52 protein-coding genes (2 of these 52 cut by a window edge) are annotated in these 56,561 nt (G+C 63.1%); 32 read left to right on the top strand and 20 right to left on the bottom strand.

Features of this window, described 5'->3' with window-relative positions:
- The 6 genes from PHF15_RS03635 to PHF15_RS03660 form a co-directional block, all read right to left on the bottom strand.
- On the bottom strand, positions 1-1,867 hold the 5' portion of the coding sequence (locus tag PHF15_RS03635) for a DNA methyltransferase (protein WP_300119017.1). 1,457 nt of this gene lie to the left of the window's left edge; only the first 1,867 of its 3,324 coding nucleotides appear in the window; it begins with the start codon at positions 1,865-1,867; the stop codon falls past the left edge of the window.
- A gap of 10 nt (positions 1,868-1,877) precedes the next feature.
- A complete protein-coding gene (locus PHF15_RS03640) occupies positions 1,878-2,144 on the bottom strand; it encodes a BrnA antitoxin family protein (RefSeq protein ID WP_300119019.1) in 267 nt (88 codons plus the stop codon).
- Complete coding sequence (locus PHF15_RS03645; protein ID WP_300119020.1) at positions 2,128-2,427, bottom strand: BrnT family toxin; 300 nt, start codon at positions 2,425-2,427, stop codon at positions 2,128-2,130. The genes PHF15_RS03640 and PHF15_RS03645 overlap by 17 nt, the downstream gene beginning before the upstream one ends.
- Before the next feature lie 50 nt (positions 2,428-2,477).
- Entirely contained in the window at positions 2,478-3,656 is a 1,179-nt protein-coding gene (locus PHF15_RS03650) for an acetyl-CoA C-acyltransferase (RefSeq protein WP_300119021.1), read from the bottom strand.
- A gap of 24 nt (positions 3,657-3,680) precedes the next feature.
- Positions 3,681-5,780, bottom strand: coding sequence for a 3-hydroxyacyl-CoA dehydrogenase NAD-binding domain-containing protein (locus tag PHF15_RS03655; RefSeq protein WP_300119022.1), 2,100 nt, complete (start codon positions 5,778-5,780; stop codon positions 3,681-3,683).
- A 151-nt stretch (positions 5,781-5,931) separates the two neighbouring features.
- Positions 5,932-6,660 carry a ProQ/FINO family protein gene (locus tag PHF15_RS03660; protein ID WP_300119023.1) on the bottom strand — a complete coding sequence of 243 codons (729 nt, stop codon included), beginning with the start codon at positions 6,658-6,660 and terminating at the stop codon, positions 5,932-5,934.
- A 172-nt stretch (positions 6,661-6,832) separates the two neighbouring features.
- Here PHF15_RS03660 and PHF15_RS03665 point away from each other — a divergent pair, with 172 nt between their 5' ends.
- From PHF15_RS03665 to PHF15_RS03675, 3 genes are read left to right on the top strand one after another with little or no spacing between them, the layout of a single operon-like run.
- A complete protein-coding gene (locus tag PHF15_RS03665) occupies positions 6,833-9,430 on the top strand; it encodes a circularly permuted type 2 ATP-grasp protein (protein ID WP_300119099.1) in 2,598 nt (865 codons plus the stop codon).
- Positions 9,427-10,413 carry a transglutaminase family protein gene (locus PHF15_RS03670; protein WP_300119024.1) on the top strand — a complete coding sequence of 329 codons (987 nt, stop codon included), beginning with the start codon at positions 9,427-9,429 and terminating at the stop codon, positions 10,411-10,413. Before PHF15_RS03665 ends, PHF15_RS03670 begins: the two co-directional genes overlap by 4 nt.
- A gap of 19 nt (positions 10,414-10,432) precedes the next feature.
- Positions 10,433-10,888: a RidA family protein gene (locus PHF15_RS03675; RefSeq protein ID WP_300119025.1), complete on the top strand. Its 456-nt coding sequence runs from the start codon at positions 10,433-10,435 to the stop codon at positions 10,886-10,888.
- Positions 10,889-10,906: 18 nt separating this feature from the next.
- On the opposite strand, the gene folK is transcribed toward PHF15_RS03675, so the two are convergent.
- The 5 genes from folK to PHF15_RS03700 are packed head-to-tail and all read right to left on the bottom strand — an operon-like array spanning position 10,907 to position 15,471.
- Positions 10,907-11,398 carry a 2-amino-4-hydroxy-6-hydroxymethyldihydropteridine diphosphokinase gene (folK, locus tag PHF15_RS03680; RefSeq protein WP_300119026.1) on the bottom strand — a complete coding sequence of 164 codons (492 nt, stop codon included), beginning with the start codon at positions 11,396-11,398 and terminating at the stop codon, positions 10,907-10,909.
- Positions 11,395-12,993 (bottom strand): polynucleotide adenylyltransferase PcnB, encoded by a 1,599-nt coding sequence (gene pcnB / locus PHF15_RS03685; protein WP_300119027.1) that lies wholly within the window; start codon positions 12,991-12,993, stop codon positions 11,395-11,397. The genes folK and pcnB overlap by 4 nt, the downstream gene beginning before the upstream one ends.
- A 32-nt stretch (positions 12,994-13,025) precedes the next feature.
- Entirely contained in the window at positions 13,026-13,697 is a 672-nt protein-coding gene (locus PHF15_RS03690; protein WP_300119028.1) for an HAD family hydrolase, read from the bottom strand.
- Positions 13,694-14,377 carry a DnaA regulatory inactivator Hda gene (gene hda, locus PHF15_RS03695; protein ID WP_300119100.1) on the bottom strand — a complete coding sequence of 228 codons (684 nt, stop codon included), beginning with the start codon at positions 14,375-14,377 and terminating at the stop codon, positions 13,694-13,696. The genes PHF15_RS03690 and hda overlap by 4 nt, the downstream gene beginning before the upstream one ends.
- Positions 14,377-15,471: an AI-2E family transporter gene (locus PHF15_RS03700; RefSeq protein ID WP_300119029.1), complete on the bottom strand. Its 1,095-nt coding sequence runs from the start codon at positions 15,469-15,471 to the stop codon at positions 14,377-14,379. Before PHF15_RS03700 ends, hda begins: the two co-directional genes overlap by 1 nt.
- Positions 15,472-15,568: 97 nt before the next feature.
- Here PHF15_RS03700 and purM point away from each other — a divergent pair, with 97 nt between their 5' ends.
- The 3 genes from purM to PHF15_RS03715 all read left to right on the top strand — a co-directional run bounded on the left by purM (position 15,569) and on the right by PHF15_RS03715 (position 18,504).
- Positions 15,569-16,612: a phosphoribosylformylglycinamidine cyclo-ligase gene (gene purM, locus PHF15_RS03705; protein ID WP_300119030.1), complete on the top strand. Its 1,044-nt coding sequence runs from the start codon at positions 15,569-15,571 to the stop codon at positions 16,610-16,612.
- 101 nt (positions 16,613-16,713) lie between these two features.
- Positions 16,714-17,907, top strand: a complete 1,194-nt coding sequence (locus PHF15_RS03710) for an MFS transporter (RefSeq protein ID WP_300119032.1) — start codon at positions 16,714-16,716, stop codon at positions 17,905-17,907.
- Between the two features lie 36 nt (positions 17,908-17,943).
- Positions 17,944-18,504 carry an isochorismatase family protein gene (locus tag PHF15_RS03715; protein ID WP_300119034.1) on the top strand — a complete coding sequence of 187 codons (561 nt, stop codon included), beginning with the start codon at positions 17,944-17,946 and terminating at the stop codon, positions 18,502-18,504.
- Between the two features lie 60 nt (positions 18,505-18,564).
- Here PHF15_RS03715 and PHF15_RS03720 read toward each other — a convergent pair whose 3' ends face one another.
- The gene (locus PHF15_RS03720) at positions 18,565-18,864 is read right to left on the bottom strand and encodes a type II toxin-antitoxin system RelE/ParE family toxin (RefSeq protein WP_300119035.1); all 300 of its coding nucleotides are present in this window, start codon (positions 18,862-18,864) and stop codon (positions 18,565-18,567) included.
- On the bottom strand, positions 18,861-19,310 hold the full coding sequence (locus tag PHF15_RS03725; RefSeq protein WP_300119036.1) for a hypothetical protein: 450 nt from the start codon (positions 19,308-19,310) through the stop codon (positions 18,861-18,863). Before PHF15_RS03725 ends, PHF15_RS03720 begins: the two co-directional genes overlap by 4 nt.
- 135 nt (positions 19,311-19,445) lie before the next feature.
- Between PHF15_RS03725 and amrB the strand changes: the two genes are divergently transcribed.
- The 3 genes from amrB to amrS are packed head-to-tail and all read left to right on the top strand — an operon-like array spanning position 19,446 to position 21,926.
- The gene (gene amrB, locus PHF15_RS03730; protein ID WP_300119038.1) at positions 19,446-20,264 is read left to right on the top strand and encodes an AmmeMemoRadiSam system protein B; all 819 of its coding nucleotides are present in this window, start codon (positions 19,446-19,448) and stop codon (positions 20,262-20,264) included.
- Positions 20,254-20,850 (top strand): AmmeMemoRadiSam system protein A, encoded by a 597-nt coding sequence (gene amrA / locus PHF15_RS03735; protein ID WP_300119040.1) that lies wholly within the window; start codon positions 20,254-20,256, stop codon positions 20,848-20,850. Before amrB ends, amrA begins: the two co-directional genes overlap by 11 nt.
- Positions 20,847-21,926 (top strand): AmmeMemoRadiSam system radical SAM enzyme, encoded by a 1,080-nt coding sequence (amrS, locus tag PHF15_RS03740; RefSeq protein ID WP_300119042.1) that lies wholly within the window; start codon positions 20,847-20,849, stop codon positions 21,924-21,926. The genes amrA and amrS overlap by 4 nt, the downstream gene beginning before the upstream one ends.
- Before the next feature lie 6 nt (positions 21,927-21,932).
- Here the strand turns inward: amrS and PHF15_RS03745 are convergent, their stop codons facing one another.
- From PHF15_RS03745 to PHF15_RS03755, 3 genes are all read right to left on the bottom strand, one after another.
- Positions 21,933-23,066: a branched-chain amino acid ABC transporter substrate-binding protein gene (locus PHF15_RS03745; protein WP_300119043.1), complete on the bottom strand. Its 1,134-nt coding sequence runs from the start codon at positions 23,064-23,066 to the stop codon at positions 21,933-21,935.
- A 177-nt stretch (positions 23,067-23,243) separates the two neighbouring features.
- Positions 23,244-27,329, bottom strand: coding sequence for a trifunctional transcriptional regulator/proline dehydrogenase/L-glutamate gamma-semialdehyde dehydrogenase (putA, locus tag PHF15_RS03750; RefSeq protein WP_300119046.1), 4,086 nt, complete (start codon positions 27,327-27,329; stop codon positions 23,244-23,246).
- A gap of 90 nt (positions 27,330-27,419) precedes the next feature.
- Positions 27,420-29,708, bottom strand: a complete 2,289-nt coding sequence (locus tag PHF15_RS03755; protein ID WP_300119048.1) for an arginine/lysine/ornithine decarboxylase — start codon at positions 29,706-29,708, stop codon at positions 27,420-27,422.
- Between the two features lie 130 nt (positions 29,709-29,838).
- Between PHF15_RS03755 and PHF15_RS03760 the strand changes: the two genes are divergently transcribed.
- From PHF15_RS03760 to PHF15_RS03865, 22 genes are all read left to right on the top strand, one after another.
- Positions 29,839-30,264: an NfeD family protein gene (locus tag PHF15_RS03760; protein WP_300119050.1), complete on the top strand. Its 426-nt coding sequence runs from the start codon at positions 29,839-29,841 to the stop codon at positions 30,262-30,264.
- Positions 30,265-30,288: 24 nt separating this feature from the next.
- Positions 30,289-31,209, top strand: a complete 921-nt coding sequence (locus PHF15_RS03765; RefSeq protein ID WP_300119051.1) for a stomatin-like protein — start codon at positions 30,289-30,291, stop codon at positions 31,207-31,209.
- 18 nt (positions 31,210-31,227) lie between these two features.
- Entirely contained in the window at positions 31,228-34,035 is a 2,808-nt protein-coding gene (locus PHF15_RS03770; RefSeq protein WP_300119052.1) for a monovalent cation/H+ antiporter subunit A, read from the top strand.
- Positions 34,023-34,361: a Na+/H+ antiporter subunit C gene (locus PHF15_RS03775; RefSeq protein ID WP_300119054.1), complete on the top strand. Its 339-nt coding sequence runs from the start codon at positions 34,023-34,025 to the stop codon at positions 34,359-34,361. Before PHF15_RS03770 ends, PHF15_RS03775 begins: the two co-directional genes overlap by 13 nt.
- The gene (locus tag PHF15_RS03780) at positions 34,358-35,893 is read left to right on the top strand and encodes a monovalent cation/H+ antiporter subunit D (RefSeq protein WP_300119055.1); all 1,536 of its coding nucleotides are present in this window, start codon (positions 34,358-34,360) and stop codon (positions 35,891-35,893) included. Before PHF15_RS03775 ends, PHF15_RS03780 begins: the two co-directional genes overlap by 4 nt.
- Positions 35,890-36,378 carry a Na+/H+ antiporter subunit E gene (locus PHF15_RS03785; RefSeq protein ID WP_300119056.1) on the top strand — a complete coding sequence of 163 codons (489 nt, stop codon included), beginning with the start codon at positions 35,890-35,892 and terminating at the stop codon, positions 36,376-36,378. The genes PHF15_RS03780 and PHF15_RS03785 overlap by 4 nt, the downstream gene beginning before the upstream one ends.
- Positions 36,372-36,641 (top strand): K+/H+ antiporter subunit F, encoded by a 270-nt coding sequence (locus tag PHF15_RS03790; RefSeq protein ID WP_300119057.1) that lies wholly within the window; start codon positions 36,372-36,374, stop codon positions 36,639-36,641. Before PHF15_RS03785 ends, PHF15_RS03790 begins: the two co-directional genes overlap by 7 nt.
- The gene (locus tag PHF15_RS03795) at positions 36,638-36,934 is read left to right on the top strand and encodes a Na+/H+ antiporter subunit G (RefSeq protein ID WP_300119058.1); all 297 of its coding nucleotides are present in this window, start codon (positions 36,638-36,640) and stop codon (positions 36,932-36,934) included. The genes PHF15_RS03790 and PHF15_RS03795 overlap by 4 nt, the downstream gene beginning before the upstream one ends.
- Positions 36,935-37,113: 179 nt before the next feature.
- Entirely contained in the window at positions 37,114-38,664 is a 1,551-nt protein-coding gene (locus tag PHF15_RS03800; protein ID WP_300119059.1) for a fumarate hydratase, read from the top strand.
- Positions 38,627-39,472 carry a glutamate racemase gene (gene murI / locus PHF15_RS03805; protein WP_300119102.1) on the top strand — a complete coding sequence of 282 codons (846 nt, stop codon included), beginning with the start codon at positions 38,627-38,629 and terminating at the stop codon, positions 39,470-39,472. Before PHF15_RS03800 ends, murI begins: the two co-directional genes overlap by 38 nt.
- Positions 39,473-39,507: 35 nt before the next feature.
- Complete coding sequence (dapC, locus tag PHF15_RS03810) at positions 39,508-40,728, top strand: succinyldiaminopimelate transaminase (RefSeq protein WP_300119060.1); 1,221 nt, start codon at positions 39,508-39,510, stop codon at positions 40,726-40,728.
- A gap of 35 nt (positions 40,729-40,763) precedes the next feature.
- Positions 40,764-41,588 carry a 2,3,4,5-tetrahydropyridine-2,6-dicarboxylate N-succinyltransferase gene (gene dapD, locus PHF15_RS03815; RefSeq protein WP_300119061.1) on the top strand — a complete coding sequence of 275 codons (825 nt, stop codon included), beginning with the start codon at positions 40,764-40,766 and terminating at the stop codon, positions 41,586-41,588.
- 65 nt (positions 41,589-41,653) lie between these two features.
- A complete protein-coding gene (locus PHF15_RS03820) occupies positions 41,654-42,835 on the top strand; it encodes a PilT/PilU family type 4a pilus ATPase (RefSeq protein WP_300119062.1) in 1,182 nt (393 codons plus the stop codon).
- An 8-nt stretch (positions 42,836-42,843) separates the two neighbouring features.
- Positions 42,844-44,019 carry a succinyl-diaminopimelate desuccinylase gene (gene dapE / locus PHF15_RS03825; protein ID WP_300119063.1) on the top strand — a complete coding sequence of 392 codons (1,176 nt, stop codon included), beginning with the start codon at positions 42,844-42,846 and terminating at the stop codon, positions 44,017-44,019.
- Positions 44,016-44,951: a 50S ribosomal protein L3 N(5)-glutamine methyltransferase gene (gene prmB / locus PHF15_RS03830; RefSeq protein ID WP_300119064.1), complete on the top strand. Its 936-nt coding sequence runs from the start codon at positions 44,016-44,018 to the stop codon at positions 44,949-44,951. The genes dapE and prmB overlap by 4 nt, the downstream gene beginning before the upstream one ends.
- A gap of 69 nt (positions 44,952-45,020) precedes the next feature.
- Positions 45,021-46,979, top strand: a complete 1,959-nt coding sequence (locus tag PHF15_RS03835) for an ATP-binding cassette domain-containing protein (RefSeq protein WP_300119065.1) — start codon at positions 45,021-45,023, stop codon at positions 46,977-46,979.
- A gap of 225 nt (positions 46,980-47,204) precedes the next feature.
- Positions 47,205-48,284, top strand: a complete 1,080-nt coding sequence (gene rfbB / locus PHF15_RS03840) for a dTDP-glucose 4,6-dehydratase (protein ID WP_300119066.1) — start codon at positions 47,205-47,207, stop codon at positions 48,282-48,284.
- Positions 48,285-48,293: 9 nt separating this feature from the next.
- Positions 48,294-49,196 carry a dTDP-4-dehydrorhamnose reductase gene (rfbD, locus tag PHF15_RS03845; RefSeq protein WP_300119067.1) on the top strand — a complete coding sequence of 301 codons (903 nt, stop codon included), beginning with the start codon at positions 48,294-48,296 and terminating at the stop codon, positions 49,194-49,196.
- Between the two features lie 18 nt (positions 49,197-49,214).
- Complete coding sequence (gene rfbA, locus PHF15_RS03850) at positions 49,215-50,087, top strand: glucose-1-phosphate thymidylyltransferase RfbA (protein ID WP_300119068.1); 873 nt, start codon at positions 49,215-49,217, stop codon at positions 50,085-50,087.
- Between the two features lie 4 nt (positions 50,088-50,091).
- Complete coding sequence (gene rfbC / locus PHF15_RS03855; protein ID WP_300119069.1) at positions 50,092-50,643, top strand: dTDP-4-dehydrorhamnose 3,5-epimerase; 552 nt, start codon at positions 50,092-50,094, stop codon at positions 50,641-50,643.
- Entirely contained in the window at positions 50,640-51,248 is a 609-nt protein-coding gene (locus PHF15_RS03860) for a chromate transporter (RefSeq protein ID WP_300119070.1), read from the top strand. Before rfbC ends, PHF15_RS03860 begins: the two co-directional genes overlap by 4 nt.
- On the top strand, positions 51,245-51,841 hold the full coding sequence (locus tag PHF15_RS03865; RefSeq protein WP_300119071.1) for a chromate transporter: 597 nt from the start codon (positions 51,245-51,247) through the stop codon (positions 51,839-51,841). Before PHF15_RS03860 ends, PHF15_RS03865 begins: the two co-directional genes overlap by 4 nt.
- On the opposite strand, the gene rlmB is transcribed toward PHF15_RS03865, so the two are convergent.
- From rlmB to PHF15_RS03880, 3 genes are all read right to left on the bottom strand, one after another.
- Positions 51,788-52,606, bottom strand: a complete 819-nt coding sequence (rlmB, locus tag PHF15_RS03870; protein ID WP_300119072.1) for a 23S rRNA (guanosine(2251)-2'-O)-methyltransferase RlmB — start codon at positions 52,604-52,606, stop codon at positions 51,788-51,790. The genes PHF15_RS03865 and rlmB overlap by 54 nt on opposite strands.
- 173 nt (positions 52,607-52,779) lie before the next feature.
- Positions 52,780-53,334 carry a flavodoxin family protein gene (locus PHF15_RS03875; protein ID WP_300119073.1) on the bottom strand — a complete coding sequence of 185 codons (555 nt, stop codon included), beginning with the start codon at positions 53,332-53,334 and terminating at the stop codon, positions 52,780-52,782.
- Between the two features lie 30 nt (positions 53,335-53,364).
- Entirely contained in the window at positions 53,365-54,066 is a 702-nt protein-coding gene (locus tag PHF15_RS03880) for a pirin family protein (RefSeq protein WP_300119074.1), read from the bottom strand.
- 105 nt (positions 54,067-54,171) lie between these two features.
- On the opposite strand from PHF15_RS03880, the gene PHF15_RS03885 reads away from it, so the two are divergent.
- On the top strand, positions 54,172-55,107 hold the full coding sequence (locus PHF15_RS03885) for a LysR family transcriptional regulator (RefSeq protein WP_300119075.1): 936 nt from the start codon (positions 54,172-54,174) through the stop codon (positions 55,105-55,107).
- Between the two features lie 154 nt (positions 55,108-55,261).
- Here PHF15_RS03885 and PHF15_RS03890 read toward each other — a convergent pair whose 3' ends face one another.
- Positions 55,262-56,561: the 3' portion of an ABC transporter ATP-binding protein gene (locus tag PHF15_RS03890; protein ID WP_300119076.1), read on the bottom strand. Its footprint extends 347 nt past the window's final position; the window shows 1,300 of its 1,647 coding nt (coding positions 348-1,647); its start codon lies beyond the right edge, outside the window — the gene reads right to left on this strand; it ends in the stop codon at positions 55,262-55,264.

A 56,561-nucleotide genomic window follows, 5' to 3' on the forward strand; every position in this document is an offset into this window, starting at 1 on the left:
CTATCCTCGCCTTGTCGAACCAGTAACACACCAGATCAGCGCCACCCGGCACACGACCCGAAAACACGGTGTCGAGCGCCTTGAAGTAATCGTCACCCAATTCCCGGCGCTTCTTGCTGCCACCCAAAAACGGCGGGTTGCCGATCACCACATTGGCTTTGGGCCAGATGGCTTCCCGAACGCCCGCAGAACCGGGGTCAGAGCCCGAGTTTTGCTGCGCAAAATCGGGATCCGACCCCACTTCTGCTGCACCTGGTTCTTCCACATCAACGGGCGATCCGACGTCCAGGGGCGTGGGTGGGGCGGATGTCGGGGGCGATTTTAAAAAGCGAAGCGTATGAGCCCCCGGCGTCTGCCCTGCCCGCGGCCCGGGTTCAGGGCAGAGCGTTTCAACGGTCGCTGTTGAATTGGGGTCAGAGCCCGAGTTTCTCTTCGCGAAATCGGGATCCGACCCCAATTCAACGGGAAAAGTAAGCAGCGCATCGCGGCACTCGATGTGGTCCAGCGGCTCCAGCACCGGGTTGGTCTTGAACTCGTAGCCGTGCGCCATGCGCCACTGCAGTTCGCCAATCCAGACCGTGACGCGGGCCAGTTCGGCGGCGTATTCGTTGAGCTCGATGCCCAGCACATTGTGCGGGCCGGTGACCAGATCGGCCTCGCGGTCGAGCCCGCACATGGCGGCATCCAAATGGCTTTTGTGCTCGATGTCCTTGAGCGCCTTGAGGCCCATGAACAAAAAGTTGCCACTGCCACACGCCGGATCCAGCACGCGGTAGTTCCTGAGGTCTTCCAGCCACAAGACGAACCTGGCTTTGCCGCCTTGATAGTGCTTGTCGCCCTTCTTTTTGCTCTTGCTCAGCAGCGCCCGGATGTCCTGCGCCACCAGTTCCCATTTTTGAAGTAACGGACGGCTCAGCACGGGCTCGATGATGCGCAAAATGGTGGCCGGGTCGGTGTAATGGGCGCCGAGCTGGCTGCGTTTGGCGGGGTCCAGGCCGCGCTCGAACAGCGTGCCGAAGATCGACACATCGATGGCCGACCAGTTCAGCGCGGCGGCATTGCGCAGTTCGGTCACTTCCATGATGCTCAAGGCGGGCACCTTGACTTTTTTGAACAGACCGCCGTTGAACCAGGGAATGTCGTCGTTGCCGTACAGGCCGCCGTCGCACATGGCAATGAACAGGTTGGTCAGGCCCCGGGTGAGTTTGTCGGCGGTGAGCTGCTTGTTGTTGACCAGGCCCTCGAACATGCGCGCGGGCAGCAGGCCCACGTCTTCGGCAAAAAAACAGAACAGGCACTGGGTCAGGAAGTGGGCAACTTCGTCGGGGTCGTTGTCACGCTTGCGCAGGCCATCGGCCAGCGTGGCAAAACTTCTGGCAGCGGCTTCGGTGATGTCGCGGCTGGTTTTCTTGGGGCGAAAGCTCTCGGGGTCGGTCCACAGGCGGCGCAGCAGCGCCTGCTTGGCGGGCTGGTCCAGCTCGCCAAGCAACACGGTGTGGACTTCGGACGGGTGGCCGTTGAACTGGGTGTGGATGCGAATGGTGAGGCGGTCGCACACCACCAGCAGCGGCGGATTGGAAAGCGCCAGGCTGTAGGTGAGCAGCTGCTTGAGCGCGGTGTCCAGGCTCTTGCCGGGAGCCTTGTTTTCCCAGGCGAAATGGTTGCGCATGAACACGTCGGCATAACCCCGCGCCTCGCCCAGCACCAGCGTGTCCTGCTCAAAAATGTAGTCGCCCGAGCTGCCTGGCTTGGGCACACCCAGCAACTGGCACAGATCCATGAAGTGCGCCTGCGCGCCCTGGCGCTCGTTGAGCTCAAAGGCCGGGCCACCGGGGCCCCAGTTGGCGATGAAGTCTTGGGGGCTCATCAAACCGCGTTCATTGGGTATGCAATTTTTCCTGTAGCCAGACCTTGATCAGTGACTGGTAAGGCACGTCCCTGGAATTGGCCGCCGTCTTGATGCCGTCCAGCAAATGCTGCGGTAACCTCAAGGAGATGGTTTTTGTGGTGGGTTTGAGATTGGGCAGGCTGACGTTTTTGGCTGTCGTCCAATCGACAAATTCGGCGGAGTCATGCGCCTCCCAAAACTCTTGCTCTTGAGATTCGTTGGCAAATTGCGGCAGGGGTTTAAGTTTTTTGTTCATAAATCGCTCTTTCTTTACGGTGCATGTCTCTGGCTGAAATGACCCGAATCAAGGTGGCAGCTTGCCTCAAGGTAAGAGTAAGGTGCAGTAATCGTCCCAAATCAGTTTTACCCAGAGCATGCAGTCGCGGTTCAAGCTGACTATGATTTGCGTCGGCAAGCATTAGCAACGGCTGATGAAAAAAAACCTGCTCAGCCTCACTCATGGAGACACCATGCTTGTCGTTCTTGCGCCGGTTGCCTTCGTCCCAGTCAAAGCCGACTATTGCATCAAAATCAATCATATTTGAATATTATCATCATATACAACCAGTTTAAATACACAGTCAAGCCATCAGCCGAGTACTTCAAACACCCCGCAGGCGCCCATGCCGCCGCCGATGCACATGGTGACGGCCACCCGTTTGGCACCGCGGCGTTTGCCTTCGATCAGCGCGTGCGCCGTCATACGCTGGCCACTGACACCGTAGGGATGGCCCACGGCAATGGCGCCGCCGTTGACGTTGAGGCGTGCGTTGTCGATGCCGAGCCGGTCGCGGCAGTAGATCACCTGCACGGCAAAGGCTTCGTTGAGTTCCCACAGGTCGATGTCGTCCACCGTGAGCCCAAGCCGGCCCAGCACTTTGGGGATGGCAAACACCGGGCCGATGCCCATTTCGTCGGGTTCGCAACCGGCTGCGGCAAAGCCCAAAAAGCGCCCTAGCGGCGTCAGGCCCTTGCGCTGCGCCACCACCTCGTCCATCACCACCACGGCACCGGCGCCGTCCGAGAACTGGCTGGCGTTGCCGGCAGCCACCAAGCCGCCGGGCAAGGCCGGGCGCAAGTCCTTGATGGCGTCATAGGTGGTGCCGGGGCGAATGCCTTCGTCCTGGCTCACAGTGACCTCGCGCGTGATCAGGCCCAGCGCCTTGTCCGCCACGCCCATGGTGACGGTGATCGGCGCAATCTCCTGCGCGAACAAACCGGCGGCCATCGCGGCGGCGGCTTTTTGCTGGCTGGCCGCGCCGAATTCGTCCATCGCCTGCCGCGAAATGCCATAACGCCTGGCCACGATTTCGGCGGTGTCGAGCATGCTCATGTACACGGCGGGCTTGTGCCGGGCCAGCCACGGGTCCTGCAACATGTGTGTGTTCATTTCCTGCTGCACGCACGAGATGCTCTCGACGCCACCGGCGACAAAAATGTCGCCCTCACCGCACATGATGCGCTGTGCGGCCAAGGCAATGGTCTGCAGGCCGGAGGAACAAAAACGGTTCACCGTCATGCCCGTCACCGACACCGGGCAACCGGCGCGCAAGGCGATCTGGCGGGCGATGTTGGAGCCGTCAGCGCCTTCCGGAAAGGCGCAGCCCATGATGACGTCTTCGACCTCGGCGGCGTCAAGGCCGGCCCGCGCGATGGCGTGCTGCACGGCGTGGCCACCCAGCGTGGCGCCGTGCGTCATGTTGAAGGAGCCCTTCCAGCTTTTGGCCAGAGGGGTGCGTGCGGTGGAGACGATGACGGCAGATGTCATGAGAATTCCTTGAATCGGTTTGCATCAGGCAAACGTTTTGCCTTGCGACGCCAGCCTGGCGAGCAGCGGCGCGGGTTGCCAGAACTGGGCATCGTCGAGCGGATTTTGCGCAAAGCGGCGCATGGCCTGCACCACGTTGAACAGGCCGACCTCGTTGGCGTAGTGCATCGGGCCTCCGCGCCAAACCGGAAAGCCATAACCCATCAAATAGACCATGTCGATGTCACCGGCGCGGCTGGCGATGCCTTCTTCCAGAATGTGCGCGCCCTCGTTGATGAGCGCAAAGACCAGGCGCTGCACGATTTCCTCGTCGGCAATCCGGCGCGGCGTGATGCCCAGACCGGCGCGGTGCGCCTCGATCATGGCGACCACTTCCGCGCTGGGGATGGCATCGCGCTTGCCCGGCACATAGTCGTACCAGCCCGCCCCGGTCTTCTGGCCAAAGCGCCCTTGTTCGCACAGCAGGTCAGCGGTCAGGCTGTAGCGCATGGCCGACTTTTCTGCGTGGCGGCGCTTGCGAATGGCCCAGCCGATGTCATTGCCGGCCAGATCGCTCATGCGAAACGGCCCCATGGCAAAGCCGAATTTTTCCATCGCCTGGTCCGCCTGCGCCGGGGTGCAGCCCTCGTCGAGCAAAAAGCCGGCCTGGCGGATGTATTGCTCGATCATGCGGTTGCCGATAAAGCCGTCGCAAACGCCCGACACCACGGCGGTTTTTTTGATCTTTTTGGCCAGCGCCATCACCGTGGCCAGCACGTCCTTGCCAGTGCCGGCGCCGCGCACCACTTCCAGCAACTTCATGACCTGGGCCGGGCTGAAAAAATGCAGGCCGAGCACGTCCTGCGGGCGTTGTGTAAAGGCGGCGATCTGGTTGATGTCAAGCGTCGAGGTGTTGCTGGCCAGGATGGCGCCAGGTTTTGCTACGCGGTCCAGTTCCCTGAAAACCGCCTCCTTCACGCCCAACTCCTCAAACACCGCCTCGATCATCAGATCGGCGTCCTTCAGATCGTCATAACACAGCGTGGTGCTCAGCAGCGCCATGCGTTGCGCGAACTTGTCAGGCTTGAGTTTGCCTTTTTTGACCTGCGCCTCGTAGTGCTTGCGAAGGGTGGCCACACCGCGGTCCAGCGCCTCCTGCTTCATCTCCAGCAGTGTCACTGGCACACCCGCGTTGAGAAAATTCATGGCGATGCCGCCGCCCATGGTGCCGGCGCCGACGATGGCGACCGAGTTGATCGCGCGTTGCGGTGTATCCGCCGGAACATCCGGGATTTTGGCACTGGCGCGCTCGGCCATGAAGATGTGCCGCAGCGCCCGGCTCTCTGGCGTCCACATCAGATGGATGAAGGTGTCACGCTCAAAGCGCATGCCGTCTTCAAAACTGCGCCGGGTGGCGGCTTCGACCGCATCGACGCATTTGAGCGGCGCCGGCAGGTTTTTGGCCATGCCGCCCACCATGTTGCGGGCAAACTGAAAATAGCCGTCTCCCTGCGGGTGCTTGCACGGCAGTTGGCGCACCAGCGGCAAGGGGCGCAGGTCGGCCACCCCGGCCGCCAGGGCCAGAGCTTCGGGCAGCAGCGACTCATTGGAGGCCGCCAGTTTGTCGAACAGCTTTTGCCCCGGCAGTGCGACCAACAACTCGCTTTTGACCGGCTCACCGCTCACGATCATGTTCAGCGCGGGTTCCACACCCAGCGCGCGCGGCAGGCGCTGCGTGCCACCGGCACCCGGCAGCAGGCCCAGTTTGACCTCTGGCAACGCCACGCTGCAGCCCGGTGCCGCGATGCGGTAATGGCAGCCCAGCGCCAGTTCCAGCCCACCGCCCATACACACGCTGTGAATGGCGGCCACAACGGGCTTGGTGGCGGCCTCCAGCAGCAGAATCACGCTGAGCAAATTGGGTTCCTGGAACGCTGTGGGCGAACCGAATTCCTTGATGTCGGCACCACCCGAGAAGGCCTTGCCGGCGCCGGTGATGACGATGGCATGAACCGCCGCATCGGCGTGGGCGCGATTCAGCCCGTCGCACAGCGCCTGGCGGGTGGCCAGGCCCAGGCCATTGACGGGCGGGTTGTTCAGGGCAATCACGGCAACCCTGCCCTGCACCGAGTAGTCAGCAGTCATGAGCGCTTCCTTTGCAAAATAATAGAACGATCGTTCTATTCATTGTAGAGAAATCGAATTTGCCGGGCTCGGGGTCAAGCCCGCCATGGCAAGCCGTGGGCGCGGGTGGTCGAGTTCGTTCCCGTCGCATGCAACGGGCGCGCGGGCCGCGTTATTTGAGCGCCGTTTGCACGTCCCTGACGCGCATGCCCAGCGCGTCGGCAAAGGCTTCGACGCTCTGGCCGCTGGTTTCAAAAGCCTTTTGCAATGCGGCGCGGCGGGCGCGCTGCTGCTCCACCTCGGCCAGCGCATCGTCCAGCAGCGCCTGAATGGGCTCGGCCGGGGTGCCGATGCGCGCCAGGTAGTCCTGCCGGGTCAGTCCCGATTTTTCGAAGGCGTTGATCAGTTGTGCGCGCAGCTTGGGCAGCAAGTCCTCCGGGCTGCGGGCCTGGCGGCGTTGGTACAGTTCAACGATCGACAGAAACACGTGTTCAGGGGCCACGTCCTCGACCGGATTGCCCTGCAGGTCATGGCGCTTTTGGCCCGCTGCCACACTCTGCAAATAGCGGCTGGAGCGGGTGTGCACACCCAGGGCTGCTTTCAGCGTGTCGCGCTTGAAAACCTCCGGGTGGGCCGCCAGCAGTTCCTGAAAAATGCCCAGCTTGAGCGGCAGAAAACGCTCGCCGAACAGCTGCGGGTGGAGCTCAAACAGTTTTTCCAGCACGGGCTGCACCGCGTCGAAGCGATTTTTGGACTTGGCCGGGGTGACCGGTGCGACGGGCTCGGCCACCGGTTCGGCAAAGCTGTCCGGCTGCTGTGCGCTTTCGGGCACGGCTGGCAGCGGCGCAACCTCGGTTGTCGTGATCACTGGCTCGGCTTGATCTTGAAGTGTTTCGGTCATGGCATGAATCAAATTGAAGAACGGGCGATTGTCAACCAAAGCGCGCATCGCTGGCATACTCGGAGCTATGAACCCATCCCAGCAAGCGCAAACCAGTGCGTCCGGTGCCCCGACACCCGGCGTGGCAGCGCTGGCGCAAGCTGTGCAGGCGGCGCCCGGGCACTTCGATGAGATGCGTGCTGCCGTCTCGCCCGGCATCCCGGCCACCGCCCCCGGCGAGCCTGAGGCCGATGCGGGCGGCGCCAGGGTCACGGACCTCTGGCAGCAATTTTTCTCGACGCTGAAAAACGACACGGCGCCGGACATGGACCAGCGCGCCACCAATCTGGCGCGCCAGGTGCGCGACAACGGCATCACCTACAACGTCTATGCCGACGAAAACGGGCCGCAGCGCCCCTGGTCGCTGGACCTGTTCCCGTTGCTGGTGGACCCGCAAAGCTGGCAGCGCATCGAGGCCGGCGTGCTGCAGCGCATGCGCCTGCTGGAGCGCGTGATGGCCGACGTCTATGGGCCGCAGACCTTGTTGCACGACGGCTTTTTGCCGCCGGCACTGGTGCACGCCCACCCCGGCTACCTGCGCGCCATGCACGGGGTCGAGCCGGTGGGCGGGCGCTATCTGCACATTGCCGCCTTCGACTTGGCGCGCGGACCCGATGGCAATTGGTGGGTCGAAGCCCAGCGCAGCCAGGCGCCCTCGGGCCTGGGTTATCTGCTGGAAAACCGGCTGGCGATCTCGGGGCAATTTCCGCAAGCCTTCCAAAGCCTGCGCGTGCAGCGCCTGGCCAGCACCTACCGCGCCCTGATGGACAGCCTCAAGGCCATGAGCCCCGCCGGGTCTGATGCGCACCTGGCGCTGCTCACCCCCGGCCCCTACAACGAAACCTATTTCGAGCACGCCTATCTGGCGCGCTATCTGGGCCTGACCCTGGTCGAAGGCAGTGACCTGCTGGTGCGCGACGAATGCCTGTTCCTGAAAACGCTCAAGGGCCTGGTGCCGGTGCATGGCCTGCTCAAGCGCGTGGACGACCAGTACCTCGACCCGCTGGAGTTGCGCGCCGACTCCACGCTGGGCGTGCCGGGCCTGCTGCAGGCGATTCGGGCTGGCAACGTGCTGGTGGCCAACGCGCCGGGCTCGGCGTTTCTGGAGTCGCCGGCGCTGCTCGGTTTTTTGCCGGCCCTGTCGCGCCATTTGCTGGATGAACGGCTCAGTCTGCCGGCCCTGCCCACCTGGTGGTGTGGCGAGCGCAGCGCCATGGAAGAAGCGCTGCCGCGGCTGGCTGACTGCGCCATCAAACCGACTTACCCCGGCTCGCTCGACCATGGCACGTTCGAGCCTGTGCTGGGCGGCAAGCTGGGCGCCCGAGCACTGGACGAATGGGCCGGGCGCATCGTGCGGCAAGCCGAGGAACACACCTTGCAGGGCTATACCCCGCTGTCGCAAATGCCCACCTGGCAAACCTCGGGCGCCGTGAGCCCGGGCGAAGCGGGCAAGCTGCTGGCGCGCTCGGTCATGCTGCGGGTGTTCGTGGTGTCCGACGGCACCCGGGGCTGGCGCGTGTTGCCCGGCGGTCTGGCGCGCGTGGCCAGTGCCGGCCAGGAGATCACCTCGATGCAGCGCGGCGGCAGCAGCGCCGACGTCTGGGCGCTGACCCGTGGCGAAATCGATCACAGCACCCTGCTGGCGCCGCACATGACGCCCGAGTCGCTGATGCAGCGCAAGCGCCTGATCACCAGCCGCGCGGCGGAAAACCTGTTTTGGCTGGGCCGCTACACCGAGCGCGCCGAAAACGCCATCCGGCTGGCGCGCCTGACGCTGGAGTGCCTGCACGGCGAAGAGCAATCCACCGCGCCCCTGCTGACCTGGCTCAGCCAGATGGCCGTGGCCAACACCCTGGTACTGCCTGGCGTGCCGTCTGCCCTGCAGGCGCCGCGCGTGTTCGAGCGCAGCCTGATCGACAGCCTGGGCAGCACCAGCGGCGCCACCAGCGTGGGCTACTACCTGCGCGCCCTCAAGATGGTGGGCTCCAGCGTGCGCGAGCGCTTGTCGCAAGAACACTGGCGCATCATCATCCGCTGCGAAGAAGAGCTGTTCGAGCGCTGCGCGGCCCAACGCCAGCGCGCTGATTTTTCTGCGCTGCAAGCCCTGCAGATCCTCAAGGACACCAGCGACCACATGGCCGCCATCACTGGCGCCCAAACCGACCGCATGACGCGCGACGACGGCTGGCGCCTGCTCAGCATCGGGCGCCACATCGAGCGGCTCGGGTTTTTGTCGTCGGCCCTGCTGCGCGGCCTCAACACCGGCAGCCTGAACACCGACGGCGGCTTCGACGCCATGGTTGAGCTGTTCGACAGCGCCATCACCTTCCACGCCCAATTCCAGCAAAGCCGCGACATCGCGGCGTTGGTGGACCTGCTGGTGATCGACCGCGACAACCCGCGCTCGATTTCCTGGATCGCGCACACGCTGCGCGGGCGCCTGGCCCGACTGGCGGGCAGCGAGCCCAACCAGCTCAGCGCCCTGTCATTCAAGGTTCCCAATCCAGGCGCCTGGGGACTGGCGCAGTTGTGCGACAACGCGCCTGATCTGGTCACGCCAGCGCCAGCGCCGGGCAGCGCGCATGCCGCGGGCGAGGCGTCACCGCGCTACGAACTGCTCAAGGATGTGCTGAGCCAGTGCATTGACGCCAGCTTTCTGGTGTCCGATGACATCAGCACCACCTACTTCACCCACGCCGGCCTGGCCAACCAAAGCCTGGGGACATCGTGAGGTTGCAGATCACCCACGAAACGGTTTACGACTACCTGCCCGCGGTCGAAACCGCCCAGCACATGGCCTACCTGACACCCTTGCACGGCGCCAGCCAGACCCTGCTCAGCCACAGCCTGCAGGTGGCGCCTGGGCCGGCGCAAATCAGCAGCACGCAGGACGTTTTTGGCAACACGCGCAGTTTCTTTTCGCTGCAAGTGCCGCACAACCAGCTTCAGGTGCTGGCCACCAGCCAGGTGCTCACGCAGGCGGTGCGCCTGCCCGCCAGCAACGTCGCCTGGGAGACGGTGCGCGAGCGCTTTCGCTACCAGGCCAGTGCCAGCTTCGACGCGGCCAACGAGTTTGTTTTTGCCTCGCCCATGGCGCCGCGCCAAGGCGAGTTTGCCGTCTATGCCCGTCCCAGCTTCAGCGCCGGGGCAAGTCTGCTGACTGCGGCGCTCGACCTGATGCACCGCATTTACCGCGACTTCACCTACGAGAGCCAGAGCACCCAGGTCAACACCCCGGCGCTGGAGGCGCTGGCGCAGCGCAAGGGCGTGTGCCAGGACTTTGCCCACATCCTGATTGCCTGCCTGCGCAGCATGGGCTTGCCGGCGCGCTATGTCAGCGGCTATCTGCTGACCCAGCCCGCGCCCGGCACCATCAAGCTCAGGGGCAGCGACGCCTCGCACGCCTGGGCTGCGGTGTACCTGCCCGATTTGCCCGAAGGCGAGCAATGGGTCGATCTGGACCCCACCAACGACCGCGCCGGCTGGCCGTCGCCCGGTGAAGACTATGTGACGCTGGCCGTGGGCCGCGACTTTTCCGACGTGTCGCCGATCCGCGGCGTGATCCACGGCGGCGCCAGCCACACGCTCAAGGTCGGAGTGACCGTGGAGACCGTGGCCGAGCCCCTGGTTTTGCCGCGCCAAACGCAGAGTCAAAGCCAGGGCTTTGGCCAGACACAAAGTCAAAGTCAGAATTCAAGCTTCAACAAACCGTGACAACACAGGAACCATCGCCATGAGCATCTACGCCAAACTCGCCCAACTCGGCATCACCCTGCCCCCGGTGGCCGCCCCCGCTGCCGCCTACGTGCCTTTTGTCCAAAGCGGCAAGCTGGTCTTTTTGAGCGGTCACCTGGCCAAGAAAGACGGCAAGGTCTGGGTCGGCCAATTCGGCAAGACCATGAGCGCCGAAGAAGGCAAGGCCGCCGCCCGCGCCGCCGCCATCGACCTGATGGGCACGCTGCACGCGGCGGTGGGCGACCTGAATCGCGTCAAGCGGATCGTCAAGCTGATGTCGCTGGTCAACTCCACGGGCGACTTCACCGAACAGCATCTGGTGACCAACGGCGCCAGCGAGCTGATCGGCGAAGTCTTCGGCGCCAAAGGCGCGCATGCCCGCAGCGCCTTTGGCGTGGCGCAAATCCCGCTGGGGGCTTGCGTTGAAATCGAGCTGATTGCCGAGGTGGACTGAGCCGGGTTGCTGCGCCTGTCAAACCAGGCGTTCAATTTCCTGGGATGCCACCGCCTGCAATTGCGGGCTGCTTACTTTAGCGGGCGCTATTTCAGCCAGCGGCACCAGCACAAAAGCCCGCTGCCACATGCGCGGGTGCGGCACCTGCAGCGTGGGGCTGGTGATGCTGGCATCGCCATAGAGCAGGATGTCGAGGTCGAGCGTGCGCGGCGCGTTGCGATAGGGCCGCTCGCGCCCTGCCCCGATTTCAAGTCGCTGCAAATGCAACAGCAGTTCGGGTGCGCTCAAGCGGGTTGATACCGCTACCACGGCATTGATGAAATCAGGCCCTGCGGCATCGAGCGGCGCTGTGCGGTACAGGCTTGACGAGGCGATGAATCGCGTCTGCGGCAAGGCGGCGACGCTCTGCATGGCCGCCAGCACCGTTGCCTGCGCAGCGCCCAGATTGGCCCCCAGCGCGACGTAGGCCAGTACCTCTGGCCGTTCCGGGTTGGCCACGACCGTGTTCAATCCTGTGGTTCTTGCGCCGCTGCATCACCCGCGCCGCGACCCGTCGGGCGGCGGCGACGGCGACGCTTTTTGGGCGCTTGAGCATCATCGCCTGAAAGCGCGTCAGCAGGCAGTTCTGGCCGCTCGGCTGCGGCTGCGTCCGTGGCCACAGGATGCACGTCATCTGCGGCACGACTCGGCACCGGGTGCACGCGCGGTGCGCGCGGCGCCCGTGCCGGCCGGGCGCGCTGCTGCTGTTCCAGTTTGACTTCATCGACCATGTCGTTGCGCAGGTCGTCGTTGGCCATGCTGAAAGCCTCCCACCAGTCCGACAGCACCATGTCGAGTTCACCGTTTTCAGCGCGCAGGCGCATGAAGTCAAAGGCCGCCCGAAAGCGCGGCTGCTCGACCAGGCCAAACGGTGCGCTGCCCACGCGTTTTTCGAAGCGCGGTTGCATCAGCCAGATTTCACGCATGTCGCCGGCCAGCTTGCCGCGCCCGGAGACGTCGCCGATGCGCGCGCTGAACACGTCCTCGATGGCATCCTGCAAGGCCGGGTGCGAATGCTGCTGCGCCTTGATACGCGCTGCCCAGCCGTCGCGCACTTCGGCCCACAACACGCAGGCCAGCAAAAAGCTCGGTGCCACCGGCTTGCCCTCGCCGACGCGGCGATCTGTGTCAAGTAATGCAGATTTGACAAACGGTGTCTCGGCGCGTTCCACCACCACGTCGAGCAGCGGGTAAATGCCGTGCGCCATGCCCAGCACCTTGAGCTGCTCGATGGAAGCCAGCGCGTGGCCGGTTTGCAGCAGCTTGAGCATCTCATCAAACAGACGGCTTTGGGGCACCTCGGCCAGTAGCGCCCTGGACTTGACCAGCGGTGTCGCAGTTTTGGGCTCCAGTTTGAAGCCAAGGCCATTAAGCTTGGCGGCAAAACGGATGGCGCGGATGATGCGCACCGGGTCTTCGCGGTAGCGCGCCGCGGCGTCGCCAATCATGCGGATGACGCGGTTCTTGGAGTCCTTGATGCCGTTGTGGTAGTCCACCACAATCTGCGTCTCGGGGTCGTAGTACATGGCGTTGATGGTGAAGTCACGGCGCACCGCGTCTTCTTCCTGCGGGCCCCAGACGTTGTCGCGCAGCACCCGCCCGGTGCTGTCCACCGCGTGTTTCATGCCAGCCAGCTCGCTCTTGCTGGTTTTCTCGTTGCCCGCCACCTGCTCTGCGGCCACATTGTCCAGATAGGCGCGAAAGGTCGAGACCTCGATCACCTCATGTTCACGACCACGGCCATAGACCACATGCACGATGCGAAAGCGCCGGCCGATGATGAACGCGCGCCTGAACAGGCCCTTGACCTGCTCGGGCGTGGCATCGGTAGCGACGTCGAAGTCTTTGGGCGCCAGGCCCAGCATCAGGTCGCGCACGGCGCCCCCGACGATGTAGGCCTCGAAGCCCGCATTTTTGAGCGTGCGCACCACGTTGAGCGCGCGCTCATCGACGAGTTTGGGGTTGATGCCGTGCTCTTGCGGGCCAATTTCTGCACGCTTGCCGAACGGGTTTTTGATCTCCGGTGCCGATTTGCCCAGGAGCCTGTTGATGAATTTTTTAATCATTGTTGTTGGTGTTTTTAACTACGGCTGCCATTCTAAAAAAGATCAAGTATGCGCCAGCCGCGCGCCAGCGCAATGGCGCGCAGCCGGTCTTCTGGGTTGGTGGCCACCGGATGCGTCACTTTTTCCAGCAGCGGCAGGTCGTTCATGGAGTCGCTGTAAAAGCTGCTCTCCACGGTGGCCCAGGACAGGTTGCGCTCGGCCAGCCACTGCTCCACCCGCGCCACCTTGCCTTCGCGAAACGACGGCGTGCCGACAATCTCGCCGCTGAACCAGCCGCTGCCCGCATCAAGCGCCAGCTCAACGGCGATCAGTTCGGTCACGCCAAAGGCGCTGGCGATGGGGCGCGTGATGAATTCGTTGGTGGCGGTCACGATCACCACCGCGTCGCCGGCGGCCTGGTGCTGCTGCACCAGCGACAGGGCGGTGGGCCGGATGGCGGGCTGCATCACCGTCGCCATGAATTGGGCATGTGCCGCATGCGACTTTTCAGCGCCTTGCGCGCAGAGGGCCGCCGTGGCAAAGCGCACATACGCATGGATGTCGAGCGTGCCGGCCTGGTATTGCGCATAAAAGGCGTCGTTTTGCCGGGTGAACTCAATCGGATCATGCCAGCCCAGCCGGGTGGTGAAGGCATTCCACTCGTAATCGGAATCCAGCGGGACCAGGGTGTGATCCAGGTCGAACAGGGCCAGTTTTGTTGTCATGCGTTGTCCATCATGGCTTTGATCAGGGGAATGGTGATGGCGCGCTGGGTTTGCAAGGCGTAACCATCCATCAGGTCGAGCAGTTCCATCAGGCTGCCCAAATCACGGCTGAAGCGCGTCAGCATGAAGTCCATCACCTCGTCGCTCAAAAAGATGCCCCGCGCGTCGGCGGCCTGGCGCAACACGGCGCGGCGCTCGGTCTCGCTCAGGGCCTGCAGGGCAAAGACATGGCCGCCGCCCAAGCGAGTGCGCAGGTCGTCGCGCAGCTTCAGGTCGGCGGGCGGCAGGCCGCCGCTGGCCAGCACCGCCATTTGCAGGGTCTGGGCGTGGACAAACCAGTTGAACGCGACTTGCTGCTGCGCGCTGCTGTAGGCGTGCACGTCGTCCATCAGCACGCAGGCCCAGGATTCATCGAACTCCGGCGCCACTGGCGCACTGGCATCGAGCCAGCCTGCTGCTACGCCCTGCTCTTGCAGCGCCGCGCGCACGGCCTTGAGCAAATGGGTTTTGCCGCAGGCGCTACCGCCCCATAGATAGGTGGGGACCGGTGTTCGCACTATGTCACCAGCGCGTCCAAGCCAAAGTTTCAGGTGCGCCAGCGCCGCCTCGTTGGGACCCGGGAAGTAGTTTGCAAGGCCGGGACCGGTGGGCAGGCCCATGTCCAGCACCAGTTGTTGCATCATGCGTCTGGCATGTCCTGGTAGAGCGCGCTGGCAAGATACGCCGAGCGCAAGCGGCGAATGGCCACCAGCAGCACGGCGCTCAGCGGCAGGGCAATCAACACGCCGACAAAACCCAGCAAATGGCCAAACGCCAGCAAGACAAAAATAACGGCCACCGGGTGCAGCCCCATGCGCTCGCCCACCAGGCGCGGGGTCAAAAAGAAACTCTCCACCAGTTGGCCCAGGCCATACACCACGGCCACCATCACCAGCGCGCTCACGTGTCCCGTCTGCGCAGAAAACTCCAGAAAACCCGCCAGCGTGGCCAGAATCAGCCCCAGCCCGAAGCCCAGGTACGGAATGGCCACCGCCAGGCCGGTAAAAACGCCAATCGGCAGCGCCAGGTCCAGGCCGAACAGCGCCAGCCCGACGCTGTAGTACACCGCCAGCACCACCATCACCAGCAACTGGCCGCGCAAGTATTGACCCAGCACGCCGTCGGCCTCGGCAGTAAAACTGTCCACCGCCGGGCGCAGCCGCGGTGGCACCAGCACCAGCAGCAGGTCAACAAAGCGGCGCCATTCCATCAGCAGGTAAAACAGCACCACCGGGATCAGCACGGCATTGCCGATCAGCGACAGTGCCACGCTGCCGCCGAGCTTGGCCGAGGCCAGCAAGCGCCCCAGCAGGTCTTCAAAATTGGCGCTCAGGTGCTCCATGGCAAAGGCCTTGAGTCCGGCCACGTCGAACGACACATGCAGGCCGAATTGCGCCAGGAAAGGTTGCAGAAACAAATTGAAGCGATCCAGCAGCGGCGGCACCTGCTCGCGCAACAACGGCAGTTGCTTGATCAGAATCGGCACCACCAGCAACATGAGTGCGAGCAGCATCAGCAGGAAAACCACTTCCACCAGCACCACCGCCAGCAGCCGGGGTATGCGGCCCCGGCCCAGATTGTCGAGCCAGTCCACCACCGGCGTCAGCGCATAGGCCAGAATGGCCGCCACCACAAACGGCGTCAGCACCGGCGCCAGCAGCCAAAGCATGGCCACGGTGCCCAACAACAGCGCAAACCAGGCCGAGGCTCTTTTTTGTGTGGAAGTGAATTGCATTGAAATGGCGAAAAGCCAACCCCTTAAAATCAGCCCAAATTCTATCGGGCTTAAGGCGCGCCGCCAGCCCATCCCTTGGCCCTACCTGCACATTGTTATGACCCAATCCACCGCTCCCCTTTCCTACAAAGCCGCTGGCGTTGACATCGACGCCGGCGACGCGCTGGTGGAGCGCATCAAGCCGCTGGCCAAAAAAACCATGCGCGAAGGCGTGCTGGCGGGCATTGGCGGCTTTGGCGCGCTGTTTGAAGTGCCCAAGCGCTACAAAGAGCCGGTGCTGGTGAGCGGCACCGACGGTGTCGGCACCAAGCTCAAGCTGGCGTTCGAGTGGCAGATGCACGACACCGTGGGCATTGACCTGGTGGCCATGAGCGTCAACGACGTGCTGGTGCAAGGCGCCGAGCCGCTGTTTTTTCTGGACTACTTTGCCTGCGGCAAGCTCGATGTGGACACCGCCGCCGCCGTGGTGGGTGGCATTGCCAAAGGCTGCGAGCTATCCGGCTGCGCCCTGATCGGCGGCGAAACCGCTGAAATGCCTGGCATGTACCCGGCCGGTGAATACGACCTGGCCGGTTTTGCCGTCGGTGCGGTGGAAAAATCCAAGATCCTGACCGGCGCAGATGTCAAGCCGGGCGACGTGGTGCTGGGCCTGGCCTCCAGCGGCGCGCATTCCAACGGGTTCAGCCTGGTGCGCAAATGCATCGAGCGCGCAGAGAACGCCGGCACCGTGCCCGCCACACTCGACGGCAAACCGTTCAAGCAGGCGCTCATGGAGCCCACCCGCCTCTACGTCAAGAACGTGCTGGCCGCGCTGGCCGCGCACCCCATCAAAGCGCTGGCCCACATCACCGGTGGCGGTTTGCTGGAAAACATTCCGCGCGTGCTGCCCGACGGCACCGCAGCGCATCTGGTCAAAGGCAGCTGGCCAATGACCGAACTGTTCACCTGGCTGCAAGCCACGGCCGGCATTGACGACATCGAGATGAACCGCACTTTCAACAACGGCATCGGCATGGTGGTCGTCATCGACGCCGCCCATGCCACCGCCTGCGCCGCCACGCTGCGCGCTGCGGGTGAAACGGTGTATGAAATCGGCGTGATCGCCGAGCGCGGCGACAACGCCGCAGTGCTGGTGCGCTGATTCCAGAGAATGAACCGAAGCCCATCGCGGCCAGGGTGCCGCTCCCACGGGGATGCTGACGCCTTTGCAGGAGGCCCACCCTCGGGCCGAAGGATGTAAGCGTGCCCCCGCAACCCCAGCCTTTGCGCAAGCTGCCCGCCAGCATCTGGGCGCTGGGCTTTGTCAGCCTGCTGATGGATGTGTCGAGCGAGCTCATCCACAGTCTGCTGCCGGTGTTCATGGTCACCACCTTGGGCATCAGCGTCTTTGTGGTCGGGCTGATCGAAGGCGCAGCCGAAGCCACGGCGCTCATCGTCAAGGTGTTTTCCGGCGCCTTGAGCGACTACTGGGGCAAGCGCAAACCACTCGCCGTGCTGGGTTACGGCCTTGGCGCCTTAAGCAAGCCGTTGTTTGCGCTGGCCACCTCCAGCGGCTGGATCATCACCGCGCGACTGGCCGATCGTGTCGGCAAAGGCATCCGCGGTGCGCCGCGTGATGCGCTGGTGGCCGACCTCGCGCCGCCTGAACTGCGCGGCGCCGCCTTTGGCCTGCGCCAGTCGCTCGACACCGTGGGGGCTTTTTTGGGGCCGATGCTGGCCATCGGCTTCATGCTGCTCTGGCAGGACGACTTTCGCGCCGTGTTCTGGGTGGCCAGCGTGCCGGCTGTCCTGTGCGTGGCGCTGCTGGTGTGGGGCGTGCAGGAGCCCGATCGACCGGTAACGCACAGGCGCATCAACCCGATCAGCCGCGCCAACCTGGCCCGTTTGCAACCGGCCTACTGGTGGGTGGTGGGCGTGGGTGGCGTGTTCACGTTGGCACGGTTCAGCGAAGCCTTTCTGGTGCTGCGCGCGCAGCAAGGCGGCCTGGCGCTGGCCTGGACACCGGTGGTGCTGATCAGCATGAACATCGTCTATGCCGCCTGCGCCTATCCGTTTGGCAAACTGGCCGACAAGATGCGCCATACGGGGCTGCTGGGCTGGGGCCTGCTGCTGTTGATCGCCGCCGACGTGCTGCTGGCCACCAGCAACAACGGCTGGGTGTTTTGGCTGGGCGTGGCGTTATGGGGTTTGCACATGGCCATGACGCAAGGCCTGCTGGCCGCCATGGTGGCCGACACCGCACCCGCCGATTTACGCGGCACCGCCTACGGCTTTTTCAACCTGCTCAGCGGCGTGGCGATGCTGGTCGCCAGCGGGTTGGCGGGCTGGCTGTGGCAAACTTTCGGAGCCTCGTTCACCTTCATGGCGGGCATTGGCTTTGCGGCGCTGGCGCTGGGCTTGCTGGCGCTGCAGCCGCGCGGATTGCCGCGCAGATAATGTTCTGATCTGGCTTTTTTACCTGGAGCAATTTTTATGAAAACCTGTCTCATCGTAATCGACGCGCAAGAGTCCTTCCGGCAGCGGCCTTACTTCACTGACAACGACCTGCCCGCTTACATTGCCGCGCAAAACGCATTGATTGACGGCTGCGTGGCGCTGGGCGTGCCGATCGTGCGCGTGTTTCACGTCGATGGCCCCAAGCTTGCCAGCAACGCGTTTGCGCTGGAGTCCGGTTTTGTGAAGCCGCTGGCCGAGCTCAAGACGTTCGATGCCGCTGCCACCTTTCACAAGAACCGCCACAGCGCGCTGGTGGGAACCGGGCTGGACGTGTGGCTGGTACAAAACGGCATCCAGAAGCTGATCGTCAGCGGCATTCGCACCGAACAATGCTGCGAAACCACCACCCGCCACGCCTCCGACCTGGGCTGGCGCGTGGACTACTGCCTGGACGCCACCCTGACCTGGGACATGCAGCATCTGGACGGTACCGCCCTGGCAGCCGCCGACATCAAGGCGCGCACCGCGGCCGTCCTGAAAGACCGTTTTGCCACCATTTGCACCGTGCAGCAGGCGCTGGCGGGTGCCAAGAGCTAAGAAACCGGCACCTGGCGGGCGGATGACGTAGCAGCCTCCCCACCGAGCAAGGCATATGTTTCATGCCGGGAACTGCCTGGCCACATGCACGACCGCTCGCACCATGAGCGTGCAATCGCCCTCATCCTGATCGAAATAAACAATGTAGTTTTCATGCGCCACCAGCTCATGAGCGCCAGCCACTCGGCCGCTGATGCGGCGTGGGAAATTCGGGTCAATGAGCCGGTCAACTTGCTCGTCAATCAGCAACCACAAGTCGACGGCTGCGGCTCTGTTGTCCCGTGCGATCCACACCTCAATGGCATCCAGGTCTTCATGGTATTCCGGGCGACGAACAACTCGCCACGATTTGCAGCTCATTCAGTCTTGCCGGCTAAAAGCGCCTGGCGTTCGGCCCGCTTGGCCGCGCGAACGGTTTCCCATTCACCTTCAGTCATGGCAGGACGTGGGTCAAGACGGCTGGCATTCACCTTGGTGCGAACCCACCGGTCATATTCGGCAGCACGGGTCAAGGCTTGCGCCCGATCCGGACGACTTCGACGCACCAGCTTTGCCTGCTCGGGCTGCCATTGCTCCAGTCGATCCAGCACGATACGACGCACGCCCAGTTTATGCAGCAACCTGAGAGCACCGTCCACCGTGCCAAAAAGCCTGGGTTCCGACTTGCGTGTCTGAACCAGCATGGCAACACCTGACAAGGTGAGAAATTTCACGGCAAATCGTGATCCTGAAGGCTCAATTTCAACCGACTGCACCGCACCGTGTTCAAACGCAACCTGGAACTCTGATTGGGAAAGTGATTGCATGGCTGTTCAAATAACGTTAAATGTCAGTAGTTTATACGTTGTAAGGCCAGTGGGTTTCAATCTAATTTTGCCTTGATTTGCAAAAGCCCAACCCAATATGTCCCAACATTCAAGTCCTAAACATAGGGAGTACACATGCACCAAGTCCGCCCCCCTGCCGTCGCCGGAGCTTTTTACCCGGGGCGCAGCCAGGCCCTCTCACACGATGTGTTGGCCATGCTGGCCGCGGCCAAACCAGACGCTGCCAGTTCGGCCGCCACGCCGCCCAAAGCCCTGATCGTGCCCCACGCGGGTTACATCTACTCCGGCTCCACCGCGGCGCAGGCCTATGCCCAGCTCGCAGCAGTGCGCCAGACGATCCGGCGCGTGGTCTTGCTCGGGCCGGTGCACCGGGTGCCGGTGCGCGGTCTGGCCCTGCCGGGCGCTGACTACTTTGCCACGCCCTTGGGGCAGATCGAGATCGACCAGGACGCGGTGGCAGCCATCCGGCCGCTGCCGCAGGTGGTGGTGAGCCCGGCCGCCCACGCCCAGGAGCATTCGCTGGAGGTGCAATTGCCCTTTTTGCAGCTCGCGCTGGATGACTTCAAGCTGCTGCCGCTGGCGGTGGGCGACGCTTCCCCGGCCGAAGTGGCGCAGGTGCTCGATGCGGTCTGGGGTGGTGACGAGACGCTGATTGTGATCAGCTCCGACCTCTCGCACTTTTTGCCCTACGCCACCGCCCAGGCCGTGGACGGCGAGACCGTGCAGGGCATGTTGCAGTTGCAGCCCGCGTTAAACCACCAGCAGGCCTGTGGTGCCACCCCCGTCAACGGCCTGTTGCTGGCAGCAAGACAGCATCAGTTGCAGCCACACCTGCTGGGGCGGTGCAATTCAGGCGACACGGCGGGTGACAAAAATCGTGTGGTGGGTTACGCGGCACTGGCATTCACCCAGGGAGAAAGCCATGCGCAATGACGCCGCACTCACCGCATTACCAAGCGAGCACGGCAAACTGCTGTTGCAAATTGCCCGCTCCGCCATCTCGAACAAGTTGGGGCAGACGGTGGCGCTGCCTGAACCCACCGGAGAGCTTGCCATTGCGCTGCAAGCCCCGGGGGCAAGCTTTGTCACACTGAACCAGCACGGAGAGTTGCGCGGTTGCATTGGCTCGCTGCAAGCGCACCGCCCGCTGATGGTGGACGTGCAAGCCAACGCCGTCGCCGCCGCCCTGCATGACCCGCGCTTTGCCCCGTTGCGCCTGGTGGAGCTGGAGATCACCACTGTCGAGGTCTCGGTGCTGTCGGCCATGCAGCCCTTGCCGTTTAGCTCTGAGGCCCATGCGCTGGCGCAGCTGCGCCCGGGCGTGGACGGCGTGGTGTTTGAGTTCGGCCGTTACCGCAGCACATTTTTGCCGCAGGTCTGGGAGCAGCTGCCCAGCGCCCGCCAATTCATGGCCCACCTGAAGCACAAGGCCGGTCTGGCACCTGATTTTTGGGCCGCCGAGGTTCGGCTGCAGCGTTACACCGTGAGCAAATTCAAGGAAGTCGAGGGCGCATCATGAAGGTGAAGTCATCCAACTACGCCGCCAGGTACTGGCACAAGATCGAGGACGGCCGCCTGCAGTGCGACCTGTGTCCGCGCGACTGCAAGCTGCACGATGGCCAGCGCGGCGCCTGTTTTGTGCGCATGCGCCAGGGCGAGCAAATGATTTTGACCACTTACGGACGTTCGTCAGGCTTTTGCATCGACCCGATCGAGAAAAAGCCGCTCAACAACTTCTACCCCGGCAGCAGCGTGTTTTCGTTTGGCACGGCGGGCTGCAACTTGGCCTGCAAGTTCTGCCAGAACTGGGACATCAGCAAATCGCACGACATGGACAGCCTGATGGACCAGGCCTCGCCTGAAACCATTGCCAAGGCGGCACGCGATCATGGCTGCAAGAGTGTGGCCTTTACCTACAACGACCCGGTGATTTTTGCCGAGTACGCCATGGACACGGCCGACGCCTGCCACGCGCTGGGTCTCAAGACGGTGGCGGTCACGGCGGGCTACATCCATGAGCAGCCGCGGCGCGACTTTTTTGCCAAGATGGACGCCGCCAATGTGGACCTGAAGGCGTTCACCGAAGACTTTTACTTCAAGCTCACCAGCGCGCACCTGCAGCCGGTGCTTGACACCCTGCGCTACCTCAAGCATGAAACCAAGGTCTGGCTGGAGCTCACCACCCTGCTGATTCCGGGGCGCAACGATTCGGATGAAGAAATCACGGCCATGTGCGGCTGGATCAAAAAGGAACTCGGGGCCGACGTGCCGCTGCACTTCTCGGCGTTCCACCCCGACTACAAAATGGCGGAGGTGCCGCAGACGCCTGCGGCCACGCTGGTGTGCGCGCGCAATATCGCCCTAAAGCAGGGGCTGCACTACGTCTATACCGGCAACGTGCACAACATCGAGGGCGACACCACTTTTTGCCCCAACTGCAAGGCGCCGCTGATCGTGCGTGACTGGTACCAGATCATCAACTACCGGCTCACCGCCTCGGGCCACTGCCCGGACTGCGGCCGCGCGGTAGCCGGCCGCTTCGATGCGACCAGCGGCCACTTCGGCCGCCAGCGCATCCCGGTCATGCTGGGTTGACTGGCCTCAATAGCTCGCCAGCGGCACCAGAGCGGCGTTCTTGAAGGTGTACACCGTGATCGGAGCCTGCTTCAGGTTGCCCTTGTCGTCATAGGCGTAGGTGCCCATGATGCCCTTGTAGCTGCCTTTGTAAATGACGGCGCCCACCTTGTCCGGGTCCAGTGAACCGGCTTTCTGGATGGCCTCGCCAATCAACAGGGTCTGGTCATAAAACGGCGCGGCATACACGTCGGCATCCTGGTTGTAGCGTTGCTTGTACTTGGCCTTGAAAGCCGGGCCGGCGGCGGTCTTGTCGAGCATCGACCCACCCTGCGCGCAGAACACCACGTCGTTGACCGCATTGCCCGCGAGCTTGCCCATTTCGGGGCTGCACAGGGTGTCGCCGCCGAGCAATTTGGCCTTGATGGCGAGTTGCTGCATCTGGCGTGTCATGGGTGCGGCTTGCGGCGCGTAACCGCCAAAGAAAATGGCGTCCGGATTTTTGCCCTTGAGGGTGGTCAGGATGGCGGTGAAATCAGTGGCCTTGTCGGTGGTGAATTCCTGGCCGACGATATTGAGCCCCAGATTCTTGGCTTCCTTGGAGAACTCCTGCGCCACGCCCTGGCCAAACGCGGTGCGGTCGTCGATCACCGCCACCGACTTGAGCTTCATCACATTGGCGGCATAGCGGGCCATGCCGGTGCCAATCTGGCTGTCGCTGGCGATGATCCGGAACAGGTTCTTGTAGCCGCCCAGGGTGACTTTGGGGTTGGTGCCGACGGTGGACATCATGGCACCACCTTCGTTGTAAATCCGCGAGGCTGGAACCGCCACACCCGAGCAATAGGGGCCCATGACGAACTTGACGCCGCTATCGACAAATTTTTGCGCCACTTGCACACCGGCTTTGGGGTCGCACTGGTCGTCTTCGGATTGCAGGACAAATTTAAGCGTTTTGCCACCGACCGTGATCTTTTTGCTGTTGAGGTCGTCAACGGCCAGGCGCACGCCGTTTTCGTTGTCCTTGCCGGCAAAGGCGTTGGAGCCCGACAGCGGGCCGGTCAGGCCGATCACGACGGTCTGTGCCTGGGCATAAGCCTGGCTGGCAAAGGCAAGGGTCAAAGCGCCCATCAGGGGCAAGAGTGTGGAGGTGAGTTTCATAGGGTTTCCTGAAAAAATGAATACTGGATTGGATGAAAAAAGTCTTCGGTACGACTTGAATGGGTATTTTGTGGGGCGGGTTTCAACTCGCCATGGTCGAATGAATTCGACCCCACACAAGCCCCATGCCTCATGGCGGTGTCTTGAATGTCATCAATGTCTCCTTTTTTATAAAAATCAGCCCATGGTCATCAGCTGCGCGTTGCCACCCGCAGCCGCAGTGTTGGTGCTGATGCTCTGCTCGTGCATCAGGGCGCTCAGGTCGTAGTGTGCGCCAGCAGCCAACTGCGCAGGGGTCAGGCTTTCGATGCGCACGATGGCACCAGAGCGCTGAGCCACCACCGGCTGCAGTGCCTGCAGGGCGTCGCCATCGCCCTCAAACAGCAAAGCGCTCAGATGTTTCTCGCCATGCAATTGATCGGCGCTGCACAGTTGCACAAAACGCATGACTTCGGGCGGCAGCGTTTTGAGCAAACGCGCCACAGCACTGTCACCAGTCGGCGCCTCCAGCCAGCAGCGGTTGCCGCTGGCCAAGACTGCCGCCAGCTGATGAAACAGCCCAAGCGCCGTCTGTGGCACGATCAAGACGGCACCACGGGGCAGCAGTTGGTAGCGGTTCGATTCGCCCGTGGGGCCTGGCAGCTTGAAAGATTGACCGAGCACGGTGCAAGCCAGATAGGCTTCGCAGATGGCGGTGGCTTGCACCGCTTCAAAGTGGCTTAATTCGCCCAGAGGCGCTACCAAAGCCAGTCCTTGCAAGTTTTCCAGTAATAGCTCCAGGGCTTGCAGGCTGGCGGGCGTCGCCAAGTGCCGCTCGGCACCGGCAGGCACCAACGCACGCACTGCCGGGGAATCCACCAACGCCGTCAGAGCCGGGTTGTTTTGTGCCTCGCTGGCTTGCAGCAAGCGGTACAAATAAAGCGGGCCGCCGGCCTTTGGGCCAGTGCCCGACAAGCCCATGCCGCCAAACGGCTGCACGCCCACCACGGCGCCAATCACGTTGCGGTTGACATAAATATTGCCGGCCTGCACCTTTTGCGTGACCTGGGCAATGGTCTCGTCGATGCGACTGTGCACGCCAAAGGTCAGGCCGTAGCCGGTGGCGTTGATGGCGTCGAGCACCTTGTCGAGGTCTTCGCGCTGGTAGCGCAGCACATGCAGCACGGGGCCGAACACCTCGCGTTGCAGGCGCTCGATGCGGTCGATTTCAATCAGCGTGGGCATGACAAAATGACCCTGGCCGGCGCTCTCGTCGCGCGCCATGCGCGTGACTGGCTGACCGTCAGCCTGCATGCGCGCAATGTGCTGCTCGATTTGCATGCGCGCATCCTCGTCGATCACCGGCCCGATGTCGGTGTGCATGCGGTCAGGGTTGCCCATGACCCACTCGCGCATGGCCTGCTTGATCATGTCGAGCACGCGCTCGGCCACATCTTCCTGCACACACAACAGCCGCAAGGCCGAGCAGCGCTGGCCCGCCGAGTCGAAGGCCGACGACAACACGTCGCCCACCACCTGCTCAGCCAGCGCCGATGAATCGACCACCATGGCGTTCTGGCCACCGGTTTCAGCAATCAGCGGAATGCTGCGGCCCTGCCGGCTCAGGCGCTTTGACAGCGTTTGCGCAATCAGCCGCGCCACTTCGGTCGAGCCGGTAAACATCACGCCTGCCACCTGCGGGTGCGCCACCAGCGCAGCGCCCACCACTTCGCCGGTGCCGGGCACCAGTTGCACCGCATCCATCGGCACGCCGGCTTCGTGCAGCAGCCTGACCATCACATCGGCCACCAGCGGTGTTTGCTCAGCAGGTTTGGCCAGCACGCAATTGCCGCTGGCCAGGGCAGCGGCCACCTGGCCGGCAAAGATCGCCAGCGGGAAATTCCACGGGCTGATGCACAGCACCACACCCAGCGCCCGGTGCGTCTGGTTGTCGAACGTGGCGTCCACCTGCGCTGCGTAATAACGCAAGAAATCCACCGCCTCACGCACTTCGGACACCGCGTTGGGCAGCGACTTGCCCGCCTCGCGCACGATCAGGCCCAGAATGGCTTGCGTGCGCTGCTCCAGCAGGTCGGCCGCGCGCCTCAAACAGGCGGCGCGCTCTTGCGGTGGCGTTACCTGCCAGATTTGCGCCGCGCTGGCAGCGCGGTTGGCCGCCAGTTCAACCTCGGTGGCGGTGGCAGGGCGTACCCAGCCGACCAGGTCGCGCATGTCAGCCGGATTCAGCACCGGCAGCCAGCCGTTGGCCAGCGCCGTTGCGGGGTTGAACAGGTCCGCATCAGTCACGGTGGCTACGGCGGTGTAACTGATTTGTGTGCTGCGCAACAAGCCGGCAGCCAGGGACGCCAGCTGCTGTTCGTTGGCCAGGTTTAGCCCAGACGAGTTCAGCCGCGACTGCGCCCCCAACTCGGCAAACATCTGCCGAGGCAAGGTGATTTTGGAGTGCGGCGCGCCAAGCTGGCCGCATTCCAACTCGATCGCTTGCGCTTCCTGCACCGGGTCGGCCACCAGCTCTTCGACCCTGACCTTGGGGTCGCCAATGCGGTTGACAAAGGAGGAGTTGGAGCCGTTTTCCAGCAGCCGCCTGACCAGATAGGCCAGCAGCGTCTCATGCGTGCCCACCGGCGCGTAAATGCGGCACGGGCGGCCCAGTTTGCCCTCGGCCACGGTGCCGGTCACCTGTTCGTAAAGCGGCTCGCCCATGCCGTGCAGGCACTGGAACTCGTACTGCCCGGCGTAGTAATTTTGCCCCGCCATCTGGTAGATCGAGGCCACGGTTTGCGCGTTGTGGGTGGCAAACTGCGGATACACCGCGTCCGGCACGGCCAGCAGCTTGCGCGCGCACGCCAGGTAAGCCACGTCGGTATAGACCTTGCGCGTGTACACCGGATAGCCGTCCAGACCGTCGAGCTGCGCGCGTTTGATTTCGGCATCCCAGTAGGCGCCCTTGACCAGCCGGATCATCAGGCGGTGGCCGCTGCGCCGTGCCAGGTCGATCACATGGTCGATCACGAAGGGGCAGCGTTTCAGATAGGACTGCACCACAAACCCGATGCCGTTCCAGCCCTTGAGCCTGGGGTCGAAACACAGGCTTTCCAGCAGATCCAAGGAGAGCTCCAGCCGGTCGGACTCTTCGGCGTCGATGTTGATGGCGATGTCGTACTGGCGCGCCAGCAGGGCCAGTTTGGTCAGGCGCGGCAGCAGTTCGCCCATGACGCGGTCGCGCTGGGCGCGGCTGTAACGGGTGTGCAAGGCGGAGAGTTTGACCGAGATGCCCGGGCCCTCAAAAATGCCTCGACCATTGGAGGCCATGCCAATGGCCCGGATCGACTGTTCGTAGGATGCCACGTAACGCTCGGCATCGGCCTCGGTGGTGGCGGCTTCGCCCAGCATGTCGTAGGAGTAGCGAAAGCCTTTTTTCTCCAGCGCACGGCTGTTGGCCAGCGCCTCGGAAATGGTTTGGCCGGTGACGAATTGCTCGCCCATGAGTTTCATGGCGCGGTGCACACCCTGGCGGATCAACGGCTCGCCGCCCTTGCCGATCAGGCGCGTGAGCGCGCTGGCCATGCTTTTTTCGCTGGCGGTGGCGGTCAGCTTGCCGGTCAGCATCAGGCCCCAGACGGCGGCGTTGACGAACATCGAGGGCGAATTGCCCAAGTGGGAGTGCCAGTCGCCATGGCTGATCTTGTCGCGAATGAGCGCGTCGCGGGTGGCGTTGTCCGGGATGCGCAACAGTGCCTCGGCCATGCACATCAGCGCCACACCTTCCTGGCTGGACAGCGAGAACTCCTGCACCAGCGCTTCCACACCGCCACTGTCCTTGTTGGCGCGCAGGCCGCTGACCAGGCGTGCGCCGACCTCTTCGATGGCCGCACGCTGGGCCGGGTCGGTCACGTGCGCCAGTTGCACCAGCAATGGCAAGCATTCGGGCTCGGGGCGGTGCCAGGCCGCGGTGATGGCGGCGCGCATGTCGGTTTGCGGGAGCACGTTCTGCGCCCAGTCCAGGAAGGGCTGCGGCGAAGAAAATGGGGTGGTCACGGGTGTCGTCAGCTCGTCGGGCTCGTCCGATTCAGGCGTTTCAGCAGAATCGGTTGCACCCGCACTTGCTAATGGTGGCAACTGGCCTCGCTCGGCACTCTCCACGTACTGCATGACCGCCTGCTTGATAAGCCAGTGCGGGGTTTTACCCTGCACGCTGGCCGCCTGCTTGATGCGTGAGCGAAGGGATTCATCAACCTTGATGCCAAGCGTGACAGTGGCCATGGGTGCAACTCTTCATAAAATAAGTTGCACCTATTCTATTAAAAGTGCAACCGATCCAAATCAGGGATTACCCTTGGGTTGCACAACCCCTCACTCGCGCACGCAATCGGCGAAATAATGCACCTGGCCATCTACACCCACCTCTTCCACCAGACCGTGGATGTCGGTCTCGAAGCCTGGGCACTGGCGGTTGAATTCGCGGGAAAACTTGAGGTAATCCACGATTTTCCTGTTGAACACCTCACCCGGAATCAGCAGCGGAATGCCGGGTGGGTAAGGTGTCACCAAGCCCACGGTGACACGGCCCTCGAGTTGATCAATCTCCACGCGCTCGGTCTTGCGCAGCGCAATGTGGGCATAGGCGTCGCTCGGTTTCATCGCCGGTGTCAGGTCGCTTAAATACATGTCGGTGGTCAGGCGCGCAATGTCGTATTTGGCGTAAAGCTGGTGAATGTGCTGGCACAGGTCCGCCAGGCCCATGTTTTCATATTTGGCGTGTTTCTGGCAAAACTCGGGCAGGATGCGCCACATCGGCTGGTTCTTGGCATAGTCGTCCTTGAACTGCTGCAATGCGGTCAACATGCTGTTCCAGCGACCCTTGGTGATGCCGATGGTGAACATGATGAAGAAACTGTAGAGGCCGGTTTTTTCGACCACCACACCGTGCTCGGCCAAAAATTTGGTGACGATGCTGGCCGGGATGCCGGTTTTGGCAAACTTGCCGTTGAGGTCCATGCCCGGCGTCACCACGGTGGATTTGATCGGGTCGAGCATGTTGAAGCCGGTGGCCATCTTGCCAAAACCATGCCAATTGATACCCGCCTTGATGGTGCGCGACTCGCCCTTGATGATCCAGTCGTCGGCGCGGCCAATGCCTTCATCCACCAGCTTGTCCGGACCCCAGACCTTGAACCACCAGTCGTCACCGTATTCTTCGTCTATCTTGCGCATGGCACGCCGGAAGTCGATCGCCTCGGCAATGCTTTCTTCCACGAGCGCGGTGCCGCCGGGCGGCTCCATCATGGCGGCAGCCACGTCGCAGCTGGCAATGATGCTGTACTGCGGGCTGGTTGATGTGTGCATCAGGTAGGCCTCGTTGAACAGGTGTTTGTCGAGCTTGACGGTTTGCGAGTCCTGCACCAGCACATGGCTGGCCTGGCTGATGCCGGCCAGCAGCTTGTGGATCGACTGGGTGGCATAGACCATGGCCTTTTTCGGCCGCGCCCGGTTCTTGCCCATGGCGTGGTAGGTGCCGTAAAACGGATGAAACGCAGCGTGCGGCAGCCAGGCCTCGTCGAAGTGGATGTTTTCCACATAGCCGTCCAGCATGTTCTTGACGGTTTCTGTGTTGTACAGCACGCCGTCGTAGGTCGACTGCGTCAGCGTCAGCACGCGCGGTTTGATCTGGTTGACGTCAATGTCGGGCAAATGCGCCTTGATCAGCGGGTTGGCCTTGATCTTGGCCTTGATGGTGGCGGGCTCGAACTCGCTTTTGGGGATCGGGCCGATGATGCCGAAGTGATTGCGCGTGGGTTTCAGGAACACCGGAATCGCGCCGGTCATGATGATCGCATGCAGGATCGACTTGTGGCAGTTGCGGTCCACCACCACCACGTCGTTCGGCGCCACCGTGTGGTGCCAGACCATCTTGTTGCTGGTACTGGTGCCGTTGGTGACAAAAAAGCAGTGGTCGGCATTGAAAATGCGCGCCGCATTGCGCTCGCTCTTGCCAATGGCGCCGTCGTGGTCGAGCAACTGGCCCAGTTCCTCGACCGCGTTGCAGACGTCGGCGCGCAGCATGTTTTCGCCGTAGAACTGGTGGTACATCTGGCCCACCGGGCTTTTCAGAAAAGCCACGCCGCCGGAGTGACCCGGGCAGTGCCACGAATAAGAACCGTCCTCGGCGTAGTCCAGCAAGGCCTTGAAAAACGGCGGCTGCACACCTTCAAGGTAGCTCTTGGCTTCGCGGATGATGTGGCGCGCCATGAACTCCGGGGTGTCCTCGAACATGTGGATGAAGCCGTGCAGTTCACGCAGGATGTCATTGGGCAGGTGGCGGCTGGTCTTGGTTTCGCCATAAATGTAAATTGGCACATCCAGGTTCTTGCGCCGCACCTCCTCGATGAAATGGCGCAGGTTCACCACGGCAGGGTCCAGGTCGGGGCCGGGGGTAAATTCCTCATCGTCAATCGACAGAATGAACGTGCTGGCCCGGCTTTGCTGCTGGGCAAACTGGCTCAGGTCGCCATAGCTGGTGGTTCCCAGCACCTCGAAGCCTTCGGACTCGATCGCCTGCGCCAGCGCGCGGATGCCCAGCCCGGAAGTGTTCTCGGAACGGTAATCCTCGTCGATGATGACAATGGGAAAGCGAAATTTCATGGCAGGCTCCAGCGACGTAGGAAAAAATAGGAAATTGGCGCGAAGTGTAAGGACTTATCGTGTCAAAGCATTTGCGAACGCGCACTTTTATCGCAGAATGTGGCAGGTCAAATAACCAACGGAAAAAAACATGACTGATTCGACAATCTGGTGGCTGTTGGCTGGGGCGGTGATTGCGCTCGAGCTGCTGACCGGCACTTTTTATTTACTGATGTTGTCGCTCGGTTTGGCGGGTGCCGCCGTCGCCGCCCATCTGGGGGCGACCATGCCGGTGCAACTGGTGGTGGCCGCTGTGCTCGGCGGTGGCTCTGTGGTGGCTTGGCGCAGTTTCAAGAAGCACCAGCCGCCCGCGTTGCCTGCCGGCGCCAATCGCGACGTCAATCTGGACGTTGGTGAAACCCTGCACATCGACGCCTGGAATGAGGACGGCACCAGCACTGCCAAATACCGCGGCGCCACCTGGAACGTCTCGCTGCGCACCGGCGCAGCGTCTGCGCCCGGTCCACACCGCATTGTCGAGGTGGTCGGCAGCCGCCTCATCGTCGAGAAATTGTGAATTGATGTTTTTTTGGAGAATGAAATGGAAGTTGCAATCATCCTGTTTGTCATCGCGGCGATCTTTGTCACCCAGTCGGTCAAGGTCGTTCCCCAGCAACACGCCTGGGTCGTCGAGCGACTCGGCAAGTACAACGGCACGCTGATGCCGGGCCTGAATTTTCTGGTGCCCTTCATCGACAAGGTGGCCTACAAACACCTGCTCAAGGAAGTGCCGCTGGACATTGCCAGTCAGGTCTGCATCACGCGTGACAACACCCAGTTGCAGGTTGACGGCATTCTGTACTTTCAGGTGACCGACGCGATGCGCGCCAGCTATGGCTCCAGCAACTACATCATTGCGATCTCACAGCTGGCGCAAACGTCGCTGCGCTCGGTGATCGGCAAGCTCGAGCTCGACAAAACTTTCGAGGAGCGCGACATCATCAACGCCCAGGTGGTGCAAGCCATCGACGAGGCGGCGCTGAACTGGGGCGTGAAGGTGCTGCGCTACGAAATCAAGGACCTGACACCACCCAAGGAAATCCTGCACGCGATGCAGCAGCAGATCACCGCCGAGCGTGAAAAGCGCGCCCTGATTGCCGCGTCCGAGGGCCGCCGCCAGGAGCAGATCAACATTGCCACCGGCGAGCGGGAGGCTTTTATTGCCCGCTCGGAGGGCGAAAAACAGGCCATCATCAACAACGCCCAAGGCGAAGCGGCCTCCATTCTGGCAGTGGCCGAAGCCAATGCCCAGGCCATCGAGCGCGTGGCCGCCGCCATTCGCCAGCCCGGCGGCGAGCAGGCGGTGCAGCTCAAGGTGGCCGAAAAGGCCGTGGACGCCTACAGCAAGGTGGCAGCGGACGCCACCACCACGCTGATCGTGCCCAGCAACATGACCGAAGTGGCCGCCCTGGTGGCTTCGGCCATGAAGATGGTGCAAACCCAGAAGTCGCCCAACGCGTAAAGCCTGGTCCAGCCGGGGATGCAACTGCTTCCAGCCATCCTCACGCCCGTCCTGGGAGCAGCACTGGTCGCAGCCACCGGGCGTTTTGGCCGCACCGCCAGCGCCTGGTGCGCTGCGGTTGTGACCGGCCTGGCGCTACTGCAGATGCTGCCGCTGATGGCAGCCAGCTTTGCCGGCGCCACCACCATCGAGAGGCTGCCCTGGATCACCAGCGCGGGGTTGGACCTGGCGTTTCGCATGGACGGGCTGGGTTTGTTGTTTGTGCTGCTGATCCTGATCATCGGCCTGCTGGTGATTGTGTATGCGCACTATTACCTCAGCCCGCGCGACAGTCTGAGCCGGCTCTATGCCTATCTGCTCTTGTTCATGGGTTCCATGCTGGGCGTGGTGCTGTCCGAAAACCTGATCCAATTGCTGATCTTCTGGGAGCTCACCAGCCTGTCGTCCTATTTGCTGATTGCCTATTGGCGCCAGCGCAAAGACGCGCGTGGCGGCGCCCGCATGGCGCTGGCCATCACCGGGGCCGGCGGCCTGGCCTTGCTGGGCGGCTTTATCCTGCTGGGAGAAATGGCAGGCAGTTACGAGCTGACTCAGGTGCTGGCCAGTGGCGATGTGGTGCGCGCCCACCCGCTTTACCTGCCCGCCCTGCTGCTGATTTTGCTGGGCGCCTTCACCAAGTCGGCACAGTTCCCGTTTCACTTCTGGCTGCCCAACGCCATGGCCGCGCCGACCCCGGTGTCGGCCTACCTGCATTCAGCCACCATGGTGAAGGCCGGCGTGTTTTTGCTGGCCCGGCTGTTCCCGGTGCTCTCGGGCACCGACGCCTGGACCTGGTGGGTGGGTGGCATCGGCCTGAGCACGTTTTTGCTGGGTGCGGTGCTGGCGCTGTTCAAGCACGACCTCAAAGGCCTGCTGGCTTACTCCACCATCAGCCACCTCGGGCTGATCACCGCACTGTTTGGCATCGGCACCCCGCTGGCCGCCGTGGCCGGTGTGTTCCATATCATCAACCATGCCATTTTCAAGGCCGGGCTGTTCATGGCTGCGGGCATCATCGACCACGAATGCGGCACCCGCGACATGCGCCGCATCAACGGTCTGTGGCATTTCATGCCACACACGGCCACGCTGGCCATGGTCGCCAGCGCCGCCATGGCGGGCGTGCCGCTGGCCAACGGTTTTTTATCCAAGGAAATGTTTTTTGCCGAGGCCGTGACCGCCGGTGGGCAAATGCGCCTTGGCTGGCTCCTGCCCATTGTGGTCACGGTGGCGGGCGTGTTTGCCGTGGCTTATTCCGTGCGCTTCATCCATGATGTTTTTTTCAATGGCCAACCCGTCAACCTGCCTAAAACACCGCACGAACCCGTGCGCTGGATGAAGGTTCCAGTCGAAATTCTGGTGCTACTGGTGTTGCTGGTCGGTATATTTCCAGCCCAAACGGTCGAACCGCTGCTGGCCGTGGCGGCCGGCGCCGTGCTGCAAGGACCGCTGCCCGAGCACAACCTGGCGCTCTGGCACGGCTTCAACCCGGCGCTGTGGATGAGCGTGATCGCCCTGGTCGGGGGCACACTGCTTTACTGGGGGCGCAAGCCGCTCTTTGCCCTGCATGACCGCTGGGATGAGCGCTTGCAGGGCCGGGTTATTTTCGAAGCACTCACCCATGGCCTGCGTGCCTTTGCCGAACGCATCACGCGGTGGCTCGATACCGGTTCATTGCAGCGCCAGCTGGCGCTGTTGATCGTCAGCGCGCTGGCGCTGGGCGGCGCTGGCCTGGTGCTGGCGCCGGCCGCACTGACCGGCACACGACCCTTGCTCACCATCGACGGCATCGGCCTGATGGCTGTTCTGGTGCTGATATTGGCCACGCTGGCGGCCACCGCATGGCATCACCAGCGCCTCACCGCGCTGGTGCTGACCGGCGCCGTGGGGCTGATTGTGGCGCTGGTGTTCGTCAAGTTTTCGGCGCCCGACCTGGCACTGACGCAGCTCTCGGTCGAGGTGGTCACGGTGATTTTGCTGCTGCTGGCACTCTATTTTTTGCCCGCCAGCACGCCGCGTGAGTCCAGCCCGGCACGGCGCTGGCGCGACGCCGCCTTGGCGCTGCTGGCCGGTTGCGGCGCGGCCGCGCTGGCCTGGGCCGTGCTGACCCGCTCCAACGACGGCATGGCCGACTTCTTCATCCAGAACAGCGTGCCAGGTGGCGGCGGGCACAATGTGGTCAACGTGATTCTGGTGGACTTCCGCGGCTTTGACACGTTTGGCGAAATCACCGTGCTGGCGATTGCCGCTCTGGGCATTTTTGCGCTGCTGGGCAATTTGCGCCTGCCCGGCCCCACCCACGATGCCAGCGGCCGCGCCTGGGACAGCGACACCCATCCCATGATTCTGGCCACCTTTGCCCGGCTGTTGCTGCCGCTGGCGCTGCTGGTTTCCTTCTTTGTCTTTTTGCGCGGTCACAACCTGCCCGGCGGCGGTTTCATTGCCGGCCTCATCACCGCCATCGCGCTGATCGTGCAGTACCTGGCCAATGGCGTCAGCTGGACGCAAGAGCGCCTGCCCGCCCACACTCACCCCTTGATTGCCTCGGGTTTGATCATCGCGTTGCTCACCGGGCTGGCGAGTTGGCTGTTTGGCCGGCCGTTCCTGACATCGGCCTTCGGCCACTTCGACTGGCCGCTGGTGGGCGAATTCGAACTGGCCTCGGCCATGGCGTTCGACCTGGGCGTCTATCTGGTGGTGGTCGGCGCCACGCTGCTGATCCTGATCAACCTGGGCCTGGTGCACCGTGCCAGCCACGAACCGCAGGCTGCGCCTTGGAAGCCCTGATCGCCCTGGCTATCGGCACGCTCACCGGCTGCGGCGTTTACTTGCTGCTGCGCGCCCGCACCTTTGCCGTGGTGCTGGGGCTGACGCTGCTGTCCTACGGTGTCAACCTGTTCCTGTTCGCCACCGGCAGACTGGTCATCGGCCAGCCCCCGGTGGTCTCGGGCGCAGCCAGTTATGCCGATCCGCTGCCGCAAGCGCTGGTGCTCACCGCCATTGTCATCAGCTTTGCCATGACCGCCTTTGTCATCATGCTGAGCCTGCGTGCCCGGGAAGAATTTGGCAACGACCATGTCGATGGGACACCTCAGCAAAGTGACGCTCCATGATGGCGCACCTGCCCATCGTCCCCATCCTGCTGCCGTTTCTGGCCGGCACCCTGCTGCTGGCCTTTGGGCGTTTGTCGCTGCCCGCCCAGCGCTGGCTGGCGCTGGCGTCCGTGTTGGCTCAGATTGGCGCCGCCATCGCCCTGCTGACTGCCGTTTCGGGTGGCGACATCCTGGTCTATCGCCTGGGCGACTGGCCCGCGCCCTGGGGCATTGTGCTGGTGGCGGATCGGCTGTCGGCCTGGATGGTGCTCACCACCACCCTGCTGGCCTTGTGGGCGCTCATCTATGCCGGCAACGGCGTGGATGGCCAGGGACGGCATTTTCATGTGCTGTTTCAACTGCAGTTGTTCGGCCTGGCGGGCGCCTTTTTGACCGGCGACCTGTTCAACCTGTTCGTCTTTTTCGAGATTTTGCTGATCGCCTCCTATGGTCTGGCCTTGCATGGCGGCGGCCAGGCGCGCACCCGCGCCGGGCTGCACTACGTGGTAATGAACCTGGCCGGTTCCACGGTATTCCTGTTTGCCGCCGGGCTCATCTATGCGGCGCTGGGCAGTCTGAACCTGGCCGACCTGGCGCTCAAAGCCGCCACCCTGACACCCGACAAACTGGGTCTGGCGCGCGCCGGTGGCCTACTGCTGCTGGCGGTGTTTGCCCTCAAGGCCGCCCTGCTGCCGCTGCACCTGTGGCTGCCGGCGGCCTACAGCGGCACATCGGCGCCGGTGGCGGCGCTGTTTGCCATCATGACCAAGGTCGGCGTTTACGCCATTTTGCGCAGCCACACGCTGCTTTTTGGCGACGGCGCCGGTGCCCTGGCGCATTTGTTCGACCCCTGGCTGCTGCCGCTGGCGCTGGCCACCATCCTCGTCGCCACGCTGGGCGCGCTGGCCGCCGACAGCCTGGGGCGCCTCAGCGGCTACCTGGTGCTGGTGTCTGTGGGCACCCTGCTCAGCGCCGTGGCCGTGGGCACCGACGGCATCGCCGCCGGCCTGTATTACCTGCCGCACAGCACCTTCACTGCCGCGCTGCTGTTTTTGCTGGCGGATGCCATCAAGCGCCGCCGCCCGGGCAGTGGCGACCACCTCATCCCCGACGCCGACATGCCGCGCCATGCGCTTTGGGGCGGCCTGTTTTTTGCGGCCGCGGTGGCCGCTGCCGGCTTGCCACCTTTATCCGGCTTCATCGGCAAATTTTTGATCTTGCGCGCTGCCCCCGGACAGCCCTGGGTCTGGGCGGTGATTTTGCTGGCGGCATTGCTGGCGCTCATGGCCCTGGCGCGCGCGGGCAGCCAGGTGTTTTTCAACAGCCTGCCCGCCACCGGTGCAGCGGCGGCCAAAGCGAGCAAAAGCGCATCAGGTGTCGTGACGCCTGGCGCGTCAACCGCCCGCGATCTGCTGGCCATTGGCGGCCTGCTGGGGCTGATTCTGGCCTTGACGTTATTTGCCGGACCCGCCTTTGAGTTTGCCCATGCCACAGCACGACAACTCGCCGAGCCCGCACACTACATCAATGCCGTGCTGGGAGCCAAACCATGAAACGCTGGCTGCCGCATCCGTTGCTCACGCCGATCCTGGCGCTGGTCTGGCTGCTGCTCAACAACACCGTCGCGCCGGGCCAGATCGTGCTGGGTCTTTTGCTGGGTTGGGCCATTCCGCGCTTCACGTTCGGTTTCTGGCCGGAGTCGGTGCGCATCTACCGGCATTCTGGCCTGCTGCGGTTCCTGGCTGTGTTTTTGTATGACGTGCTGGTGGCCAATGTGGCTGTGGCGCGCCTGGTGCTGGCTGGTCCGCGTTCGCTCAACCCCTTGTTTGTAGAGGTGCCTCTGGATTTGACCAACGACTTGGGCTTAAGTCTGCTGGCCAATATCATCTGCCTGACACCGGGCACCGTGTCGGCCCGACTGTCACCCGACCACCGGACCCTGTTGGTGCATGCGCTGGACTGCACCGACCCCGGGCAACTGATTCACACCATCAAAATGCGGTTCGAGGCCCCACTCAAGGAGATTTTTGAATGCTGAGCGGCGCCCTTATCCTCGCCTTTACCTTTGTTGCGGCCGCCTTTGGCCTGAGCTTTTTCAGGCTGCTCAAGGGGCCTAGCGTCCCCGATCGCATCCTGGCCCTCGACACGCTCTACATCAACGCCATCGCCCTGCTGATCTTGCTCGGCATCCAGCTGGGCAGCCCACTCTATTTCGAGGCCGCCCTGCTGATCGCCCTGATGGGCTTTGTCGGCACGGTGGCGCTGTCCAAATTTTTATTGCGCGGAGACATCATCGAATGAACCTGGCCACCGAAATCCTGCTGTCGGCGCTGGTGCTGATCGGCGCTGTCTTTACCCTGATCGGCTCACTCAGTCTGGTGCGCTTCAAGGACTTTTACACCCGCCTGCACGGCCCGACCAAGGCCACCACGCTGGGGGTGGGTTGCCTGCTGATCGCCTCGTCCATCTTTTTCAGCGTCACCGGCGACGGACTGAGCCTGCATGAAATTCTGGTCACATTCTTTTTGTTCATCACCGCACCGATCTCTGCACACCTGCTGGCCAAAGCGGCGCTGCACCTGGGCCTGCGCTAAGTGCCTCCGTGCGAGCGGCCCAATTGCCTTCGTGGGAGCGGACCAAGTGCCTCTGTGGGAATGACGCCCTCGCCGCGAAGGTTCGTCAGCCCGGCGCTGGTGCTGGCTGGTTAAACTCTGGTGCATCTGATCACGCAGGTGATCAAACCCGGTTTTTCATGCACCTTGAGGACATCCAAATGAGCACCATCCGCCAAGCCGACCTGATCGAATCCGTTGCCGCCGCACTGCAATACATCAGCTACTACCACCCCGCCGACTACATCACCCACCTGGCACGCGCCTACGAGCGCGAGCAAAGTCCCGCCGCCAAAGACGCCATTGCGCAAATTCTGACCAACAGCAAAATGAGCGCCACCGGCCACCGCCCGATTTGCCAGGACACCGGCATCGTCAATGTGTTTCTCAAAGTTGGCATGGACGTGCGCTGGGAAGGCTTTACCGGCAGCCTCGACAACGCCATCAACGAAGGCGTGCGCCGCGCCTACACCGACCCCAGCAATACGCTGCGCGCCAGCGTGGTGGCCGACCCGTTGTTTGATCGCAAGAACACCAAGGACAACACCCCGGCCGTCATCTTTTCTGAAATCGTACCCGGCAACACCCTGGAAGTGACCGTGGCAGCCAAAGGCGGCGGCAGTGAAAACAAGAGCAAGATGTACATGCTCAACCCCGGCGACTCGGTGGTGGACTGGGTGCTCAAAACCGTGCCCACCATGGGCGCCGGCTGGTGCCCGCCGGGCATGCTCGGCATTGGCATTGGCGGTACCGCCGAAAAAGCCGTGTTGATGGCCAAGGAAAGCCTGATGGACGACCTCGACATGTACCAATTGCAGGCCAAGGCCTCGTCGGGTGCAGAACTCACCAAGGTGGAAGCCCTGCGTCTGGAGTTGTTCGACAAGGTCAACGCCTTGGGCATCGGTGCCCAGGGCTTGGGCGGCCTGACCACCGTGCTCGACGTCAAGATCAAGATGTACCCGACTCATGCTGCGGGCAAGCCGATCGCCATGATCCCCAACTGCGCTGCCACCCGCCACGCCCATTTCGTCATGGACGGCAGCGGCCCGGTTTATCTGACGCCACCGTCGCTGGACACCTGGCCCGACGTGCAATGGACGCCCGACTACGTCAAGAGCAAAAAGGTCAATCTCAATACCCTGACCAAGGCTGAAGTGGCCAGTTGGAAGCCCGGTGACACGCTGCTGCTCAACGGCAAGATGCTGACCGGCCGCGACGCCGCGCACAAGCGCATCAAGGACATGCTGGCCAAAGGTGAGCCGCTGCCGGTGGACTTCACCAACCGCGTCATTTATTACGTGGGCCCGGTGGACCCGATCGGCGACGAGGCCGTGGGACCGGCCGGCCCCACCACCGCCACGCGCATGGACGGCTTCACCGAGATGATGCTGGCGCAAACAGGCCTGATCGCCATGATCGGCAAGGCCGAGCGCGGCCCGGTGGCCATCGAGGCCATCAAGAAACACCAGAGCGCCTACCTGATGGCCGTAGGCGGCGCCGCCTACCTGGTGTCCAAAGCCATCAAGACCGCCAAGGTGGTTGGTTTTGCCGACCTCGGCATGGAAGCCATTTACGAATTCGACGTGGTTGACATGCCGGTCACCGTGGCTGTGGATTCGGGCGGCACCAGCGCCCACATCACCGGCCCCGCAGAGTGGCAAAAGCGCATTGCCACTGGCGAGTTCAAAGGCATTACTGTCTCTGGCGGCTGATCTGCTGGAACACGTCAAGCGCCCCATCGGAGTGTTCGACAGCGGTGTCGGCGGCCTGAGCATCCTCAAGGCGCTGCGGGCCGAGTTGCCGTTTGAAAATTTCATCTACGTCGCCGACAGCGGCTTTGCGCCCTATGGCGAGCGCGACGAGGGTTTTGTGCTGGAGCGCGCGCGTGCCATCACCCGGCATTTGATCCGTCAGCCAGATCTGGCCATCCAGGCATTGGTGATTGCCTGCAACACCGCCACGGCGGCGGCCATTCATCTGCTGCGCCAGGACCACCCCGAGCTGCCCATCATCGGCGTCGAGCCGGCGCTGAAACCCGCCATCGCCCTGAGTCAGACTGGGCGCATCGGGGTTATGGCCACCCGTGGCACTCTGAACAGCCAAAAATTCAAGGCTTTGCAGGCGAGTTTGGCCGACCAGGCGCAATTCATCTGCCAGCCCTGCGACGGTCTGGCCGATGCCATTGAGCGCAATGACACCGACCAAATCACCGCGTTGTGCACGCAATACACCATGGGCTTGGGACGTTTTGGTTCTGAGCCGGGCGCGGTGGACACGCTGGTCCTGGGTTGCACCCATTACCCTTTTGCCAGCCAAATTTTGCAGTCTTTGCTTGGCCCCAAAGTGCATCTGGTGGACAACGGCGAACCCGTGGCACGCCAGACCCGTCGTATGCTGACCAGCCCCTCGATGGATGCCACGCCAGGCCAATGCCAACTCTTCAGCACCGGCAGTTCCGACCTGCTGCAATCCGCAGCCAAACGCTGGTTAGGGCTGGACGTAAGTTGTCGGCTGTTGTAGGGCGGACAACACCAGACAAGGGATAATCGCGGCCCATGAATCCATTGCTTGCGCTTTTACAGCCCTACCCTTTTGAGCGTCTGCGCCAACTATTTGCCGACGTCACGCCCAACCCGGCTTACACCCCGATCAGCCTGGGTCTGGGCGAACCCAAGCACGCCACGCCAGCCTTTATCCAGCAAGCCATGGCCGACGCCATCCACCGCACACCCAGCGGGCTGGCCAGCTACCCGGCCACGGCGGGCGAGGCCGCGCTGCGCGAGGCCTTTGCCGACTGGCTGCACAACCGCTACGGCCTGAATGTGAGCCCGCTCACGCAAATGCTGCCGGTGACCGGCTCGCGCGAGGCGCTGTTTTCGCTCACGCAAACCATCATCAATCCAGGCGCGGCAAGCGCTTCGGGCCAAAAACCGCTGGTGGTGTGCCCCAACCCGTTTTATCAAATCTACGAAGGCGCGGCGCTGCTGGCCGGGGCCGAGCCCTATTACGTGGCCAGCAACCCGACGCGCAACTTCGCCCCCGACTGGGACAGCGTGCCCGACGCGGTGTGGGCGCGCACCCAGCAGCTCTTTGTCTGCTCTCCGGGCAACCCCACCGGCGCGGTGATGCCGCTGAGCGAATGGCAAAAGCTGTTCTCCTTGAGCGACCGCTTTGGCTTTGTCATTGCCTCCGACGAGTGCTACAGCGAGATTTATTTCCGCGACGAACCCCCCTTGGGCGGCATGGAAGCAGCAGTCAAGCTGGGCCGAAGCGATTTCAAAAACCTGATTTCGCTGACCAGCCTGTCCAAGCGCAGCAATGTGCCCGGCATGCGCAGCGGTTTTGTGGCGGGCGACGCTGCCATCATGCAGCAATTTTTGCTCTACCGCACCTACCACGGCTGTGCCATGAGCCCGGTGGTGCAGGCCGCAAGCACAGCCGCCTGGCGCGACGAAGCGCATGTCGTTGAAAACCGGGCTCTTTACAAAACCAAGTTTGCCCAGGTCACCCCGCTGCTCGCCGGGGTGCTGGACGTGGCCTTGCCCGATGCCGGCTTTTACCTGTGGGCCAGGGTCGATGGTGACGACACGGCGTTTGCCCGCGCCCTCTACGCTCTTTACAATGTAACGGTGTTGCCCGGTTCATTTTTGGCACGCCAGGCGCAAGGCCACAACCCTGGCGCCGGGCGCATTCGCATGGCGCTGGTGGCCGACACCGCAGAATGTCTGGAAGCGGCCCGACGCATCGTTCAATTTGTCAAATCCAGTACCTGTTAACCCGCATTCACCCTTTAACAACCCGCATCCCTGCCATGACCCAACAACTGCAAAACATCCTCGACGCCGCCTGGGACGACCGTGCCAATCTTTCGACAAGCTCGGCCTCCAAGGAAGTCAGCGACGCCGTCGAGCACGTGATTCACGGGCTCAACACCGGCCACCTGCGCGTGGCCACGCGCGCCGGCGTGGGCCAATGGACCACCCATCAGTGGATCAAAAAAGCCGTGCTGCTGAGCTTTCGACTCAGCGACAACGCCATCATGCGTGCCGGCGAGCTGGCTTTTTTTGACAAGGTACCCACCAAGTTCGCCCACATGACCACGGCTGGCCTGCAAGCCACCGGCGTGCGCATCGTGCCACCCGCCGTGGCACGCCGGGGCTGCTACCTGGCCAAAGGTGTGGTGTTGATGCCGTCCTTTGTCAACATCGGCGCCTATGTCGATGAAGGCAGCATGGTCGATACATGGGCTGCCGTGGGCTCGTGCGCGCAGATCGGTAAAAACGTGCACCTGAGCGGCGGCGTCGGCATTGGCGGCGTGCTGGAGCCGATGCAGGCCAACCCCACCATCATCGAGGACAACTGCTTCATCGGCGCCCGCTCCGAGATTGTCGAAGGCGTCATCGTCGAGGAAAACTCGGTTATTTCCATGGGTGTTTACATCGGCCAGAGCACGCCCATTTACGACCGCGCTTCAGACACCGTGAGCTACGGCCGTATCCCGGCGGGCTCGGTGGTCATCAGCGGCAACCTGCCCAAAGAAGGTGGCAAATACAGCCTGTACGCTGCCATCATCGTCAAGCGCGTCGATGCGCAAACCCGCGCCAAAACCAGTCTGAATGACCTCCTGCGCCCCTGAGGGACAAACCCATGCTGCACGCAGGGAGCGATGTTCGGTTCCCAACCGTTTACAAGGATATTCCCATGGCAATCACCGACCCAGGCCCTGACGACTCCGATCTCAAGGGCACCATGGAAACCATTCTGCGTTTGATGGTCAGCAAGCGTGCCTCGGATATCTATTTGTCTGCGAATGCTGTCGCGCTGATCCGCATCCACGGCGAGTGCGTTCCCATCAACAACCAGATATTGCCGCCTGATGCCCCCTTGAACCTGCTCGCTGAAATCCTGCCGACCGAAAAAATCAGGGAGTTGCAGGACACCCACGAACTCAACATCGCCTGGTCGATTCGCGGTATCGGGCGCTTTCGGATCAGTGCCATGTGCCAGCGCAGCACCTATGCGGTCGTGATCCGTTTGATCGCCCACGAGATTCCCGACCTGCCCACGCTCGGCTTGCCTGCCACCCTGTCCAGCCTGATGCTGCAAAAACGCGGCTTGATTTTGATGGTGGGAGCGACTGGCTCCGGCAAAAGCACCAGTCTGGCGGCCATGATCGACCACCGCAACGCCAGTATGGCGGGCCACATTCTCACGATCGAAGACCCGATCGAATACCTGTTCAAAAGCAAGCGCGCCATCATCAACCAGCGCGAAGTCGGCGCCGATACCGAGAATTCGGAAGTTGCCCTGAAAAATGCCTTGCGGCAAGCGCCCGATGTGATCCTGATCGGTGAAATCCGGGATCGTGAAACCATGTCCGCCGCCATAGCCTACGCCCAAACCGGGCATTTGTGCCTGGCCACCATGCATGCCAACAACAGCTATCAGGCGCTCAATCGCATTCTCAGCTTTTACCCGGTCGAAGTCCGCATGACCATGCTCGGCGACCTGGGTTCGGCCCTGAAAGCGATCATTTCGCAGCGCCTGATACGCAACGTCTCTGAAACCAGAAGCCCTGCGGTCGAGGTCCTGATGAACACCAAACTGGTGGCTGAATTGATTGAAAAAGGTGATTTCTCGGCCATCAAGGAAGCCATGGAAAAGTCCATGGCTGAAGGCAGCCAGACATTTGAGGAAGACATCGCCCGCCTGATCGGAGAAGGCATCATTGAGCGCAAGGAAGGCCTGGCCCATGCCGACTCGCCCACCAATCTGTTATGGCGGCTGCATAACGAGTTCAGCATGCGCGCCAAGGCCGCAGTGGCCGACGAACATGGCGACGAGCCCTCCTTCACCGAAATCACGCTCGACCTCAACCGCTGAACCCGCCCATGAACCCCACCCTTGACCTGGCCTGTGACCTGATCGCCTGCCCCTCTGAAACCCCGAGCGATGCCCACTGCCAGCAACTCATTGGTGCGCGACTTGAAGCCATCGGCTTCCAGCTCGAAACCCTGATCAGCGGTCCGCCGGGTTTCGAGGTCACCAACCTTTGGGCCAAGCGGCCGGGCAGCAGTACAACGAAACCGCCAGCCAGTTCAAAACTGCTTGTTTTTGCCGGTCACACCGATGTCGTGCCCACGGGTCCGTTCAAACTGTGGAGCAGCGACCCGTTCAAACCCACGCTGCGCGACGGCAAATTGTTCGGCCGAGGCGCGGCTGACATGAAAACTTCGCTGGCCGCGTTTGTGGTGGCCACGGAAGAGTTTGTCGCCGCGAGACCCGAGTCGCCGCTGGCGATCGGTTTTTTGCTGACCAGCGATGAAGAAGGCCCGGCCGTGGACGGCACTGTCAAGGTCTGCGAGATGCTGCAAGCCCGTGGTGAAGTGCTTGATTACTGCATCGTGGGCGAACCCACCGCGGTCACGCACACCGGCGACATGATCAAGAACGGCCGTCGCGGCTCGCTGGGCGGCAAGCTCACCGTCAAGGGCACGCAGGGCCACATTGCCTATCCGCAGCTGGCCAACAACCCGATCCACCTGCTGGCGCCTGCGCTGGCGGAGTTGATTGGCATCGAATGGGACCAAGGCAACGCATTTTTCCCGCCCACCAGTTGGCAGGTCAGCAACATCCACGGCGGCACCGGCGCCAGCAACGTGATTCCGGGCGAGGTGGTGGTGGACTTCAACTTCCGGTTTTCCACCGAATCCACACCTGAAACGCTGCAGTGCCGCCTGCAGACGGTGCTGGACCGCCATGACCTGGCCTATGACCTGGCCTGGACGCTCAGCGGCCTGCCTTTTTTGACGACACCGGGGACGCTGGTGGATGCGGTGGTGGCCGCCATCCACACCGAGACCGGACTCACCCCTGAGCTCTCTACCAGTGGCGGCACCAGCGACGGCCGTTTCATTGCCAAAATCTGCCCGCAGGTGATCGAGTGCGGCCCGCCCAACGCCAGCATCCACAAAATCAACGAGCACGTTGCCCTGGCTGATATCGAGCCCCTGAAAAACATTTACCGCCGGACACTGGAAAACCTGCATGCGCAGTTGCTGGCATGAGGAAGAGCCAAACCCGAAACGGTGACATCACCCTGCCCGATTGCGTCACCCAGGCCGCCCGCCAGCTGACGCAGGCCGGCGTCGTCTTTGGCCATGGCACCCAAAATGCCTTCGACGAAGCCGCCTGGCTGGTGCTTTGGCAACTTGGCCTGCCGCTGGACACGCCCCTGGCACACACGGGCGACCCTGGCGCTGCGCCTCCCGATAGGCTGGTCACGCCCGCCGAGCAAGCCAAGATAGCGGAGCTCATCAAGACACGCATCGCCACCCGCAAGCCGGCCGCCTACCTGACGCATGAAGCCTGGCTGCAGGGCGTGGCGTTCTATATCGATGATCGCGCCATCGTGCCGCGCTCGCTGATCGCCGAAGTGCTGGTCGAGGGCAGCCTTGACTATTGGCTCAGTGAAACCACCCACAAGGTGCTCGACCTGTGCACCGGCAACGGCAGTCTGGCGGTATTGGTCGCGCTGGTTTATCCCGATGTGATGGTGCAGGCGTCCGACATCAGTGCGGCAGCGCTCGAAGTGGCAGAAATCAATGTGGAACGCCACGGCCTGCACCAGCGCATCACACTGCACCAGGGTGATGGCTTCCCGGAACACGGCGGCCCTTACGACCTGATCGTGTGCAACCCGCCTTATGTCAATGCCGCCAGCATGGCCGAGCTGCCGCCTGAATTCAGGGCCGAACCAGCCACGGCCCTCGATGGCAACACGGCAGGCGGGGTCGATGGCATGGACTTTGTGCGACGCCTGCTGCGTGAGGCGCCAGCCCACATGACCGAAACCGCCATTCTGGTGCTGGAAATCGGCCACGAACGCGGCCATTTTGAAGCCGCTTTCCCAAGCCTGGAAGTGATCTGGCTGGCCACCAGCGCCGGCGAAGATCAAGTGCTGCTGGTCACGCGTGAGGCGCTGTTGAGCTTGCCATGAGCACGATACCTTCGCGGCGAGAGCGCCGCTCCTACTTCATTTAAATAATTCAAAAGCAAAAGTAACCCATTGATTACATTAAAAAACGTAACTCTTCGCCGCGGCGCCAAAGTGCTGCTGGACGGTGCGACCGTCACCATCAACCCCGGCGAAAAGGTCGGCCTGGTCGGGCGCAACGGCGCCGGCAAATCTTCCCTGTTCGCGCTCTTCAACGGCAACCTGCACGAAGACGGCGGTGAATACTACATCCCCACCCAGTGGCGCATGGGCCAGGTTGCGCAGGACATGCCCGAGACCGAGCAAAGCGCCACCGACTTTGTGGTCGATGGCGACACCACCCTGCTGGCGGCGCAACAGGAAGTCACCGCCTCCGAGGCCACCGACGACTATGACCGCATGGCCCACGCCTACATGGCGCTGCAGGATGCCGGCGCGCACGATGCGCCGGCGCGGGCGCAGTCGCTGATTCTGGGACTGGGCTTCAAAACCACCGAGCTCGGCAACCCGGTCAACAGCTTCTCGGGCGGCTGGCGCATGCGCCTGCAACTGGCGCGCGCGCTGATGTGCCCGAGCGACCTGCTGCTGCTCGACGAGCCCACCAACCACCTCGACCTGGACGCGCTGGTCTGGCTGGAAGCCTGGCTCAAAAAGTACGAAGGCACGATGATCGTCATCAGCCACGACCGGGAGTTTCTGGACGCCGTCACCGATGTCACGCTGCACATCGACGCGGCCAAGCTGGTGCGCTACGGCGGCAACTACAGCAAGTTCGAGGACATGCGCGCCGAGCAGATGAACCTGCAGCAAAACGCGTTTGCCAAACAGCAGGACAAAATTGCCCACCTGCAAAAGTTCATCGCCCGCTTCAAGGCCAAGGCCAGCAAGGCCAAGCAGGCGCAAAGCCGGGTCAAGGCGCTGGACCGCATGGAAAAAATCGCGCCGCTGCTCTCCGAGGCCGACTTCACCTTCGAATTCAAGGAACCCGCCAACCTGCCCAACCCCATGCTGTCGATGAGCGGCGTGAGCTTTGGCTACCCGCCGCCCGACGATGCGCCCGAGGGCACGCCACCCACCGTGATCGTGCGCAACGTCAGCAAGTCGGTGCTGGCCGGCCAGCGCATCGGCATCCTGGGGGCCAACGGCCAGGGCAAATCGACCGTGGTGAAAACCATTGCGCGCGACCTGGCGCCCATCGGCGGCGAGATCACCGAGGGCAAGGGCCTCAACATTGGTTATTTTGCCCAGCAAGAGCTGGATGTGCTGCGCCCGGCCGACACGCCGCTGGAGCACATGATCCGCCTGGTCAAGGACATGACGGCGGCCGGCAAGATCATCGGCCAGCAAACGCGCGAACAAGACCTGCGAAGCTTTTTGGGCACCTTCAACTTTGGCGGCGACATGGTCAAGCAGGCCGTGGGCAGCATGAGCGGTGGTGAAAAGGCGCGCCTGGTACTGTGCATGATCGTCTGGCAGCGCCCCAACCTGCTGCTGCTCGACGAGCCCACCAACCACCTCGACCTGGCCACGCGCGAGGCGCTGGCCATGGCGCTCAATGAATTCGAAGGCACGGTGATGCTGGTTAGTCACGACCGTGCCCTGCTGCGCAGTGTGTGCGATGAATTCTGGATGGTCTCGCACGGCGGTGTCGAGCCCTTTGACGGCGACCTCGACGACTACCAGCGCTATCTGCTCGACGAAGCCAAACGCCAGCGCGAAGCCATCCGCGAGGCCAGCAGCGCCGCCGCCAAGGCCGAGCGCAAGGCGCAGGGCGAAGCCGCGGCAGCCGCTGCCAAGGTACGACACAAGCCCGCGCCCACCGGCTCGCTCAAGCGCAAATTGGCCGACATCGAGGCCCGCATGGCGGTGCTCAATACCGAAGGTGCCGCGCTCGAAGGCCATTTGTGCCAGTCGCCGCCACCGTCGGACTTTGCCAACCTGGGCAAGCGGCTCAAGGAAGTCAACGAAGAATTGCAAATCCTTGAAGAGCAGTGGCTGGCCGTGTCAGGCGAAATCGAATCAGCCACCTGACGCCTTTGCCTTTGCAGGAGCGGCGCCCTGCCCTTGTCTTTGTAGGAGCGGCGCCCTGCCCTTGCAGGAGCGGCGCCCCCGCCGCGAAGGTATTTGGCAATTTAGCGGTGCGCATCCGGGATCGGGATCGGGGTCGGGTGCCAATGCGCGATGGACACATTGCCACAACAATCCCGACTTCACCGCCGTTACACTTCCGCTACTCAAGAACTTAGGGGAAAAGGCATGATTTTGGTTACAGGCGGTGCCGGCTTTATCGGTGCCAATTTCGTTCTCGACTGGCTGGCGCAAAGCGATGAACCGGTCATCACCCTCGACAAGCTCACCTACGCCGGCAACCCCGAAAACCTGCAAAGCCTGCAGGGCGACACGCGCCACACCCTGGTGCAGGGCGACATTGGCGATGCCGTGCTGGTCGGCCAGTTGCTAAGCCGACACCAACCCCGCGCTGTCATCAACTTTGCCGCCGAGAGCCATGTGGACCGCTCCATCCACGGCCCCGGCGACTTCATCCAGACCAACATCGTCGGCACGTTTCACCTGCTGGAGTCGGTGCGCGGCTACTGGTGCAATCTGCCGCAAGAGAATCGCGACGGGGGCGTCGCTCCTACAAAGAACGGATTCCGTTTTTTGCATGTGTCCACTGACGAGGTCTATGGCTCGTTGGCAAAAGACGACCCGGCGTTCACCGAGGCCAGTCACATCGAGCCCAACAGCCCGTACAGCGCCAGCAAAGCCGCCAGCGACCATCTGGTGCGCGCCTGGCACCACACCTACGGCCTGCCGGTGCTGACCACCAACTGCAGCAACAACTACGGCCCCTACCATTTTCCTGAAAAGTTGATTCCGCTGCTGATCGTCAACTCGCTGGCAGGCAAACCGCTGCCGGTCTATGGCGACGGCCAGCAGATTCGCGACTGGCTTTTTGTGAAAGACCATTGCAGTGCCATCCGCCGCGTTTTGGAGGCGGGCCGCCTGGGTGAAATCTACAACGTCGGCGGCTGGAACGAAAAGGCCAACCTGGAGATTGTCCACACCGTCTGCGCCCTGCTCGACGAACTTCGCCCGCGCGCCGATGGCAAACCCTACCAGGAGCAAATCACCTATGTGACCGACCGGCCCGGCCACGACCGTCGTTATGCCATCGATGCGCGCAAGCTCGAGCGCGAACTCGGCTGGAAACCCGCCGAGACCTTCGACACCGGCATCCGCAAGACCGTGCAGTGGTACCTGGACAACCCCGACTGGGTGGCCCACGTGCAAAGCGGCGCCTACCGCGAGTGGGTGCAAAAGCAATATGCGTGAAAGTTCTGCATGAAGATCCTTCTACTCGGTAAAAACGGCCAGGTGGGCTGGGAACTGCAGCGCAGCCTGGCGCCCTTGGGCAACGTCATTGCCCTGGACCGCCACAGCAGCCAGTTGTGCGGTGACCTCTGTCGCCTCGACGACCTGGCCGACACCGTGCGCCAGACGCAACCCGATGTCATCGTCAATGCCGCGGCCTATACCGCCGTGGACAAAGCCGAAAGCGAACCTGATCTGGCGCGCACCCTCAACGCGCTGGCGCCCGAGGTGCTGGCCCGCGAGGCGGCCAAGCTCGGCGCCTGGCTGGTGCACTACAGCACCGACTATGTGTTTGGCGGCGGCGGTGACGCGCCCTGGCGCGAAGACGACCCCACTTTCCCCATGAACGTCTATGGCCAGACCAAGCTGCTGGGCGAGCACATGATCGACTGGATCTGCCCGCGGCACCTGATTTTCAGGACCAGCTGGGTCTATGCGGCGCGCGGTGGCAACTTTGCCAAGACCATGCTGCGCCTGGCGCAGGAGCGCGAGCAGCTCAAGGTGATCAACGACCAGTTCGGTGCCCCCACCGGTGCCGAACTGATCGCCGACATCACGGCGCACGCCATCCGCCAAGTGTTCCAGAACAGGGCCGACGACAAGACTTTGGCCGGCATTTACCATTTGGTGGCCAGCGGTTGCACCACCTGGTTCGAATACGCCAAGCATGTGCTGGCGCAAGCGCAAGAAGTTCAGCCAGCGCTCACCCTCATGGCACGCGAAGTCACGCCGGTGCCCACCAGCGACTTCCCCACCGCCGCCACACGCCCCTATAACTCGCGCCTGGACACGCGCAAGCTGCAAGCTGCCTTCGGCTTGACCCTGCCGGACTGGCAGTTGGGCGTGGACCGCATGCTGGCAGAAACCCTTTAAATGGCAGGAAATCATCACATGACACAACGCAAAGGCATCATTCTGGCCGGCGGCTCCGGCACCCGGCTTTACCCGGTCACGCAGGCGGTCAGCAAGCAACTCATGCCGGTCTATGACAAGCCCATGATCTACTACCCCTTGAGCACGCTCATGCTGGCCGGAATCCGCGAGGTGCTGATCATCTCCACGCCGCAGGACACGCCGCGTTTTGCCGACCTGCTGGGCAACGGCAGCCAGTGGGGCATGGCCATCAGCTACGCAGTGCAGCCCAGCCCTGACGGCCTGGCGCAGGCCTTCATCATCGGCCGCGACTTCGTGGCGGGCCAGCCCAGCGCACTGGTGCTGGGCGACAACATTTTTTACGGCCACGATCTCATCAGGCAACTGGCCCACGCCGACGCCTGCCAGACCGGCGCCAGCGTCTTCGCCTACCATGTGACCGACCCCGAGCGTTATGGCGTGGTCGCCTTTGACGAGCACAAGCGCGCCATCAGCATCGAAGAAAAACCCAGTCACCCCAAAAGCAATTACGCCGTCACGGGCCTTTATTTTTACGACAACCAGGTCTGCGACATTGCCGCCCACATCAAGCCGTCGCCGCGCGGCGAGCTCGAAATTACCGACGTCAACCGGCACTACCTGGAACTGGGTCAGCTCAATGTCGAAATGATGGGCCGGGGCTACGCCTGGCTCGATACCGGCACCCACGACAGCCTTTTGGAGGCCGCCAGCTTCATCGCCACCCTGCAAAAACGCCAGGGCCTGCAAGTCGCCTGCCCCGAAGAAATCGCCTTCAGCCAAGGCTGGATCGATGCCGGGCAAATCCTCAAGCTCGCCACCCCCCTGGCCAAGAATGGCTATGGCAAATATCTGTTGAGCCTGCTGAAATAACACCATGCCCTACACCGTCACCCCCACCGCCCTGCCCGGCGTGCTGATCCTCGAACCCAAGGTTTTTGGCGATGCGCGCGGTTTCTTTTTCGAGAGCTTCAACGCGCGCGACTTTGCACAATGCACCGGGCTCGACATGCCCTTTGTGCAGGACAACCACAGCAAGTCGGCCCGTGGCGTGTTGCGCGGCCTGCACTACCAGATCGAGCATCCTCAGGGCAAGCTGGTGCGCGTCACGCAGGGCGAGGTGTTCGACGTGGCGGTCGATTTGCGCCGCAGCTCGCCCCATTTCGGCCAATGGGAAGGTGTGGTGCTTTCCGCCGACAACAAGCGCCAGCTCTGGATCCCGCCGGGTTTTGCGCACGGCTTTCTGGTGACCAGCGACAGCGCCGAATTTTTGTACAAAACCACCGACTACTGGTATCCCGAGCACGAGCGCTGCCTGATCTGGAACGACCCCGCGGTGGGCGTGCCGTGGCCACTGGCTGCACCGCCCCTGCTGGCGGCCAAGGACCAGGCCGGCCAGCCCTTGCACGGCACCGCCACTTTTGCATGAGCGCAAGCCAGCCGCACAACACCACCCAAGTCGAGCGACCCGACTCATTGAAGAGCCTGTTCTGGGCCTTCACCTGGCTCGCCCTGCAAGGCTTTGGCGGCGTGGTGGCGGTGGTCCAGCGCGAAATGGTCGAAAAAAAGCGCTGGCTCACACGCGAACAGTTCGTTGAGGATTGGGCCGTGGCCCAGGTGCTGCCCGGGCCCAATGTGGTCAACCTGTCGCTGATGATCGGCGACCGCTACTTCGGCTGGCGCGGCGGCCTGGTGGCGCTGGCCGGCATGTTGACTTTCCCGCTGCTGATCGTGCTGGCCCTGGCGGGCCTGTTTGCCGGTGTTTCCGACGTGCCGCAGGTGCAGGGCGCCCTGCGCGGCATGAGCGCCGTGGCGGCCGGCATGATCGTTGCCACCGGCTTGAAAATGCTGCCCGCCCTGAAAACCAATGTGCTGGGAACGCCGTGGTGCTGGGCCGTGGCCGCGCTCACTTTTGCCGCCATTGCCGGCCTGCGCCTGCCCTTGATCTGGGTGCTGGCGCTGCTCGGCGGTGGCTCGGGCCTGTGGGCTTACCGCCGCCTGAATGCCACGGCGCCGGGGCAGGCAAAACCATGAGCAGCAGCTTGAGCCCGGGCGACTGGCTGACCCTGCTGACGCATTTTTTATCGTTGTCGCTGCTGGCCGTCGGCGGTGCAATCACCACCGTGCCCGACATGCATCGCACGCTGGTGGACCAGCATCAATGGCTCAGCGACGGCCAGTTCAACGCCGCCATTGCCCTGGCGCAGGCGGCGCCCGGCCCCAATGTGCTGTTTGTGGCGCTGCTGGGCTGGCAGGTGGGGCTCAACGCCGGCGGTGGCCTGGTGGCGAGCGGGGCTGCCTGGGGTTATGGCATGCTGGGCCTGCTGCTGGCCATGCTGGGCATCTTGCTGCCCAGCACCACGCTGACGTTTGCGGCCTCGCGCTGGGCGCATCAAAATCGTGAGCGGCGCGCCGTGCGGGCCTTCAAGCAAGGCATGGCGCCGGTGGTGGTTGCGCTGCTGGTGGCAACGGGCTGGATCCTGACGGCCAACCAGGGGGCCGACCTGACGCACTGGCCGCTGTGGCTGCTCACCGCCACCGTCACACTGCTGGTGTGGCGCACCCGCCTGCATTTACTGTGGCTGCTGGGCGCTGGCGCGGTGCTGGGCGGTCTGGGCTGGGTTTAGCGAACGCTGGCGCAGCGCCTCATACAGGCAGACGCCGCTGGCCACCGACACGTTGAGACTCTCCACAGCGCCGCGCATCGGGATGCTGATCAGCTCGTCGCAGGTCTTGGCGGTGAGCGCGCGCATGCCGTCGCCCTCGGCGCCCAGCACCAGCGCCACCGGTCCGGTCAGGTCAGCCTGGTACAAGGTTTTGGCGGCCACGTCGCTGGTGCCGATGATCCAGATGTTGCGCTCCTTGAGTTCGTTCAATGTGCGCGCCAGGTTGGTCACCATGAAGTAGGGCACGGTCTCGGCCGCGCCACTGGCCACCTTGGCCACCGTGGCGTTGATGCCGGCCGCGTGGTCCTTGGGCGCGATCACGGCGTGCACACCCGCGCCATCGGCCACGCGCAGGCAGGCGCCCAGGTTGTGCGGATCGGTGACGCCATCGAGCACCAGAATCAGCGGCTGCACGCGCTCGCTCAGGGGAAGCTCAAGCTGGGCCGCTTCGAGTTGTTCCAGCAACTCGTCCAGCGAGGTCACTTGCGTTAGTTCATGCACCCGCGCGGCCACACCCTGGTGGCCGTGGCTGCCGCACAGCTTGGCCAGGCGCATGCCGTCGGCATCGAGCAGGCGCACACCCGCCTCCTTGACCCTATCGACAAACTGGCGCATGCGCGCATCGCGACGGGTCGGGTCGATGTAGATTTCGACGATGGATTTGGGTGCGGTTTTCAGGCGCACGCCCACGGCATGAAAACCGAACAGAACTTTAGGAGAAGACATAGGCCGCGATTATCGCGGCAGCGGTGCGACGCCAAAAATCAGGCATTCATCTTCGTGGGAGCAGCGCCCTTGAACCTTGTAGGAGCCGCGCCCTCGCCGCGAATGAATTCAATCAGCCTTCGTCACGGGGGCGCGACTCCCACAGGAGTCCTGCCCCAGGCCGATGGCTGTCTTTATCCCTTGAATCTGCCTGTCACCTCGGCCACGCGCTGACCGAACAGGCGGGCGGTTTCGAGGTCACCGGCGTTCATTTCCGCGCCGCCGGCGTCACCGGGCGTTTGCGCCATGGGGCCGGCGCTCGATGCCAGGTAGTTGACGTCGTCGCGCTGCGAAGCCTTGGTGTTGTTGTAGTGCAGGCCGGTGCCGACCCAGATGCCGCCATGCTGCATGGCCAGGGTCATCAAATAATGGATCGTGGAGTGCTTGTCGCCATTCATGTTGGCGCTGGCGGTAAAGCCGCCAAAAATCTTGTCTTTCCAGGCCTGGCTGTACCAGGGTTTGCTCGACGCGTCCGCAAACTTCTTGAACTGCCAGCTCACGCTGCCCATGTAGGTCGGGCTGCCCATGATGATGGCGTCGGCCTCGTTGAGGGTGGCCCAGCCGTCCTCTGTCAGATTGCCGTCGGCATCGATCGCCACCAGATCGGCACTGGCACCGTCCGCCACCGATTGCGCCATGCGCAGGGTATGTCCATAACCCGAATGAAAAACAACGGCTATTTTTGCCATGATGAAAGCTCCTTTAAAAAAATCAAAAACCTAAACGCACAAGTCAAACACCAGCACTTCGGCATCCTGCGCATCGGTCAACGCGACCTGTGTCTCGTCGGCCAGCAGGGCGGCGTCGCCAGTGCTCAAAGACATGCCGTTCACCTTCAGGGCACCGCGCACCAGGTGCACATAGGCCTTGCGCCCGGCGGCCAGCGCCAGCGTGGCCGTTTGCCCGGCATTGAACAGCCCGGCATACAAACGCGCATCGGCGTGAATGGTGACCGAACCCTGCGCGCCGTCAGGTGACGCCACCAGACACAAGCGGCCCTGCTTGGCGGCGTCGGTGAAGGTGGTTTGCTCATAGCTGGGCACAACGCCAGGCACATTGGGTGTTATCCAGATTTGCAACAAATGGGTGGTGTCATTGGGCGCGTGGTTGAACTCGCTGTGCCGCACGCCGGTGCCGGCACTCATGCGCTGCACGTCACCGGGCGGAATGGCCTTGACGTTGCCCATGCTGTCCTGGTGCGCCAGCGCGCCCTGCAACACATAGGTGACGATTTCCATGTCGCGGTGGCCGTGGGTGCCAAAACCTTTGCCGGGGGCGATCCAGTCTTCGTTGATGACGCGCAGGTTGCCCCAGCCCATGTGAGCGGGGTCGTAATAGCCGGCAAACGAAAAACTGTGAAACGATTTAAGCCAGCCATGGTCAGCATAGCCGCGCTCCTGGGATGGTCTGAGGGTCAACATCATGAATCTCCTTGAATAGCCTCTACTGTACGTTTCAAAATCGGCAGACTTGCGCAGCCGTTTTGATGGCATCATTCAATCTGTTTGAACTCAACGACCCACACCATGCAAACTGCCCGCAATATCCTGACCCCGGAAGCGCTGGCCATGCTGCAAACCATTGCCAGCACCGGCAGCTTTGCCGCCGCCGCGCGCACCCTCGGCATGGTGCCCAGCGCCCTCACCTACCGCGTGCGCCAGCTCGAAGACGCGCTCGACGTGCTGCTGTTCGACCGCAGTTCGCGCCGCGCCCTGCCCACCGTGGCCGGCCATGAGTTGCTGCGCGAAAGCGCTCGTTTGCTGGAAGACCTGGAGGCCGTGGCCAACCGCGTGAAACGGGTCGCCACCGGCTGGGAGCCGCAACTCACCATTGCCGTGGACAGCATCATTGCCAAAGCCACGGTGCTGGAACTGGTGGAGAGTTTTTTCACCCAGAGCCCGCCGACCCGCATCCGCCTGCGCGACGAAACCCTGTCGGGCACGCTCGAAGCCTTGACCAGCGGCGAGGCCGATCTGGCGCTCGGCGTGGCCGACCTGGTGCAAAACACCGCCATTCACGCCAAGCCGCTGGGCGACGTGCGCTTTGTCTATGCGGTGGCGCCGCACCACCCGCTGGCTCAGGCGCCCGAGCCTTTGAGTGACGAGGTCATGCGGGCGCACCGCGCGGTGGCCGTGGCCGACACCATCAGCCGCGGCCGTGGCGTGACGATTGGCCTGCTGGGCGGGCAGGACGTGTTTACCGTGGCCACCATGCAGGACAAACTCGACGCCCAGCTGCGCGGTCTGGGCTGCGGCTCGCTGCCCGTTTGCATGGCCGGCCCGTTCATCGACACCGGCCGGCTGGTGGTGAAAAAAACCGAGCACGCACCCAGGTCGGTGCGCGTCAACTACGCCTGGCGCGCCGCCAGCAACGCGCCGGGGCGCGCCCTGGAATGGTGGCTGGCTCAGCTGGAATGCGCCAACACGCGCACCGCTTTGCTGGAACGGCACCGCGGTTTGTAGGGTGTGCCTGGACAGCCTTCGTCGCGGGGGCGCGACTCCTACAAATACCGGACACCTCTCTGTGCGAGGGATGCCTCTGTGGAGCGGCGCCCTCGCCGCGAATGCCTGAGCAGCATCTATCTTTGTAGGAGCGGCGCCCTCGCCGCGAATGTCTTCACGCCCGACCCCCCGCCACCAGCACCCCACCCTCCAGCCGCAGCACCCTGTCTGCCAGCGCCAGGCTGGCCGGGCGGTGGGTGATCAGGATCACCGTGCGGCGCGCCAGGGTTTCGTGGCATTCGGCAATAAAAGACTTTTCTCCCTCGGGGTCGAACATGGCGGTGGCCTCGTCCAGCACCAGGATGGGCGGGTCCTTGAGCAGCGCGCGCGCCAGGGCAATGCGCTGGCGCTGACCGCCCGACAGGCGAATGCCCTGGTCGCCGATCACGCTGTCGTAGCCCTGCGGCAGGCGGCTGATGAACTCATGCGCCTGGGCGGCCCGGGCGGCGGCCTGCACGGCAGCTGCCGGCGCATCCGGGCGCCCGTAGGCAATGTTGTCGAACACGCTGCCATTGAACAGCAGCACATGCTGCGACACCACACCAATCTGGCTGCGCAGGCTGGCCAGCGTGACACCAGAAATGTCGTGCCCGTCGATCAAGATGCTCCCGCCCGTCGGCGCCATCAGCCGCATCAGCAAATGCGCCAGCGTGCTCTTGCCGGCGCCGTTGGGGCCGGTCAGCGCCACGGTTTCACCGGCCTCGATGAGCAGCGTCAAGCCAGTGAGCGCGGGCGGCCGGTCCGGGTAGGCAAAGCGCACATCGTCCAGCTCGATCCGGCCGCGCACCGGAGGCAGTGTGTGGCCGCTGCCGGGCGGCGGCTCGGGCGGCTCGCGCAGCACCTCGCCCAGGCGCTCCAGCGCACCGCGCGCCTGGCGCGTCTGGCCATACACGTCTGCCAGCGAACTCACCGGGCGCGTCAGCAGCGCGGCATACAGCAAAAAGCTCACCATCTCGGCCGGCGTGCGCCCCTGCGTCGCGCTGCCCAGCAACCACAGCACCAGCACCATGCCGGCCGCTGCCAAAAACTCCACGCCCGGCCCCAGCGCGGCGTAAATCAGGCGCTCCTGCCGGCTCAAATGCACGATGCGGCCAATCTGCTCGCGGTAGCGCGCCGACTCCAGCGGCTCGCGGGTAAAGGTCTTGATGGCCGGCAACATGCCCAGGTTTTCCTCGGCCATGGCCACCGCGTCGGCGTGCGCTTGCTGCAACTGGCTCGACAGCGGCCGCAGGCGCCGGCCCAGCACCTTGAGCAGCAGGTAAAACAGCGGCATCATCAGCACCACCAGCAGCGTCAGCCGGGCGTCGATACGCCCCATCAACAGCACCGCGCCGGCCACCGTCAGCAGCAGCGGCAGCACGCTCAGCAATGTGCCGCTGATGTAGCTGGCCAGGCGCTCCACGTCGTTGGTCAGC

It is taken from the genome of Rhodoferax sp. (genome assembly GCF_028689295.1).
In the GTDB taxonomy this organism is placed as follows: domain Bacteria; phylum Pseudomonadota; class Gammaproteobacteria; order Burkholderiales; family Burkholderiaceae_C; genus Rhodoferax.

Bases quoted from the DNA above. Each gene is read 5' to 3' on its own strand.
- PHF15_RS03860 (WP_300119070.1), top strand. From the start codon at position 50,640: ATGAGCGCAAGCCAGCCGCACAACACCACCCAAGTCGAGCGACCCGAC.
- PHF15_RS03725 (WP_300119036.1), bottom strand. From the start codon at position 19,310: ATGCAATCACTTTCCCAATCAGAGTTCCAGGTTGCGTTTGAACACGGT.
- prmB (WP_300119064.1), top strand. From the start codon at position 44,016: ATGAGGAAGAGCCAAACCCGAAACGGTGACATCACCCTGCCCGATTGC.
- PHF15_RS03795 (WP_300119058.1), top strand. From the start codon at position 36,638: ATGAACCTGGCCACCGAAATCCTGCTGTCGGCGCTGGTGCTGATCGGC.
- pcnB (WP_300119027.1), bottom strand. From the start codon at position 12,993: ATGATTAAAAAATTCATCAACAGGCTCCTGGGCAAATCGGCACCGGAG.
- amrA (WP_300119040.1), top strand. From the start codon at position 20,254: ATGCGCAATGACGCCGCACTCACCGCATTACCAAGCGAGCACGGCAAA.
- purM (WP_300119030.1), top strand. From the start codon at position 15,569: ATGACCCAATCCACCGCTCCCCTTTCCTACAAAGCCGCTGGCGTTGAC.
- PHF15_RS03885 (WP_300119075.1), top strand. From the start codon at position 54,172: ATGCAAACTGCCCGCAATATCCTGACCCCGGAAGCGCTGGCCATGCTG.
- PHF15_RS03720 (WP_300119035.1), bottom strand. From the start codon at position 18,864: ATGAGCTGCAAATCGTGGCGAGTTGTTCGTCGCCCGGAATACCATGAA.
- rlmB (WP_300119072.1), bottom strand. From the start codon at position 52,606: ATGTCTTCTCCTAAAGTTCTGTTCGGTTTTCATGCCGTGGGCGTGCGC.
- dapE (WP_300119063.1), top strand. From the start codon at position 42,844: ATGAACCCCACCCTTGACCTGGCCTGTGACCTGATCGCCTGCCCCTCT.
- PHF15_RS03655 (WP_300119022.1), bottom strand. From the start codon at position 5,780: ATGACTGCTGACTACTCGGTGCAGGGCAGGGTTGCCGTGATTGCCCTG.
- PHF15_RS03800 (WP_300119059.1), top strand. From the start codon at position 37,114: ATGAGCACCATCCGCCAAGCCGACCTGATCGAATCCGTTGCCGCCGCA.
- PHF15_RS03865 (WP_300119071.1), top strand. From the start codon at position 51,245: ATGAGCAGCAGCTTGAGCCCGGGCGACTGGCTGACCCTGCTGACGCAT.
- PHF15_RS03770 (WP_300119052.1), top strand. From the start codon at position 31,228: ATGCAACTGCTTCCAGCCATCCTCACGCCCGTCCTGGGAGCAGCACTG.
- PHF15_RS03700 (WP_300119029.1), bottom strand. From the start codon at position 15,471: ATGCAATTCACTTCCACACAAAAAAGAGCCTCGGCCTGGTTTGCGCTG.
- PHF15_RS03880 (WP_300119074.1), bottom strand. From the start codon at position 54,066: ATGTTGACCCTCAGACCATCCCAGGAGCGCGGCTATGCTGACCATGGC.
- PHF15_RS03875 (WP_300119073.1), bottom strand. From the start codon at position 53,334: ATGGCAAAAATAGCCGTTGTTTTTCATTCGGGTTATGGACATACCCTG.
- PHF15_RS03765 (WP_300119051.1), top strand. From the start codon at position 30,289: ATGGAAGTTGCAATCATCCTGTTTGTCATCGCGGCGATCTTTGTCACC.
- PHF15_RS03755 (WP_300119048.1), bottom strand. From the start codon at position 29,708: ATGAAATTTCGCTTTCCCATTGTCATCATCGACGAGGATTACCGTTCC.
- PHF15_RS03715 (WP_300119034.1), top strand. From the start codon at position 17,944: ATGAAAACCTGTCTCATCGTAATCGACGCGCAAGAGTCCTTCCGGCAG.
- PHF15_RS03690 (WP_300119028.1), bottom strand. From the start codon at position 13,697: ATGACAACAAAACTGGCCCTGTTCGACCTGGATCACACCCTGGTCCCG.
- PHF15_RS03790 (WP_300119057.1), top strand. From the start codon at position 36,372: ATGCTGAGCGGCGCCCTTATCCTCGCCTTTACCTTTGTTGCGGCCGCC.
- dapD (WP_300119061.1), top strand. From the start codon at position 40,764: ATGACCCAACAACTGCAAAACATCCTCGACGCCGCCTGGGACGACCGT.
- putA (WP_300119046.1), bottom strand. From the start codon at position 27,329: ATGGCCACTGTCACGCTTGGCATCAAGGTTGATGAATCCCTTCGCTCA.
- PHF15_RS03640 (WP_300119019.1), bottom strand. From the start codon at position 2,144: ATGAACAAAAAACTTAAACCCCTGCCGCAATTTGCCAACGAATCTCAA.
- dapC (WP_300119060.1), top strand. From the start codon at position 39,508: ATGAATCCATTGCTTGCGCTTTTACAGCCCTACCCTTTTGAGCGTCTG.
- rfbD (WP_300119067.1), top strand. From the start codon at position 48,294: ATGAAGATCCTTCTACTCGGTAAAAACGGCCAGGTGGGCTGGGAACTG.
- rfbA (WP_300119068.1), top strand. From the start codon at position 49,215: ATGACACAACGCAAAGGCATCATTCTGGCCGGCGGCTCCGGCACCCGG.
- hda (WP_300119100.1), bottom strand. From the start codon at position 14,377: ATGCAACAACTGGTGCTGGACATGGGCCTGCCCACCGGTCCCGGCCTT.
- amrS (WP_300119042.1), top strand. From the start codon at position 20,847: ATGAAGGTGAAGTCATCCAACTACGCCGCCAGGTACTGGCACAAGATC.
- PHF15_RS03745 (WP_300119043.1), bottom strand. From the start codon at position 23,066: ATGAAACTCACCTCCACACTCTTGCCCCTGATGGGCGCTTTGACCCTT.
- PHF15_RS03820 (WP_300119062.1), top strand. From the start codon at position 41,654: ATGGCAATCACCGACCCAGGCCCTGACGACTCCGATCTCAAGGGCACC.
- PHF15_RS03780 (WP_300119055.1), top strand. From the start codon at position 34,358: ATGATGGCGCACCTGCCCATCGTCCCCATCCTGCTGCCGTTTCTGGCC.
- PHF15_RS03650 (WP_300119021.1), bottom strand. From the start codon at position 3,656: ATGACATCTGCCGTCATCGTCTCCACCGCACGCACCCCTCTGGCCAAA.
- PHF15_RS03645 (WP_300119020.1), bottom strand. From the start codon at position 2,427: ATGATTGATTTTGATGCAATAGTCGGCTTTGACTGGGACGAAGGCAAC.
- PHF15_RS03785 (WP_300119056.1), top strand. From the start codon at position 35,890: ATGAAACGCTGGCTGCCGCATCCGTTGCTCACGCCGATCCTGGCGCTG.
- PHF15_RS03660 (WP_300119023.1), bottom strand. From the start codon at position 6,660: ATGACCGAAACACTTCAAGATCAAGCCGAGCCAGTGATCACGACAACC.
- PHF15_RS03675 (WP_300119025.1), top strand. From the start codon at position 10,433: ATGAGCATCTACGCCAAACTCGCCCAACTCGGCATCACCCTGCCCCCG.
- amrB (WP_300119038.1), top strand. From the start codon at position 19,446: ATGCACCAAGTCCGCCCCCCTGCCGTCGCCGGAGCTTTTTACCCGGGG.
- rfbB (WP_300119066.1), top strand. From the start codon at position 47,205: ATGATTTTGGTTACAGGCGGTGCCGGCTTTATCGGTGCCAATTTCGTT.
- PHF15_RS03665 (WP_300119099.1), top strand. From the start codon at position 6,833: ATGCGTGCTGCCGTCTCGCCCGGCATCCCGGCCACCGCCCCCGGCGAG.
- rfbC (WP_300119069.1), top strand. From the start codon at position 50,092: ATGCCCTACACCGTCACCCCCACCGCCCTGCCCGGCGTGCTGATCCTC.
- PHF15_RS03760 (WP_300119050.1), top strand. From the start codon at position 29,839: ATGACTGATTCGACAATCTGGTGGCTGTTGGCTGGGGCGGTGATTGCG.